This is a genomic window from Rhizobium sp. 'Codium 1', assembly GCF_020889605.1.
Taxonomy (GTDB): domain Bacteria; phylum Pseudomonadota; class Alphaproteobacteria; order Rhizobiales; family Rhizobiaceae; genus Allorhizobium; species Allorhizobium algae.
In genome coordinates this window covers 112,126-168,927 of record NZ_JAJGPW010000002.1, presented here as the reverse complement: position 1 = coordinate 168,927, position 56,802 = coordinate 112,126, and the positions used below count along the sequence as shown (strand labels likewise).

Genomic DNA, 56,802 nt, shown 5'->3' with positions numbered 1-56,802 from the left:
TCGATCTGGAAGGGGCCGACGAGGCGCGGCTTGCACAATTGCTCGGTGGGCAGGTCATCCCTGTCGGCGCCGAGCCATTGGCGCAGGCCTATGCCGGGCATCAGTTCGGACATTTCAATCCGCAGCTCGGCGACGGGCGCGCGCTTTTGCTCGGGGAAGTCATCGATCGCCGGGGCCAGCGCCGCGACATCCAGCTGAAGGGCTCCGGCCCCACCGCCTTTTCGCGCAATGGTGACGGCATGGCGGCGCTTGGGCCAGTCTTGCGCGAATACATCGTCTCGGAAGCCTTTGCCGCGCTCGGGGTTCCCGCGACGCGCGCGCTTGCGGCTGTTGCGACCGGCGAACAGGTCATGCGCGAGACGATCATGCCGGGCGCCGTGCTGACCCGGGTCGCTGCCAGCCATGTCCGCGTCGGCACCTTCCAGTTCTTTGCCGCCCAAGGCGACGAGCAGGCCGTGCAAACGCTGGCCGAACATGTCATCGACCGGCACTATCCGGAGGCCCGCAAAGCCGAAAATCCCTATCTCGCCATGCTCACCATGGTCGCGGAACAGCAGGCCAGACTCATTGCGCGATGGCTGTCGATCGGCTTCATCCACGGCGTGATGAACACCGACAACATGGCGATCTCGGGCGAAACCATCGATTTCGGCCCTTGCGCCTTTCTCGACGAATATGATCCGCGCAAAGTCTTTTCCTCGATCGACCAGCGCGGCCGTTATGCCTATGCCAACCAGCCCGGTATCGGCCAGTGGAACATCGCCCGGTTTGCCGAATGCCTGCTGCCGCTGCTCGATGCGGACGAAGACGTGGCGATCGAAGCGGCGAACGGTGTGCTGAAGGCCTTCGGCGATGTCTTCCAGGAGGCGTGGCTCGATCTCTTCAAGGCCAAGCTCGGCGTGACGGGCGAGGGCGCTGACGACAGAGGCCTGGTGACCGATTTCCTCGAACTCCTGCATCAGGGCGAGGCGGATTTCACGCTGGCCTTCCGCACCCTCTCCAAGGTCGCTGGCGGCGCCGGGGACGAGACGCTGGCTGATCTCTTCACGGCGTCACCGCCGGGTCTGTCCGGCTGGCTCACGCGCTGGCGCGCCCGTCTCGATGATGGCCGTTCGGACGCCGAGCGGCAGGCGGCGATGGAGGCTATCAATCCGGCACTCATTGCCCGCAACCACCGGATCGAGGAGGCGATTGCCGCGGCCATTTACGGCGACTACTCCTTCTTTCACCAACTGGTCGATGCGCTGGCGACACCCTACGCCGAAGATCCCGATACGGCCGATCTCCGGCTGCCGCCGACGCCGGATGAGCGGGTGACACGGACCTTCTGCGGGACGTGACCTTGCCGGAGTATTGCCCCGGCAAGGTCTGATCGGCTGCAAGAGGTCTTCGGCTCAGAACTCCTGCCAGTCTTTCGAAGTGTCGATTGCAGCATTGCCCCTGCCGGAAAATGCCGTGGCAATTCTGTTGCCAAGGCGCTGCACGGGGGAGGGGCTGTATGCCCTGGACGTCTTGTGGTTGCCGCTCGCCGGTGCAGGGACGAGGGGACGCGGCGCGCTTGCCTGTCTGTACTGGTTGGCATCAGAGCCATGTCCGAGTTTGAACCGTACAACGACGCCGTCCAGCGATTGGGCTTCGTCGCTCAGGGCGCGACAGGCGGCCGTCGTCTGCTCTGCCATTGCCGCATTTTCCTGGGTCACGCGGTCCATCTGGTTGACCGAACTGTTGATCTCGGAAATGGCGATCGACTGTTCTTTCGACGCAGTGACGATTTCGCCGATCAGATCCGTGACCTTGAGAACCTGTCCCTCGATCTCGATCAAGGCCGTGCCGGTCTGGTTGACGAGGGACACACCATTCGCGACATGCGATGACGAGGTCGTCACGAGCGTCTTGATCTCCTTCGCGGCAGATGCCGATCGCTGTGCCAGTTCGCGCACTTCCTGGGCAACCACGGCGAAGCCCTTGCCGGCGTCACCGGCGCGGGCGGCCTCGACGCCTGCGTTCAGCGCCAGCAGATTGGTCTGGAAGGCGATCTCGTCGATGACATTGATGATCTGGCCGATCTGGTTCGACGAATTGGCAATTTCGTCCATTGCGGCAATCGCGTCCTTGACGACGATAGCAGATCTTTCGGCTCCACTGCGTGTGGCTGCCATCATGGAATTGGCTTCGTTCGCGCGTTCTGTCGCGTTCTTGACCGTCGCCGTGACCTCGTCCAGCGCAGCGGCGGTCTGCTCGATCGTTGCGGCCTGCTGTTCGGTTCGCTTCGACAGGTTTTCTGTCGCATTCGTCATCTCCGCCGCGCCATTGCGGACCACGGAGGTCGAGGACGCGATTTCGCCCAGGGAGCCGGCCAGGGTCTCGAGGCTGGTGTTGAAACCGACGCGGAGATTTTCATAGGCGTCGGTGAAGGGTTCGGCGATTCTGAAAGCCAGGTTGCCCGCAGCAAGTTCGGTCAGGCCCTCGTTGAGGCGGCCGATGACCATCTGCCGGTTCTGGTCTTCAGCCATCTTTTCTGCGGCAATCGCCTGCTCGCGTGCGATCTCCTGCTCGCGCGCGGCTTCCCGCTGCTCGCGGTTCTGCTTGCGCTCGATGGCATTGGCCCTGAAGACCGAGACCGAGTTCGCTATGGCTCCGATTTCGTCGGTTCGTGTCACGTAGGGGACGTCCTGGGAATAGTCGCCCCCGGCCAGATGGCCCATATATCCCTCGATCGCGCGCAGCGGGGCCAGCGCCTTGCGATTGAGATAATAGGACAGAACGGCACCGCTGAGCAGGCCCAGGGCCATCAGGGCTTTCATGACCATGCTCAGGGTATAGGCTTGCGATTCCATCGTCTGGAAATTGACTTCGGCATTTTTCGCTGCGGTCTCAACGATGCCGTCCACCAGCACATCCGTCGCATCGACCTCGGACTGAAGAACGTCGGCGATGCCGTCAAATTCGCCCATCATCTGGTTGCCGGCTTCGGGGCCACCGGCGACATATTTTTCCGCCATGCGCCGACCCGCGTCGTAAAACGCCAGATATCCGGTTTCTACCTTGCCGATCTGGTTTGCCATTGCCGGTTCGCCGAGTTCGGTCGCCAGCAATTTCAACTGCTGGACCTTTTCGCGCAGCGCCGTCGCCGAAGCTTCGGCCAGCTGGAACCCGTCATCGAGGCCGTCCTTGCCCTGCGTTGCCGAGACGTCGGTCAGCGATTCCTGGGTGCTGACAATGTCGAGTTCGATGCCCTTCTGCAGCCTCACCAATTGCAGGACCCGGCCGCTCAGGCTTCTCTCGGAGCTGAAAATTTCCATGCCTGCCTGCAACTGCCTCTCCGTCAGATAGTCGGAAAGTCCGAGTGCGCCGGCAGCGATCGTGGAAAGGGACATGATGCCGATGGGAATGAGCATGCGCAGTTTCATGGAAGTCGCTTTCCGTTTCGCAGGGGGACAGACCCGGCAAAGAGCGGGTCTTTGCCGTTTCGGGTGGTGATGGATGTTTGGTACGTGTGGTACGTTGATCGGGTCGGAGGTCGCTGTCCCGTCCTGCGGGCTCAAAGGTCGACGCACTGAAGCGCTTAGCTGCTCTCCCCAACATTTCTCCCCCTGATTTCTAATGGTGAATCCCAAAGGAAATCTTAACCGGCGGCTGGTCGTGACCCATTTGCCCGGACAACGGGCAATTGCCTCCTCGCTTGCCGGCATGGGTGTGGCGGCAAGCAAATGACGGCCAAGTGTAGCGCCGTCCTGCTGTTCCGCGACTGAGCCCGAATTGGCAGCCCGCCGTCTGTTCTTCCTCCGTCGGCGCATGCAAAAAAGGCGCCCCTTGCGAGGCGCCTTTTTCATATCCGAATGCTGATGCCGATCAGATTGCGGGCTGCAGCGTCATCGAGGTGCCGGTGGCGGCGATGTTCAGGCCGATCTGGCCGGACACGCTGACCGGCTGCAGGTGGATCGAGCCTGCCGTGCCGCCGAAGAGGACATTGGCGCCGATTCCGGCACCGATGGTCGCTTCCGCAGTCGCACCGCCATAGAGGCCGCCGAGCGAGCCCTTGTGGTAACCGGCGGTCGGGGCAAAGACGGCCCAGACGACGCGGCTACGGGTGGTGAAGCCAAGGTCGACGCCGAGCTTCTTGATCGAACCTGTGTAGGTGTCGAGCGGTTCGCCGTCGATGACCGAGGTGAAGGCGCAGTCTGCCGTCTTGGCAGAGCCCAGCACGTAGCCAAGGCCACCGCCGATCTGGCAATCCAGATAGCCGATGCGCACACCGCCGACGCGGTCACTTTCGATGGCGATGGGCGCCGGGGCGGCACCGGTCATGTCGGCCGCTGCGGTGATGCCGGCCGTCGTCAGGACGGGCAGGGCGGCGAGGCTCAGGGTGAGCAGTGTCTTCATGGCAATTCTCCTTCCATGTTCGGCTGCCCGCGGGGAGGGTGGCCGTTTTCGGCTTCTCGGGCAGCGTGGAACAACGCCTAGCGGCAAAGATTGATCCAACTGAGGCTGAAGATAGGCGGCAAGAAGGCGATCCACCGGCTTATCGGCCTATCGGGGCCGCTTGCTGCATCGGCGCCTCAACCCGGCTTTCCGGAACAAATGTGACAGCCGGCGCTTGTCTGGGACACCCCAGCCGGAGACTGAGCCATGACATTGTCCCTTCCCGAACTCGCCAAGAAGATGCAGAAGATCGATTTCTGCATGATGCTCACCAAAACCGAATTCGGCGCCATCGCCAGCCGGCCGATGAGCAACAATGGCGATGTCGACTATGACGGCGACAGCTTCTTCTTCTCCTATACCGACACCCGCAAGATCCGTGAACTGACGGCAGACCCGACCGTGTCGCTGACCCTGACCGCGCCGCCGAGCCTGCTCGGCAAGCCCGGCATCTTCGTCGCCGTCGAGGGCCGCGCCAGCCTCATTGCGGACAAGGCCGTCTTCGAGGCCCACTGGACCTCGGATCTCGATCGCTGGTTCCCTGAAGGTATCGAGACACCCGGCCTTGTGCTGATCAAGGTGCATGCCGACACGATCCAGTATTGGGATGGTGAGGACAATGGCGTGATCCGCATCAGACCCTGACCGGTCGGTCACCGCATGAAGGGCACCGCATGAAGGGCGTCGGCCATCGCCGCCGCCCTTTCTCGTTCTCGATGCGACACTGCTACCCGGTCTCTCGCCGCGATCCGGCGGATGAGGGCGTGGACAAGTGGTCGTGGGTCTCTTGCAGAATGTCGCAGACAGGCTGCAAATGCCCCGGCGGGGCTTTTAAGATCGACGCCACATCATCCACTCCCAGACATCAGGGTTCACAAGGCTATGGCAGAGTTTCCGACCAAGGCGAAAGTCGTCATCATCGGTCTAGGCGGCATCGTCGGCGCGTCGATCGCCCATCATCTCATCGAGCGCGGCTGGGACGATATCGTCGGCATCGACAAGTCGGGCATTCCGACCGACATCGGCTCCACCGCCCATGCCTCGGACTTCTGCTACACCACGTCCCACGATTATCTCTCGGTCTGGACCACGCAGTATTCCATCGATTTCTTCGAGAAGATGGGCCACTACGCCCGCATCGGCGGTCTCGAAGTCGCCCGATCGGGCGACGACACCTGGATGGAAGAGATCAAGCGCAAGCTCTCGTCTGCGCGGGCCTTCGGCACCCGCGCGCATTATGTGTCGCCCGCCGAAATCAAGGCGCTCTTCCCGCTGATCGAGGAAGATCAGGTCATGGGCGGCATGTTTGATCCCGATGCCGGCCTTGTCATTCCGCGCTCCCAGACCGTGGCCGGCAAGCTCGTCGATGCCGCTGAAAAGTCCGGCAAGCTCACCATGTTCGGCAATACGCCGGCCCAGTCGCTGATCGTCGAGGGTGGCCGCATCAAGGGCGTCGTCACCCATCGCGGCACCATCATGGCCGATCACGTCGTGGTCTGCGCCGGCCTCTGGGGCCGCCTGATCGCCGAAATGGTGGGCGAAGACCTGCCTGTCATGCCGGTCGACCACCCGCTCACCTTCTTCGGCCCGTACAATGAATTCGAAGGCACCGGCAAGGATATCGGCTATCCGCTGCTGCGCGACCAGGGCAATTCGGCCTATATGCGCGACACCGGCGACCCGAAAACGTCAGAAGGCGGCCAGATCGAGTGGGGCTACTATGAGACCACCCATCCCCGCATGTGCCATCCGCGCGAACTGCTCGAAAAGCACGAGGCGCGGCTGTCGCCCTCGCAGCGCGATCTCGACATGGAGCAGATCATCGAGCCGCTCGAAAAGGCCATGGAACTCACCCCGATCCTCGGCGAGCTCGGCTATAACGAAAGCCATAGCTTCAACGGCCTTCTCCAAGTGTCCGCTGCCGGCGGCCCGTCCTGTGGCGAAAGCCAGAAGGTGCGCGGCCTCTGGTATTGCGTCGCCATCTGGGTCAAGGACGGTCCCGGCTATGGCAAGCTGATCGCCGACTGGATGACCGACGGTCGCACCGAAATCGACCACAACTCGATTGACTACGCGCGCTTCTACCCGCACCAGCTGACGGAAGACTTCATCGCCGGCCGTTGCTACGAGGCCGCCCAGAAGATCTATTTCCCGGCCGTGCACACCCGCGAACCCTATGCTTCCGGTCGCGGCGCCAAGCGCTCGCCGATGTATGAGCGCGAAGTCGAGCTCGGCGGTCACTTCATGGAACTCGGCGGCTGGGAGCGTGCGCATGGCTACGCCGCCAACGAGCACCTGCTGGAGAAATACGGCGATCGCGTTCCGGTTCGTGAAAACGAATGGGATAACAGACATTTCTGGCGTGTTTCGAATGCCGAACATCTGGCGATGAGCGAGGATTGCGGCATCGTCAACCTTTCCCATTTCCACATGGTCGACATCGAAGGTCCTGACCATGTCGAGCTGCTTGAATGGCTCTGCGCTGCCAAGATTGGCGGCGACGCAAACATCGGCAAGGGCATCTACACCCACTTCCTCGACGACGAGGGCATGGTGCGCGCCGACTTCACCGTCTTCCGGCTGGCCGACCGCTGCCGCCTGGTCAACGGCGCCGATGCCGGCCCGCGTGACTTCCACTACATGAAGCGCGTGGCGCAAGATCGCGGCCTCGACGTCACGATCACCGACGTCTCGGAAAAGTTCATCACCATCGGCATCTGGGGCCCGAACGCCCGCGAAAACCTGAAGAAGGTCGTCGCCGACCCCGCCGGCCTCGACATCGAGAACTTCCCCTTCGCCGCGATCAAGCCGATCGAAATCGCGGGCAAGCCGGTCACCGCCTTCCGCATTTCCTATGTCGGTGAGCAGGGCTGGGAACTGCACATGAAATACGAAGACGGGCTTGCCGTCTGGGATGCGCTGCGTGCCACCGGCGTCATGGCCTTCGGTGTCGAGACCTATGCGAACTCGCGCCGCATGGAAAAGAGCCTGCGCCTGCAGAACGGTGATCTCCTGACCCAGTACAACCTGATCGAGGCGGATCTCGCCCGCCCGAAGGTCAAGGAAGCCGACTTCCGCGGCAAGGCCAAGCATCTCGAATACAAGGCCCGCGCGCAGCAGCCGGCCATGCTCTGCACGCTCGTGATGACCGACAATGTCGACAGCAAAGGCGTTGCCCGTTACCCCGTTGGCTCCATGCCGGTCGTCGACCCCGCAACAGGCGAGGTCCTGATCGACAGCCTCGGCCGCCGCTCCTACACGACGTCAGTCGCCTATGGCCCGACCATCGGCCGGAACATCGCGCTCGCCTATCTGCCGGCGGAATACTGCGAAGTGGGTCGGAAGCTCAATGTCGAGTATTTCGCCGAGAGCTTCCCGGTCGAGGTCGCGGCGGTGGGCTACAAGCCGCTTTATGATCCGGAGAATCTGAAGCCGCGCAGCTGAGGCTGCGCATCTGGTTCAGTGGATTATGGACCCGTCGGTCGAAAGGCCGGCGGGTTTTTTGATCCGTGCTGTCCGGAACGTGACCAGATGCTGTTTGAGCAGGAATCTGGACTTTCTAGTTTTGGTTGTGTTTACTGCCTTTCTGAGCAGGGAGCGCGCCATGGGACTGCTTTCGTTTCTTTTCGGTTCACCGAAGAAGCTCGACCTCAAGAATCGCGTCATCTGGAAGGATGGTTCCTTCCCGATGGAGGTGGTGGGAGAGAGCAATTACCAGGACGCCTTGCAGAAGACCTGCGGAGGCTTCAGCCGCCACGGCCACGATAAGATAGTCGAAGCCAGTCTAGAGTTGGAACCTACAAATCCGCACGACGCCAACGCCGTTAGGATCACCATCGCTGGCTCTACAGTGGGCTATTTGCCACGCGCTCAAGCCCAAAGAGTTTCCTCGTTCATGCGTTCAAATGGATTTAATCCATTGGTCTGTGATGCATTGATCAATGGCGGGTGGAAAACAAATCAACACGATAGTGGATTTTTCGGCGTTCGACTGGGGGTTCCAAACAGGGGGCCAATTGAAGTTCGCCGGCGTTGATGGCTGACATTCGTCGGTGAACAAAATCTGAGTACCGCGTTCTTGCTTGGATCTGCCGATTGAAATTTCGTATTCCATGGGATACAAATTATGGATATCCGTAGACATCCGATGTTCAATCGTTGGATGCGTTCACTTAAAGACAGAAGGGCCGTCTCTAAAATTCTACTTAGGATCGAACGGATTGCGGATGGCAATTTCGGCGACCATAAGGGTGTCGGAGCCGGAGTTCAGGAGTTGCTAATCGACTATGGCCCTGGCTACCGCATATACTATGTGCAGCGCGGGTCAGTAGTGGTGATCCTTCTGTGTGGCGGAGACAAGAGCAGCCAGGCGCGCGACATCGAAATTGCGAAGAGGATGGCGCAGGAGTTGAAGGATTGGCCGAATGACCTCCATTAGGGAGATGCCCCGCTTCGACGCTGCCGACTATCTCGGCACACCGGAAGCGCGCGCAGATTACATGGCCGCAGCGCTGGAGGAGGGCGATGCCGCCGAAATCCGGAGAGCACTCAACACCGTCGCGCGTTCGCTCGGCATGACCGCCATCGCCGAAGAGGCGGGGCTTGGACGTGAGAGCCTGTACAAAGCGCTCGGCGAAAACGGCAATCCGGAATTCGCCACCGTCCTCAAACTAATGAAGGCCATGGGGCTGAAGTTTTCGGCCTTACCGATCGAGGAGACGGAATAGAGGCGGTCCTGCCTCCCCCATGCGAGGGAGGTTGGAAAATCGAAGGCTTAGGCGAGCGCAAGCCGCCTAAACTTCCAATTTTCCAGGAGAGGGGCAAGGTTCCGTGGGAACCAGCCTCACCGAGCCGCTCACCGCCAAATCTGAGGTTTGGCCCTTAACAGTTGCTCCTGAACGGCTTGTGGCTGGATCCTCGGGTCAAGCCCGAGGATGACGACTGTGGCGAGGGGTTGGTATTCTCCTCTCTTGCTCCGGCATGTTGCGACGTCTGTGGAGGATACAATGTTCCTCCCCGAACTCCGTCATCCTCGGGCTTGACCCGAGGATCCAAACACAAGCCCGCCAACAGGTGACGTCGCGTTAGCCGCCATTGCCCCTCATCCACCCCTTCGGGGCACCTTCTGCCCGCAGGCGGGGAGAGGGTTGAGTGAGGGCAAGAGCCGAGAACTCGGGACCAGCTGCGGCCTCCCGCTTCTCCCAAGCGCCTAAAAGAGGGCCGTCTGGCATGGAACATTTGTTGACAGAATCCATTGTTCCATCATTCGAATAATGATGGAGAAAAGACTATGGATCTGAACGGCGTAGGTATACTCGGCGCGATCTTGATCGGTGGCCTCGCAGGCTGGCTCGCAGAGCGGTTCATGCGCAGCGATATGGGGCTCGTGATGAACATCCTGCTGGGCATCGTCGGCGCCATCGCCCTGAATTTCATCCTGGCCGCTGTGTTCAACCTGGCCTTTGGCGGGGCAATCGCCTATCTGGTCATCGGCTTTATCGGCGCCTGCATGCTGATCGCCGTCGGCAGAATGATCCGACGCTAACCGCTGCAAACCCCTCAATTTCACCAGAGCGAGGGGGATGAATTCAAGACATTTTCCAACGGAATCAATGTCGCACATGTTTTTTCATCCCCCACCTTTTCCAGCCCTCTATCCTGGTTCCCGTCCCGCCTTCGGATACACCTGACGATGCGATGTCAGGCGAGGCGGGGCCGGCGCCGGAATGGAGGGTTGTCGCAAACCTGAAGCCCCGGCCCGCTGTAACGGTCTCCCTCCGGACGAAGGGCTGAAAGAGGGCGACGGGGTCGGATGCGCCCCAAAACCTGGATACCCTGATCGGAAGGACGTGCCTCAGAGGCGCACAGACAAGGCGCCAGCGCTGTCGCGAACACGCAGACAGCGGGCGGGGATGAGCGCCGGGCCGCGAATGGCCAGACGATCATCCCCCGGGCGAGGGTCCCGGTCGGATTGGTGCACCATCCGGCGGGAACCTCCCGGGCCACCGGCCAGGCTGACGCGTCACCTCATGGTGATGCCGCAGCCGGACCCGCGCCCGGTCATCCCTGGAACGCACGTTCCAAGGACCGTCGCCGCCTTGCCAGAGAGACGCATGCAGTGGGAATAGACGCCGAACGGGGCGCCGGAAGGAGCCACATTACTTACTTAGACAGGTTGCTTCTGGCGCCTCGTCCGAGATTTGAATGCCCACCCCCGGAGGGAGAAATCCCGACCGGCGGATGCGCTTGGGCGCAGGTTGTCCCCGATGCCGAGGCAGGAGCGGCACAAACTCGCACGCATGGCCCTGATCTGCCGGGGTGCCGGATGCTCACGGACGGCCGGGGCATTTCAGCAGAATGCCGGGAACAGGGCTAATCGTCGCCCAACACATCAAAATCATTTGTTCGCCCTTGAACAATTGAGCCTACATTGCCCACATTGGATCAGAAGAAAAACGAGAGGAAACGGTCATGGACGGACAGGTTGCAGCAAGGACGGACGAGACGGCGGTCGGCATTGCGGATCCCGCCGCGCGCATTTCCGTCCTGCTCGCCGCTCAGAAGGCCGCCTGGTCGACCGACGTCACACCCAGCCATGCCGTCAGGGACGGCCGGCTCGACCGGCTCGACCGGATGGTGGTGGCCTGGGAGGCGCGTTTTGCCGCGGCGATCTCGGAGGATTTCGGCAATCGGCCGGCGGTGGTCACGACATTGACCGATATCGTGCCGGTGCGCGCCGCGATCCGACATGCGCGGCGCGAGCTGAAGCGCTGGATGCGGCCGCGACGCGTCTCGCTGGCCTGGACGGGCAAGCCGGCCTCGGCGCAAATCCTGCGCCAGCCACTCGGCGTGGTCGGGATCGTCGCGCCCTGGAATTATCCGCTCAACCTAATGCTTTCGCCGCTGGTCGGGGCGCTCGCGGCCGGCAACCGGGCGCTGCTGAAGCCGTCGGAACTGACCCCCGCCTTTTCCGAGGTGCTGGCCAAGGCCGTCGCCGAAACCTTTGCCGAGGACGAGGTCGCCGTGGTGACCGGCGGGCCTGAGGTCGCGACAGCCTTTACCGCTGCACCCTTCGACCACCTGATTTTCACCGGCTCGACCGCTGTTGGCCGCAAGGTTGCGGAAGCGGCAGCGAGGAACCTGACGCCTGTCACCCTCGAGCTCGGCGGCAAGTCGCCCGTCATCCTCGATCCGTCCGTCGATCTCGACAAAGCCGTGCCGCGGCTCGTCTGGGGCAAACTGCTCAATTCCGGCCAGACCTGCGTGGCGCCCGATTATGCGCTGGTACCGCGCGGCCGGGTTCCGGATTTCCTCGCCGCGGTCAAGGCGGAGGTGGCAGAGCAATATCCGGGACTGCCTGGCAATGCCGACTACACCACGATCATCAGTCCGCGCCATTTCGATCGCCTCGTGCGGCTGGTCGAAGAGGCGCGCGAGAGGGACGCCGAAGTCGTGGAGCTTGCCGGGCCGCATGATCCCGAACGGCGCGTGTTTTCGCCGGTTGCGGTGGTGGGCGCACCTGACGATACCGGCGTCATGGCCGAGGAGATCTTCGGGCCGATCCTCCCGGTTGTTCCCTATGACACGCTGGACGAGGCGATCGCCTATATCAACCTGCGTGATCGGCCGCTGGCCCTCTACTGGTTCGGGAGCGACAAGGCGGCCGAGGCAAGGGTGCTTTCGGGCACGATCGCCGGCGGCGTGACGATCAACGACACGATCCTGCATCTTGCCCAGGACGATCTGCCCTTCGGCGGCGTCGGGGCCTCCGGCTACGGCGCCTATCACGGCGAGGCGGGGTTCCTGGCGCTCAGCAAGGAAAAGCCTGTCTTGAGACAGTCGGTGCTTTCGGGCGTGAGCTTGCTCTATCCGCCCTATGGGCGGCTTGCGACCTGGATGCTGAAACTGCTTGGCCGGCTCGGCTGAAGGCGTGGGCTGCTGGTCAGCCCTTGGCGGTCCGGGCAGGCCTAAGAGGCACGGTGGCCGGCAGCCTGGGAGGTGCGGACAGGGCGGTCTCGAACTCGTCGAGTGGCATGGCCCGCCCGAAGAGCCAGCCCTGGAAGACATCGCAGCCGATTTACGCCGTCCCCGGCCTTCGCCATCGGCGTTGATCGGACAGCCGCTCCCATCACGGTTGCGTTGGCTTCGGCAAAAAAGGAAACGGCCAGCCGTTGCTGGCCGGCCGTTTCATCGAGGACCGTTCGGTCCTGCCTCCCCCCGGAGAACTCTCTGTCGGGCATTCAACCCGCTCTGGTCAGCCCGCCCGGGCGACCTTGACGACCTCGGGGTCATAAACCCGGCCGAAGCGGTTGGCAAGGAAGGCGGGAAGGTCGATCTCCTCCTGGCGGACGAAACCGGCCTGCGGCAGCGTTCCGTCGGCGAGCAGGTCGAGAACCGTGCAGATCCCGGCTGCAGTGGTGATCTGGATGGCGCTCATCTTCTTGCCCGCGACGACGCCGGCATAGACCTTGTTGGCGTAGGTTTCCTGCAGATATCGGCCATCCTTCCAGCCGCAGACGGTCACGAAGATCACCACGACATCCTGCATGGTGGCGGGCAGGGCGTTCTCGAACAGGTCTTTGAGCACATCGCGGCGGTTCTTCAGGTTGAAGTCGTTGAGCAATGCCTTGATGATCGCCTGGTGGCCCGGATAGCGGATGGTGCGGTAGTTCATCGTGCGCACCCGCCCGTCCAGTGTCTTGGCCAGCGTGCCGAGGCCGCCCGAGGTGTTGAAGGCCTCATAGGTGACGCCGTCGAGCGAGAATTCCTCGCGCTCTTCCATGGCGGGGACGACGGTGAGCTTGCCTTCGACAATCGCCTCGCAGGGCTCGATGTATTCGTTGATCAAGCCGTCGGTCGACCAGGTCAGATTGTAGTTCAGCGCGTTCGAGGGATATTGCGGAAGTGCGCCAACGCGCATGCGGACCGTATCCAGCGTGTCGAAATGCTTCGTCAGATCCTGGGCGACGATCGAGATGAAGCCGGGCGCGAGGCCGCATTGCGGAATGAAGGCTGACCGGGCGCCACGGGCCAGTTCCTCGACCTTTCGCGTCGTCGCGACATCTTCGGTCAGATCGAGATAGTGCGTCGCGGTGCGGGCGGCGCTTTCGGCGATCGCGCCCGTGAGGTGGAAGGGGGCGGCGGAGAGCACGGCAAACTGGCCGGCAAGCGCATTATCCAGGGCGGCTGCGTCGGAAATGTCGAGTTCAAGCGTCTTCACCGCCGCATGGGCGTCGAGCTTGGACAGCTGTTCTGCGCTGCGGTCGGCGACCGTAACCTGGTAGTCGCCGGTCTCGGCCAGCATGCGGGCAATTGCGCCGCCGATCTTGCCGGCCCCGATGATGGTAACGTTTTTCATGGCTTTGCCCCTCGCATGCAGCATGACCCGTTCAGGACGGGCTTTTGTTTTGGTCGAACCAGCTTGCCCCCATGGCGTGTCGATTCCAAGTGACGATATGAGCGAAATGGGGTATGTGTCTGATCAGATCGACGAATGGAATGTGCAAAATGCAGTTGAGCGACAAGGACCGGGAGCTGCTCTCTCTGCTTTCGGAAAATGCGCGCACGCCGGTGGCCGAGCTCGCGCGGCGGCTCGATCTCTCGCGCACCACGGTGCAGGCGAGACTGGAGCGGCTGGAGGGGCAGGGGGTGATCGCCGGATATCAGGTGCGGTTGTCGGACGCCTATCAGAGCGGACTGATCCGGGCCCATGTGATGATCACGATTGCGCCCAAGGCACTGGCGGCGGTCACGGGCGAACTCAACGCGATCCGCGAGGTTTCGGCGCTCTATTCGGTAAACGGACCCTACGATCTGATCGCGGTCGTGGCTGCGCCGTCGATCTCCGAACTGGACCGGATCATTGACCGGATCGGGGACTTGTCGGGGGTAGAGCGGACGCTGTCGTCGATCATCCTGTCGACGCGGATTGCACGGTAGGACGTCCTACGCCGCCTTCAGATCCGCCCGCGCGAGTGCCCTCTCCAGCGCTGCGATGCAGCTTTCGTCGTGGTGGCGGCCGGCCCCTTCCCAGAGAATGGCGAGCGCTTTTTCGACCGGCATGGCAGCCCGGTAGGGACGATCGGCGGTCAGCGCATCGAAGACGTCGGCGGTTGCGACGATACGGGTTTCGAAGGATATCTCGTCGCCCTTCAGGCCGCGCGGGTAGCCGGTGCCATCGAGTTTTTCGTGATGGGCGCCGCCGATCAGGGCGATATCGGCAAAGGCTGCGATCCGCGAGAGGATGGTTTCGGAGAATTCGGCATGGCGTTTCATCTGCTCCCATTCCTCGCCTTCGAGGCGACCGGGCTTGTCGAGCACGCTGTTGGAGACGCCGAGCTTGCCGATGTCATGCAGCAGAGCGGCGCGCTTGAGACGGCGGCGCCCGGCAAGCGGTATGCCGAGTTCCTCGGCGATCAGGTCGGAGAAGAGGGCGACGCGGTCGCTATGGCCTGACGTATAGGGGCTTTTGGCATCGGTGACGCGGGCGAAGCCGGCGGCGATATCGTCGAGATAATCTTCGTCCGCCAGAACGGCCTGACGGCCGGGCTCCATGGCGAGCACATAGGCTTCGAGGTTGGCCGAGCCGAGTTCGGCGAAAAAGACGGGTGTGGCAAGCGTCTCGAAAATGGCGACGAGATCGGGATCGAACCAGCCGCCGGCGCGCTTGCGCACTTCCTTCAAGGTGGCTTCCGCGCCTTCATGGGCAAAGAAGACGTCGATCACCTGGGCCATCAGGGCGATGCGGGCGAAGAGGTGGATTTCCGCGCCCTTGCGGCCAAGCGGCTGGCCGCCGCCATCGACATGTTCGTCGAGATCGAGAATGCCGCGGCAGACCTCTTCGGAAAAACGCATCTGGCGGGCGATTTCGGCGCCGCGCTGGCAGCGGGTCTGGATGAGGCTGGTGGAGAGTTCCCCGCCATTCTTGACGATGTTGAGGATGCCGCGGAAGCGTTCGGCCAGACCAGTTTCCATGCCGGTGTGGGACAGCACGAATTTCAGGATCTGCGGGAAGGAGCCGTCGACCAGCTTGAAGTCGTGTTTGAACTTCAGGTCATCGGCCAGATAGAGTTCGCAGATACGAGCGGCATTGGACGAACAGCCGAGATCCTTGAGCAGGAGCGTGTAATAGAGGTCGCTCAGTGCCTCTTCGCTGAGACCAAGCGCACGGCCGATGCGCGTGCCGATGAAGCAGCAGCGGACGCAATGGCCGGGGGGCTGTCCCTCGGTCATGTCGAGCGCATGGCTCAGCGCCTCGATTAGTTCGGCAAGCCGGATGGTGTCGGTCACGGGTGGCTCCTCCATGAGCGAAGCCTAGCCTGCTTGCGTTAAGAACGGGTGTCGAACGCGGCCAGTCGGAGCACCGGCGTAACCTCCTGTTCATCGCTTCCGTGCTTGTCTTTTTCCCGCATTGTCTTAAGCCTGCAGACGCACTATGTGCGGATGAGCCAAACGCAAGAAGGACTATCCCCTGTGATGAACGAAGACGAAGACGACAAGAGCAAGGAACTGCCGATCGGCAAGGAAACGGAGGCGAACCTCTTCAAGTCGCGTTCGATCTTTATCTATGGCGGGATCACCATGGAGCTGGCGCAGAAGGTCTGCACGCAGCTCGTCGCGCTTGCTGCCGCTTCGGATGAAGACATTCGCGTGTTCGTCTGCTCGCCGGGCGGCCATGTGGAAGCCGGCGATGCGATCCATGACATGATCAAGTTCATCAAGCCGAAGGTCTGGATTATCGCCACCGGCTGGGCCGCCTCTGCCGGTTCGCTGATCTTCGTCGCGGTTCCCAAGGAGCGCCGTCTGGCCCTGCCGAACACCCGCTTCCTGATGCACCAGCCGTCTGGCGGCACGCGCGGCATGGCGTCCGATATCGAGATCCAGGCCCGCGAAATCATCAAGATGAACGAGCGCCTGATCAAGATCTACGCCAAGGCTACCGGGCAGACCCAGGAGAAGATCGCGAAAGACATCGACCGCGACTACTGGCTGACGGCAGAAGACGCCGTCACCTATGGCCTGGTCGGCCGGATTATCGAAAGCCATGCCGATATCGGCTGAGGTCGATTTTCGGGAAACATCAAGAAAGCCGCCGGAGCGATCCGGCAGCTTTTTCGTATCTGGGCGTTGCTGCGGTCAGACCAGCGGATCGTAGCCGCGTTTGGGCATGCGGTCGCGGAGGGCCGGGGCCGATGCCATCCGGGGCTTTGCGCCGCTTGGCCGACGCCGTAACCGGATAGACCTTGTGCCATGACCCTCGATACATTCCGGATTTTCACGCTTCCCATGTTTTTCCCTTATCCGATTGCTGCTCTTTCCGTTCATGCAGGGACGACCACCGATAGCCCTTCTTTTCCTGGTGACGGCTGATGCGTTCAAGTTCCTCCGATTTCCTCTTCTCACCTTCCTACCAGCGCGCGGCGTCCGACCTGTCCCGCTGGACAGCTGACGGGCGGCACAACAGGCGCGTCAAGAATCTCGTTCTGATCGGCGGCATGGTCGTCGTGATCGTGAGCGCACTCTGGCTCGGGGCCTCGATGACACTTCTGTCAGCGGGGTCCGCCTTGACCGCATCCTTGTCCTTTGCGCTGGGGCTGGCCATGGTGGCACTGGCCTTTGGCAACCGGATCCGGACCGGCGCCCTGGTGATGTCGCATGGGCTCTTGCTGAGCATTTTGCTTGCAGCGCTCTGCGAAGATCCGGCGCCGGGGATCCAGGCCTCCGTACACTTCAATTTCCTGCCGGTGGTGGCCGCCAGCTATCTCGTCTTTCAGCGCGAGGGCTTCTATCTCCGGGTCTTGCTGCCCTCTCTGGGGCTTGCCGGCTTTCTCGGCTTTTCACTCGATATCATGCCGCATGTGGCGATCCCCGGCGTGATGCAGGGGGCGGGGACCATCGAGGTCTTCGCCAATCAGATCACCGGCACGGTCGCGACCTGTGTGGTCGTGCTCATCATGCAGGCCGATGTCGATGCACGCCGGGCGCTGGAGGGCGAGGTCCGCCGGGCGATCGCGCGCGGCGAGTTCGAACTGCATTACCAGCCGCAGGTGGACCTCAAGGGGGCAATGACCGGGGTCGAGGCGCTCTTGCGCTGGCGCCATCCGACAAAGGGTATGGTGCCGCCGAATGCCTTCATTCCGCTGGCTGAGGAGACGGGGCTGATCATTCCGATCGGCGAATGGGTCTTGAGAACCGCCGCTGCCCAGCTGCAGGCCTGGTCCCGCTTGCCCGAGACCCAGCACCTGACCATCGCCGTCAATGTCAGCGCCACGCAATTTCGCCAGCCGGATTTCGTCGAGCAGGTGCGGGCGATCGTGACACTGTCCGGCGCCCGGCCGCAGGCGCTGAAGCTGGAGCTGACGGAAAGCGTGCTGGCCGACGACATGGACGTGGTGCAGACCAAGATGAAGGCGCTGAAGGATTTCGGCATCTGCTGGTCGCTCGACGACTTCGGAACCGGATATTCATCGCTCAGTTCGCTGAAGAACCTGCCCTTCGAGCAGGTCAAGATCGACCAGTCCTTCGTGCGCGAACTGCTGACCGACCCGCGCAACGGGGCGATCGTCGAGACAATCATGAGGCTGAGCGCCAGCCTGGGGCTCGCCGTGATCGCCGAGGGGGTGGAGACGGAAGCACAGCGCGCAGCACTGGAGGCCGCCGGCTGCCAGTGTTTCCAGGGCTACCTCTACGGTCGCCCGGTGCCGGTTTGCGAGCTGTTGGAACAGCGGTCGGCGGCAGCCTAGGCGCCTGTCAGCGCCATTCGTGGAGTTTCTCGCCCGAAAACGGCCTGGCTGTCACCAGCGGCAGGTTGCCCTCCGCGCGCTCGGCATAAGCAAGGGCGTCCGCCTCGTCGTTGAAGCCGATGAAGATCATCGACAGCGATTGCGCCTTCGGGGCGCCCTTCTTGCGATAGGCGAATTTGACCGCGCAATGGGGATAGGCCTCGTTGAGCACGGCACCTTCCGGAAGCGCATCCGACAGCGCCAGATGGGCGCCAAGGCCGAGGAAGCGGTCAACAGCGGCAAAGGCTACCGCCTCCGGCAACTGCTTGTTTTCGGTCGAGCCGGGCGCGCGGCCCCAGAACAGGCTGTCGACCAGCCCCTTCGCCCGCTTCGATTTCACCACGACGAGACCACCGGCCGCGACAAGCTCCAGATGGACGTCCCAGGTCTGGAAGAGGTCGGGGGTGTGGTGGAGTTCCGCCAGCAGGGGGCGGAGGGCGGCGGTGAGGTCGGTGTGGAGGGCAGGGGGCATGGGCGGGTGTCTCGGCGCGTGTGGTATGATGTGTGGCGGCCTCGTAGCATGGCGGGGGCGGGGTGGATATGCTCAGTTCGGCTCTGGCGTCAGATCGACACGGCTTTCCTTGCCATCAGGCGTCTTGAGCACGAGTTCGACGCCGCCGCCGATGGAGCGCATGTAGCGGACCACGGAGGAGAGGAGCACGTCGTCGGCGCGTTCGATTTTCGACACGGTGTTCTGCGTCATGCCGGCCCGGGCGGCGACCTCCTGTTGGGTGGCCTGCATGGCCTTCCGGACCTCGGCCAGCGCCTTGCCCAGCCGACGCTCGTTCCGCTTGGCGTCGAGGCGTGCGCGGACCTCGTCCGGCAGTTCGGCGCGCAGTGTTTTCCAGTCAGTGTCCATGGTGTTTCTCCTTTAGCCATCCTCAACTATCATCTTTTCGGGGAATTATTCCGGGGGACAACCATCTTTCGATGTTTGACGAATGCGCGCTGATGCGTACAAAATAGGAACATGTGTTTGTGTAGCTCTAATTGCCTGGACCTCACTGAGAGGACATAGGAGGCGCAGTGGGTATCGCAGAAGACTTCAAGGCTCTTTTGGACAATATCAAGGTCGACAACGATGAAACGATATCGCTTCGGTATGGTGAAATCACATCGGTTTTGAATAAGCGCTTCCGAGATACAGAGTCAAAAACTGCAAACAGCCTACAAGTTGGATCCTATGGTAGGTGGACGGCCATAAGAGGCATCTCCGACTTGGATATGATCTACATGGTTCCTGCTGGAGAATGGGATAACTATAAAGACGGCAAGCAGTATGAACTTCTTCGCGATACAAAGGACGCCATAAAAGCCCGTTATCCGGCGACCACTGTTAAGGTCGACCGCTTGGTGGTGCGTGTTCTGTACAAGGACTTTCATATTGAAGTCATGCCCGCATTTAGGCAGTCAGATGGAAGCTACAAGTACCCGGACACGGCCGGTGATGGATCATGGAAGACTACCAAGCCGCAGGCCGAGCTCGATGAGATGCAAGCTGCAAATGCCCGAAAAAATAGAAATTTGCGCCGCCTATGCAAAATGACGCGTGCGTGGAAGAACAAACATGGCGTAGCCATGGGTGGATTGCTTATCGATACGCTTGCGTACAATTTTCTCGAGTCGACTGAGGAGTACGACGATAAGAGCTACCTATACTATGACTATATGTGTCGCGATTTCTTCAAATATCTGTCTGAACAACCCAAGCAATCCGAGTATGCTGCTTTAGGTAGCCGACAGAGAGTGCGTGTAAAAAAGCGCTTCGAGAGCAAAGCAAAGAAGGCGTATGAGCTTTGTCTGCAAGCTATCGAAGCCGCTGGGCAGAAAAATGAACGTCAGAAATGGCGGAAAGTTTTTGGCAATGGTTATCCTGCCCCAGTCAAACAATCGGCGGCAGAAGTTGCTGTGGCAAGATATGTCTTCCGCGATACGGAAGAATTTGTGGAGGATCGCTTCCCCGTTGATGTTCGCTATGACATGCGCGTCGACTGCGAAGTTGTCCAGAACGGATTCCGGCCTGCTTTTCTGCGTGATCTTCTCCGAGCGCATGGCATCCTGCACCGAAAAAAGTCCCTTCGCTTTTTCTTGGCTGATGTTTCAGATCTCCCCCCTGACGTTGACATTTTTTGGAAGGTTTTAAATCGGGGCGAGGAGGCGGAGCGCCGTGATATCATACGTGGCCAAATTCTGCCGGATAAGGGCGGTTGGGAGAGGCACGAAAGTAGCGATTTTCGCGGAGAACACCGTGTTGAATGTTATGCTGTACAGAATGGAGTTGTTATCGCAAGAGACGGCGTCCGCGTTCCAATTAGTGCGGAAAGCGCTGAGGTAGACGATTATGCAGCTTGAGCATGATGTCGCCCTTGAGGATCAGATCCGCGAGTGTTTCGGTCGGGTTGTCTACTCGCACAAGACGCACGAGCGGATGGCAGATATCTGTGCTACAAAACTTAACCGCTATAAGGTTTTTCAGATTGTGCTATCCGCTGCCACGAGCACAAGTGCAGTTGGCGCTGTGGTAGCAGACAAGTGGTGGTTGGAAGTCGCGACCGCATTGATTTCTTTTCTCACATTGTTCGTCACTACCTATTTGAAGAACTTTGACCTTGGTGGCACCGTACAGAAACATCGTGAGGCAGCTGCGAAGCTGTGGAATGTTCGAGAGTGCTATCTCTCGCTACTGACGGACTTGCCCACACTCGACAGGTTTGCTGCTGTTGAACGTCGCGATGAGTTGCAGACGATGCTCGCAGCGCTCTACCAAGCCGCTCCACAAACCAACGGAAAAGCGTACAGTGAAGCTCAGAAGCGCCTGCAGAAAATGGAAGATTTGACATTCAGTGCAGACGAGATTGATTGTTTTCTCCCATTGTCTTTGAAGCGCTCAGGTGGTCGTCCGACTACGGCGTAGCAAGCATATGCCGCATTGACGCACCTTCAACCGTGCCGTCTTTCGCTGACGGCAGCAGATCCTCGGGACTGCGCCCGAGGATGACGGCGGTGGGGCTTGTGGGCAAAAGAAAAACCCCGCCGAATTTCTCCGGCGGGGTCCGCATTCCCTCAATCCTCAACCGTGCTCTTAGAACTCCACAGCCCGATCGCCATCCTCGTCCTGGATGCGCGTCGGCAAGCCAATCTTGTTCAGCAGATTGATAAACGGCTTGGGCGGCAGTTCTTCGACGTTGGCCATCTTCTTGACGTCCCATTCGCCGGTCGCGACGAGCATGGCGGCTGCGACCGGGGGAACGCCGGCGGTGTAGGAGATGCCCTGGCTGCCCACTTCGTTATAGGCTTCCTTGTGGTCGGCGACGTTGTAGAGGAAGACGGTCTTTTCCTTGCCGTCCTTGATGCCCTTGACGTAATCGCCGATGCAGGTCTTGCCTTCATATTCGGGAGCAAGCGAGGAGGGGTCGGGCAGGCAAGCCTTGACGACCTTGAGCGGCACCACTTCGGAACCGTCGGCGAGCTTGACCGGCTGTTCGGAGAGCAGACCGATCGACTTCAGCACGGTGAAGACGTTGATGTAGTGATCGCCAAAGCCCATCCAGAAGCGCACGTCGGCGCCGTCCATGTTCTTCGCCAGCGAGTGAACTTCGTCATGGCCGCAGAGATAGGCGCGACGCGTGCCGACGACCGGCAGGTCGTAGTCCTTGCCGATCTCGAACATCTTGTTCACCTGCCATTCGCCGCCCTGCCAGGAATAGACGACGCCGGTAAATTCGCGGAAGTTGATTTCCGGGTCGAAGTTGGTGGCGAAGTATTTGCCATGGCTGCCGGCATTGATGTCGACGATGTCGACGTCGGTCACCTTGTCGAGATATTCGTCCTTGGCAAGGCGGGCATAGGCGTTGACGACACCCGGATCGAAGCCTGCGCCGAGGATGGCGGTGATGCCCTTTTCCGCGCATTCTTCCGCACGCTTCCACTCGTAGTTTCCGTACCACGGGGGCGTTTCGCAGATCTTGTTCGGCTCTTCATGGATCGCGGTGTCGATATAGGCGACGCCGGTGTCCATGCAGGCGCGCAGCACCGACATGTTGAGGAAGGCGGTGCCGACATTGATGACGATCTCGGTGCCGAGCTTCTTGATCAGCGACTTGGTGGCTTCGATGTCGAGGGCGTCGAGCTGGTGGGCTTCGAGCACGCCTTGCTGTTTCATCGCCTTCTTCTCGTGCACGGAAGCGATGATGGCGTCGCATTTCGCCTTGGTGCGCGAAGCGATATGGATGTCGCCGAGCACGTCATTGTTCTGCGCGCACTTGTGGGCGACAACCTGGGCGACGCCGCCGGCGCCGATGATGAGCACGTTCTTCTTCATAATGGGACCACTCCTTGCGTCCAATCGTCAGAACCTGTTCCTGAGGGAGTTCAGGACAGGCTTTGTTCGTAGTCCGTGTAGTCGAACTCACGGACCGTCCTGAGGCTGCCATCCAGTTCGCGGATGGCGATTGCCGGCATTTGCACGCCGTTAAACCAGTTTTTCTTGACCATCGTGTAGCCGGCGGTGTCCTGCAGCGAGATGCGGTCGCCGATGTTCAATTCTGCTTCAAAATTGAACTCGCCGAAGATGTCGCCCGCGAGGCAGGACTTGCCGCAGACCTGGTACCGGTGCGGTCCCTGGTTGGGATGGACCTTCGCGCTTTCCCGGTAGATCAGGAGATCGAGGAGATGCGCTTCGATGGAACTGTCCACCACGACAAGATCCTTGCCGTTGTAAAGTCTGTCGAGCACGGTGACTTCGAGCGTGGTCGACTTGGTGATCGAGGCTTCGCCGGGCTCGAGAAAGACCTGCACGCCATATTCGCCGGAAAAGCGCTTCAGGCGCTCGGCGAATTTTTCCAGCGGATAGTCCTCGCCGGTGAAGTGGATGCCGCCGCCGAGGGAGATCCAGTCCGCCTTTTTCAGCAGGGGGCCGAATTTCTGTTCGATGTCGCCGAGCATCTTGTCGAAGAGATCGAAATCGCCGTTTTCGCAATTGTTGTGGATCATGAAGCCGGAGATCAGGTCCATGACCGGCTCGACCTTCTTCAGATCCCATTCGCCAAGCCGCGAGAAGGGGCGGGCGGGGTCTGCGAGATCGAAGCTCGAGGAGGAGACGCCGGGATTGAGGCGCAGGCCGCGGATAATGCCGGAGGACTGGTTCTCAAAGCGGGTCAACTGGCCGATCGAATTGAAGATGATCTTGTCGGCATGGGACACGACCTCGTCGATCTCGTAATCGGCATAGGCCACCGAATAGGCATGCGTCTCCTTGCCGAAACGCTCATGGCCGAGACGGACCTCGTTCAGCGAGGAGGACGTGGTGCCGTCCATGTAATCTCGCATGAAATCGAAGACCGACCATGTGGCGAAGCACTTCAAAGCCAGCAAGGCCTTGGCGCCGGAGAGTTCGCGCAGGGTCGCGATCTTCTCCATGTTCTGCAGGAGCTTGGATTTGTCGATCAGGTAATAGGGAGTCTGGATCAAGGCCATATCCTTCGTGAACCCAGCCATATGAGGCGGAAGTGAACGGGACGTCCCCGAATGCATCGGAGGGGGGTCCATAGGCAAAAGGGGGCGAAAAGGCAAGCGGAAGCTTGGGTTTTCACCCTGGAGATTGCCTGCCCGATTTCCATGAAGGGCAGATGACGCTGCTGATCACGCAAGTATCGACCTGCCGCCTCGGGTGTCTGCGCGTGCAGCCCTGCTTTCAAGCGTATGGGGCGTGTTCAGACATCGGCATGCGGACACTGACCGGGCGGAGCAGGACCCTGGAGATGGTGCGATCAGGACCGCCAGCGACGCCTGAGCGGTTGCAGGTCTTTCTGCGGTCGCGTCTGGCTTGCCAGACGGACGAAAATTTGTTTCCGCTTTCGTCTATCAAGATCGACTTTGTGAGCCCTGTCATGTTGAAAGACTTTTCCCCCCAGGCCGCCTTCATGGGCGTGCTCGTCGCCTTTGTCGGCTTTGCCAGTTCGTTTGCCGTCGTGCTTCAGGGACTGAAGGGTGTGGGCGCCACGGATTACGAGGCGGCTTCGGGGCTTATGGCGCTGTCGTTGGCCATGGGTATTTGCGGCATCGTCTTGAGCGTGTGGACGAAGCTGCCGGTGTCGGTCGCCTGGTCGACGCCGGGGGCGGCGCTGATGGTGACGGCGGGCATTCCCGTTGGCGGCTTTCCGGCGGCGGTCGGGGCGTTTCTGGTGTGTGCGGCGCTGATCGTGCTGGCCGGCCTGGTCCGCCCGTTCGGGCGGGCGGTGGCAGCCATTCCGGCGCCGATCGCCAATGCAATGCTGGCCGGTGTCATTCTCAATCTCTGCTTTGCACCGTTTCAGGCCGTGGCCTTCGATGCGACGCTTGGCCTGCCGATCCTGGTCGTCTGGGCGGTGGTGGCAGCCTTCAAGCGGCTTTATGCGGTGCCGGCAGCACTGGTCGCCTTTGTCGTGGTCATCATCTTCGGGGTGGATTTGCCCGCGGGCGCCATGGCGAGCTGGGCAGCATCTCTTGCGCCGCCGGTGGCATTCGTGCTTCCGGCCTTTACGCTTCCGGCACTCGTCTCGATCGCGCTGCCGTTGTTCATCGTCACCATGGCCTCGCAGAACATTCCGGGTATCGCGATCCTCAAGGTCAACAAATATGAGCCTCAGCCGGGCCCGATGTTTGCCGTGACCGGGCTGTTTTCCGCGCTGTCGGCGCCGTTTGGCGGGCATGCTGTGAACCTTGCGGCGATCACGGCCGCGATGTGCGCGGGCGAGGATGCGCATCCTGATCCGAAGCGGCGCTACTGGGCGGCGATCATTGCCGGCATCGGCTATGTGCTTCTGGGTCTTGCGGCCGGCGCGGTGACCGGTTTCGTGTCGCTTGCGCCGCCGATCCTCATTCAGTCGGTCGCTGGGCTGGCGCTGATCGGCGCATTTTCGGGTTCCTCGGTTGCAGCTTTCCAGGTGCCGGAGACGCGGGAGGCGGCAGCGGTGACATTCCTGGTCACCGCGTCCGGGATTTCCATTCTCGGGATTTCCGGGGCGTTCTGGGGCCTGATTGCCGGCGTGGCCATGCTGGGGCTGGTGAGGGTTGCACGACGTAGCTGAGAATTTCCGGTGCTTGTGCCTATCCGGCCTTCACCCTTCGCGAATGTCGCGGCCTTTGCCAAACGTCCGGCGGTGCCGCTCGATGGGCTCGTTTCAAGGTGGGTTGAAGAACGTCTCCGACGGAGTCTTGATCCGCTGGCGAATAACGCCCTTGCGCGATTCATTTCATCGCGTTATCTCTTTTGCCATGAAGACCAACGGCACACCCATTGCTGCGACTGAGATGACGGCCCGCGCTGCGGCCTCTTTCGTCGCGTCGGTGCCAAACTCGCTTCTTCTTCTCGGCCTTATCCGCGGTTGCCGGGTCCATTGAGGAGCGCCCGGCGGCCGGGTCAGCCGTTTGGCGATTGCTCCTCGAATTTCCCCAATTGATGTAATCCATCCCTTGATAAGGGTCTGTGCGCGCGTGCCAAAGCTTTGCTGATTTGTTATCAGCCATGGCAGCCGCCCGAGGACGAGAAGAGACGAAGACGATGATTTTGAGAACCCATACCGTCAAGCAGGGCATGCCGGACGCTTCGGCCAAGTACCGCCCCTATCCGCAGATCGCCATTTCCGACCGCACCTGGCCGTCGAAAGTGATCGAGAAGGCGCCGATCTGGTGCTCGGTCGATTTGCGCGATGGCAATCAGTCGCTGGTCAACCCGATGGGCCATGACCGCAAGGCTCGCATGTTCCAGCTCTTGCTGGACATGGGCTTCAAGGAAATCGAGATCGGCTTTCCGTCGGCTTCGCAGACCGATTTCGACTTTGCCCGCTGGTGCGTGGAAGAGGGCGGCGTGCCTGAGGATGTTTCGTTGCAGGTGCTGGTGCAGTGCCGGCCGGAGCTGATCACGCGAACCTTCGAGGCCCTGGAAGGGGCACACAAGCCGATCATCCATTTCTACAACTCGACTTCCGAACTGCAGCGCCGCGTCGTGTTTGGCAAGGATGTCGCCGGCATCAAGCAGATTGCCGTCGATGCGGCGAAGATGATCATGGATATGGCGCAGAAGGCCGGTGGTGGTTATCGCTTCGAATATTCGCCGGAAAGCTTTACCGGCACCGAGCTGGAGGTCGCTCTCGAGATCTGCAACGCCGTCATCGCCGAAGTGAAGCCGACGGCTGACAACAAGCTGATCCTGAACCTGCCGTCGACCGTCGAGATGGCGACGCCGAACATCTATGCCGACCAGATCGAATGGATGTGCCGCAATATCGACCAACGCGAAAACGTCATCATCTCGCTGCATCCGCACAATGACCGGGGTACCGGCATTGCAGCGACGGAACTGGCCCTGATGGCCGGTGCAGACCGTGTCGAGGGCACACTGTTCGGCAATGGCGAGCGCACCGGCAATGTCGACATCGTCACCCTGGCGCTCAACATGTTCACGCAAGGGGTCGATCCGGAGCTGGACTGCTCCGACATCGAGCGGATCAAGGCGGTCTACGAATATTCCAACGAGATGGTCATTCCCGAGCGTCACCCTTATGTCGGTGAACTGGTCTACACGGCCTTTTCCGGCTCGCACCAGGATGCGATCAACAAGGGCATGAAGGCGATCAAGACCGCCAATCATCCGGTCTGGGAAGTGCCTTATCTGCCGATCGATCCTCAGGATGTCGGGCGCACCTATGAGGCGATCATCCGGATCAATTCGCAGTCGGGCAAGGGCGGTATCGCCTATATCCTGCAGGAAGATTACGGCATCAACCTGCCGCGCGCCCTGCAGGTGGAGTTCCGCGAGGACATCCAGCGGATCACCGACGAGGATGGCAAGGAACTGCCGTCGAAGAAGATCTATGAGCGCTTCATCGAGCGCTATGTCGAGCAGCCTGAGGCGCGGATCAAGTTTGTCGATCACCATACCTATCCGGCCGGATCGGACCAGAAGGGCATTCGCGTCGTTGCGGCCGAGATTACCGACAAGGGCGAGACGAAGCGGATCGAGGGCCAGGGCACCGGCCCGATCGACGGCTTCGTCAATGCGCTGTCGACCTATCTCGGCATCGATCTCTCGGTGCAGGATTATTCCGAGCATTCGTTGCAGCACGGTTCGAACGCCGCGGCGATCGCCTATGTCGAAATGGCGCATGCCGGCGGCAAGCTGTTCGGGGCTGGCATCAACACCAATATCGTGACGGCCTCGCTCGAGGCGATCGTGTCTGCGGCCAATCGCGTGCTCGACGAGCAGAAGAAGGCCTAATGCCATGACGCTTTTCGCCGAGGTCCGACATCCGTCCTCGGCGAAGGCTCCGCTCGTGCTGTTGCACGGGTTCGGCGGGATCGGAGCGCTGTGGGCACCGGTCATTGCCAAGCTGGATCCAGGCCAGCCGCTTCTCATCTATGACCTGCCGGGGCATGGGCGGTCGCTCAACGCTGAGGGTGTCGGCCATGCCGGCGTGATGGCCATGGCCATCCTTGACGATCTCGAGCGGCGAGGATTGTCCGCCTTCCATCTCTGCGGCCACTCGATGGGCGGGGCTGTTGCAAGTCTGATCGCGCAGCGGGTGCATGATCGGGTGGCGTCCCTGACGCTTGTGGCACCTGGTGGCTTTGGGTCGGAGATCAACCAAGAGGCTTTGCTGCGTTATGGTTTGGCGGTCGAACCCGACGAGTTGGCCCACGGTTTGGCCGCGATGGTCGCCCAGACTGTTGCGCCCGAGGCGGCGGGTCTCGAACGGCTTGCGGATGCTCGAAGGCTTCCCGGCGCGATCGATCGGCTGATGCAGATCCTCGCGTCTTTCCTGGTCGAGCGTGATGGCTCGATGAGGCAGGGGACGTTACCGCTCTCCACCTTTGCAGGTCTTCAGACCCCCACGCGATTGCTCTGGGGAACAGCCGACCCGATCCTGCCCGTCTCGCAGGCGAAAGATATCTGGCAGGGGGCCGAGGTCACGCTGATCGAGGGGGCAGGCCATATGCTGATCGACGAGGCGCCTGACATGGTGGCGGTCGCGATCCGGGCGGCGTTAGCGGAAGGCTGAAGGCTCACCCGAGCAGGCGTTCGCTATGGTCGAGCTTGAGCGGCGCGTCCTCCCTCTCGATCTTGAAGCGCTGCCAGTCGAGCTGCCATTTTCCTGCTTCGCCATCGATCGAGAAGAGATTGTAGCCGGCGGCCGGCTTCTTGGCGCCCGGGCCCTGACTTGCCGAGGCAATGCCGACCACAGGGACGGGTTTTTCGCGGTCCGCCAGCCAGTGGAGCGTGTTGAGATGCGTGTGACCATGCAGCACGAGCTCTGCGCCCCCCTTGCGGATGGCGGCGGCAAAGCGGCGGATGCCGAGCATGCGTTTGTGCTGCGGGGCGGCCCCCCGGATCGGCGGGTGGTGGATCATGACCACGCGGAAGAGGCCTTCTTCGCCGGCGGCCTTCAGCAGTGCTGCCGTTTCGCGGGCCTGACGACCGCTGAAATATCCCTGGGCGGAAAAGGGTGGGGTGGCAAGCGAGGTGGAGCAGCCGATCAGGGCGACCGGTCCACGGCGGCGGATATAGGGGAAGAGCTTGTGGTCGTCCTGGAAGATCAGTGGGTCGTCGTCGCCGCGCATGTAGTCGTACCAGGCCTGGACGGCGCGCTCATGGGCGCCGGGCACATAGGCGTCGTGATTGCCGGGCACGACCGACGTGTCGAGCGGCGCGCCGGCTTCCTTCAGCCATTCCGCAACCAGCTTGATCTCGAGCTTCGAGGCGAGATTGACCAGGTCTCCCGTGATCGCCAGGTGATCCGGGCTTTCTGCGCGCAGCGCCTCCAGGACCATTTCCAGAGCATTGGGGAAAAGATGCTTGCGGCGGTTGCGATGCCAGTTCACATAGCCCGTAATCCGCTTGGACGCCAGTTCCCGGATCGTCAGGTTCGGCAGTGGCCCCAGATGCACGTCGGAGATGTGGGCAAGCTTGAACATGGCGCTTCTCATAGCGGCGCTGAAACCAAGGGGCAAGAAAAATGAGGCCAGCGGGTGGTGCCGGGACCGGCGTCGATAGCGAAAGGCTCGGATGGCCGAAGAGGTTCCTTGTTCGTGTCCTGCATATCTATTTCGCGGTCAGTCGCGGCATGACGCTCGGAGTGCGGGCCGCCTGCTTCGATGATGCGGGCCGCATCTTTCTCGTGCGCCACACCTATGTTCCGGGCTGGCATATGCCCGGCGGCGGCGTGGAGCGCGGAGAGACGGCGCTCGAGGCGCTTTTGAAGGAGATGCGCGAGGAGGGCAATCTCGAGGCAGTGAGCGCGCCTGAACTCTTTCACGTCTATTTCAACGCCAGGGTCAGCGGTCGCGACCATGTGCTGCTTTACCGAGTCGGTGTTCGCCAGACGGCAGATCGTCCGGGGGACCGGGAGATCGCGGAATGCGGGTTCTTCCAAACTGACGCACTGCCAGACGGCACGACCGAAGCGACGCGACGGCGGATTGCGGAACTGCGCGGGGAGATTTCCCCCACGCATCACTGGTGACGGGTCAGGCGCCCAATGTCTCGCGACCGTGCGGCGCCGTCAGGTCCTCATCGGGTCCGGCGGGTACGACACCCGTCGGATTGATCATGGTGTGGCTGCGATAATAGTGGTGCTTGATATGATGCATCTCGACCGTCCGGGCGATGCCCGGCGTCTGGTAGAGGTCGCGCAGATAGGCTGACAATGACGGATAGTCGGCGATGCGGCGAATGTTGCACTTGAAGTGGCCGACATAGACGGGGTCGAAACGCACCAGCGTGGTGAAGAGGCGCCAGTCGGCCTCCGTCATGCGGTTGCCGAAAAGGTAGCGCTGGTTGCTCAGGCGTTGCTCCAGCCAGTCGAGCGTCTCGAAAAGCGGGTAAACCGCGCTTTCATAGGCCTCCTGCGTGGTGGCGAAACCGGCCTTGTAGACGCCGTTGTTGACGGTGTCGTAGATCCGGCTGTTCACCTCGTCGATCTCGGCGTGCAGATCTTCCGGGCGCATGTCGAGTGTCGAGCCAGTCAGGTGATCAAAGGCCGAGTTGAACATGCGTATGATCTCGGCGCTCTCGTTCGAGACGATCGTGCCCTGCTGTTTGTCCCAGAGGACCGGGACCGTGACGCGGCCCGAGAAGGTCGGGTCGGCTTTCACATACACCTGCCAGAGGAAATCCGAGCCGAAGAGATGGTCGGGCGTGGCGCCGTCGCGGTCGTGGAATTCCCAGCCGTTTTCCAGCATCAGCGGATCGACCACCGAAACCGAGATCATGTCTTCGAGGCCCTTCAGGGCGCGGAAGATCAATGTGCGATGTGCCCAGGGGCAGGCATAGGAGACGTAGAGGTGGTAGCGCCCGGCCTCTGCCTTGAAACCGGCCTTGCCCGAGGGACCGGCGGCACCATCTGCCGTCACCCAGTTGCGAAAGCTCGAATCAGCGCGTTTGAAATGTCCGGATGTCGATTTCGTGTCGTACCAGACGTCCTGCCAGACGCCATCCACCAGTCGGCCCATGGTCGTTTCCTCTCGTTTCAACTTGCCCCGGAAGATACGGGTGTTGGGCGCGATTGCGAGGGGCAATGGATTGAACAGTGCGTTTTCCGTTGGACGAAGCGAAATTTTGCTGCTATCGGAACACACCTCAAGATTTGAAGGCCCCAATGACCATCGCACGGAACCCACGACGACGCTGAAGCTCCCGAACGCACCGCTGACGTGCGCGTGAACCCTATTGCTGTCTGTCTTTCTGGTTTCGGTCATCCATGTTTCACTCTGGCCTTGTCTACCTCACCGAGGATGCGTCGCACGACGCTGTCATCGAACTCATCAACGAAGAAGCCTTCGGTCCTGGCCGGCACACCCGTGCGGCGGCGCGCATTCGCGAGCAGGGACCGCATGACCTTTCGCTTTCCTTCATCTGCACCGACAATGGCGAGGCGATCGCCTCGGTGCGCATGACGCCGGTGCTTGCCGGGGCCGTGAAAGGGCATCTGCTCGGACCGCTTGCGGTGCGACCTTCCCACAAGAACCGGGGTATTGGCCGCGAACTCGTGCGCATCGCCATCGAGGCGGCGCGGCGCAAGGGTTCCGAGGGCGTCATCCTGATCGGTGACCCGCCCTACTACATGCCGCTTGGTTTCGAGAAGGTCGCCTATCAGGCGCTCGCCTTTCCCGGGCCGGTTGATCCGAACCGGGTGCTGGTGGTGCCGCTGGCGGGCGATGTGCATGACAGGCTGAAGGGTGTGATCGCCTGGCGCGACTGCGGGGCGGCAAAGGCCGCAGCATCGGGTTTTGACGATTCCGCAGCGAAGAAGGCCTATGCCTCGGCCTGACTGCGTTTGCATCTTTTGATCACAAACTCCGGGGCTGCCAGGCGCTCCTTTGCCTGCGGCGCTTGCCTGCCTGCGGAACCAAGTCGGCTTCGATCTGTTTTCCCTGTCCAACCCGCATTGAAACAGACAGGAGACAGGCATGCTGAAATTCATCGGTGGTACGATCGGAGCCATTTTCCTCATCGGCCTGATCGTTGTGGTCCTGTTGTTGAAGCTGATTTTCTGACGCGGACGGGGTCGGTCGGCTGACGCCGGGTCCTTTCAAATCTGGTCGTTTTGCCCAGTGCCGACACCGGGCAGGAAGCGCTTGATCAGCCAGCAGATATCCTCGCCCCGGCTAAAATTCTCAATACGCCCGAAAACCGTGTATCCGGCGCGCTCATAGGCGCGGCGGGCGACCGGGTTGATCGTATCGATATAGGCCCCGACGCAGCCTCGATCTTTTGCCTCTTCTTCAGCAAGTGCCAGTAGCCTCCCGGCCAAACCCTTGCCGCGCAGCCGTTCCGGCACAGACAGCATTTCCACGTAAAGCCAGCCGCGCCCGGTATAACCGACAAGGCCGCCGTCGATCGTTCCCTCATCCGTTGAGATCGGGATGAAGAGGTCACGCCGGTCGGTCGGACCCAGCAAGATGTCATTATGGGCCCTGATGCCGGCGAGGATGGCATCCCGGGCCGCCTCGGGGACGGTATCGGTGAGGGCGAGGGGCGTGGTCATGGGCGTGAGACTAGGACACGGTTGATGGTGTGTCGAGGAGGGGCGGGGTTAAGAACCTGCCATAATACGGCCAACTCCCTTCGCAAGCCAGAAGGGACGAGAGAGGGCATTCCCGCTGATCTTTTCACCTGCATGGCCATCCTGTCATGGTCTGTGTTTAGACATGCTCCATCCCAATCTGCATAAATCGGTTGCCGATCTTCGCCGAAAGTCATGTTGATGCCGCCCATTCCGACGCTTGTGACCCCGCGCCTAAACCTACGCGCCATGCGTTTCGAGGACTGGCCCGCGTATCGCCAACTGATGGCGTCGGAGCGAGCTCGGTTCATGGGCGGCCCATTTTCCGACACGCTCGCCTGGGGCATGTTCTGCAGCGATCATGCACAATGGGACCTGCTGGGTTGCGGTGCGCTGATGATCGATGACCAGACGACAGGCGCATGCATCGGGCAGGTGGGCATCAATGCCGGGCCGCTGTTTCCCGAGTGGGAGCTGGGCTGGTTCATCTATCCGGAATTCGAAGGGCGGGGATATGCCCTTGAAGCTGCCGAGGCGCTACTTCATTGGGCCAAAGAGGTTCGACGGCTCCCGAGCCTCGTCAGCTATGTTGATCCGGAAAACCAGAGATCTGCGACCCTTGCCATGCGACTCGGCGCAGTGCTGGACCGGACAGCGGCACGGCCGGCGCCAGGAGATCTGGTTTATCGCCACTATCCCGCGATGCCGGTTTAGGGTGCCGGAAACACAGGCGGTAACCCGGCAGATGGTGGCACCGATCTATCGCCCCTCGCGCCACCACATGGCCGAGACTGCGAGCAGCAAGATCCCCAATCCCGCAAAGCCCGCAAACAGTGGCAGCGTATTCACGCCCTTGAGCACGGTCTCATCGGTCAGACGGATCAGCATGCGGCGGTCGTCAGCGACGCGGACCTCGCCGCGCACGGGCAGGATGTCGGGGATGCGGACCGTATCGCTGCCGCCGTCGAGGCGGGTGGTGAGGCCTCTGGCTTTCTCGCTGATCGGTGCGAGCATATCGGTGGTCGAGATCATGCCACGGAATTCGGGGGCGTCGACGGCACCGACATGGACGAGGCTCGAGAAGTCACCATTGGTGATGGTGAACAGGCCCGTTTCGGTCATGCGGCGTTCGCCGCGATAGAGACCGGGCTGGATCTCGTTGAGATCAAGCGCGATGGCTTCACCCGAAGGGGTGGTGATCGTTGCAGGGCCGGGGGCATCGCCAATGGTCTGGCGGGTGACTTCCAGCGTGCGGCCGGTGGCGCGGGCTTTCAGCGCCTCTTCCTCGAGTTCCGGTTCCTTCATCAGCCAGTGGGCGATGCGGCGATAGAGGGAGACATGGGGGCCACCGCCTTCGAAGCCGCGGGCCCAGAGCCAGCCCTGGTCGGAGAGCAGCATGGCGACGCGGCCTTCATTGGCACGGTTCAAGACGAGAAGGGGACGGTCGCCGTCGCCGGTCATGACCGTTTCGCCGTCGGTCCGCCCGACATCGACGCTGCGGAACCAACGGCCCCATTGCGGCGGCTCGACGGCGGAGCCATCAAGGCCACGGGTCACCGGGTGGCGTTTGCCCTGGGCGGAGAGACGCGGATAGAAACCGGCCTGATGCACGTCGCCAGTCGGCGTGGCGGGCAGGACCGATGACAGCGGTGTGAGCGCGATGGAATCCTGGCCGGCATGTTCGGGGCCGGCCGCAATCAGAAGGGCACCCCCATTGCGTACATATTCGGCGATGTAGTCGTAGTAGAGGATCGGCAACACGCCGCGATGCTGGTAGCGGTCGAAGATGATCAGGTCGAAGTCATTGATCTTCTCGACGAAGAGTTCGCGGGTCGGGAAGGCGATCAGCGAGAGCTCGTTGATCGGCGTGCCGTCCTGCTTTTCCGGCGGTCGCAGGATGGTGAAGTGGACAAGGTCGACCGATGCGTCCGATTTCAGCAGGTTGCGCCAGGCGCGCTCGCCGGCATGCGGCTCTCCGGACACGAGCAGGACGCGCAGGTTCTGGCGAATGCCTTCAATCAGATGAATGGCGCGGTTGTTGACGTCGGTGACTTCGCCGGGCGTGGCGGCCACGGAAAATTCGAGAACGTTGTTGCCGCCGCGGGGAACCCGGAAGGCGAAGGAGGTTTCGGCGCCGGGGACCGCCGGGACGATGCCAAGGTCTTCGCCGTTCATCCTGACCGAGACGTCGGCCGGCTGGTTCGAGGCCTCGCCGTCGTCGAAGACGCGGAAGGTCAGTTCCTGCTCCTCGTCGACGATACCGAAGCGGGGAGCGCGAAGGATCTCGATGCGGCGGTCGAACTCGTCGGCCTTGCCGGTGATGAGGGAGTGCACGGGGGCGTCGAAGGGAAGAGGCTGGTTGTCAGCCGGGATATCATGCACCTGACCGTCGGTGACGAAGATCGCGCCGCCGACACGGGCCGGGGGCACGTCCGTGGTGGCTGCAGCGAGCGCTTCGAAGAGCTTGGTGGACGGGGCATCGCTGTCGCCGGGATCGGTGACCTCGATGATGCGCGGTTCGATATTGGCGAAGCGGCCGAGGCGTTCGCGGATCCCCTCAAGCGCCTGATCGGTCTGATCGATCCGGCCGGCGATCTGCTGGCTCTGGCTGCGATCGACGATCACGGGGACGACTGTCGTCAGCGGATCGCGTTCTTCCTGAAGGAGGAGCGGATTGGCGAGCGCGGCGAGAACGGCAATGGAAGCGGCCAGGCGGCTGCCGGTGCCGCGGACGCCGCGCAGGAAGCCGAGGACGGACAGGACGACGGCCAGCACGGCCAGCAGTGCAATTGCAATCCAGGGGATGAAGGGGGCGAATTCGAGCGTCATGATCTCACTGCCCCAGTCGTTCGAGCAGGGCAGGCACGTGGACCTGGTCTGCCTTGTAGTTGCCGGTCAGCATATACATCATGATGTTGACGCCGGAGCGGAAGGACATTTCGCGCTGCATCTCGTCGGCGGGCACGACCGGCAGGACGCTGGCGCCGTTGGCATCGATCGCCCAGGCGCCGAGCAGGTCGTTGCCGGTGATCATGATCGGGGTGACGCCATCGCCGGAGGACGCAACCGCACTGTTGCTCGACTGGGCTTCCTGGCGGGATTCGACCCAGAGGGGGCTGCCGCTGTAGCGACCGGGGAACCCCTGCAGCAGATAGAAGGCGCGGGTCAGCACGTGATCCGACGGGACCGGCTCCAGCGGCGGGATGTCGATATTGGCGAGAATTGCCTGCAGGCGTTCACCATTGGGAGAGGCACCGGTGTCTACGCCCAGCATCGAGCCCTGATCGCGGGTGTCGAATAGTACGGTGCCGCCGGCACGCATATAGGCGTCGATGCGGCTGATGGCAGCCGACGAGGGCATGGGGGCGGAGGCCGAGATCGGCCAGAAGATGATCGGGTAGAAGGAGAGCTCGTCCTTCGCGATGTCCACGCCGACCGGCGGCTCGGGTTCGAGCGTCGTGCGGTAGGTGAGGAAATCGGTGAGGCCGGCAAGCCCCTGTTCCGATATGCGGTCGACTTCGGTTTCGCCGGTGATGACATAGGCAAGATGGGTGTTGTCGAGCCGTTCGAGGATCAGTTCGTCGCCGGGTTTGGCATCCGCCGACTGGGCAAGCGCCTGACCCGACGGGCCGCCGGCGGCGAGCGCCAGGCAAAGAGCAAGCATGGAGGCGGCAGCAACAGGCGCGCGCTTGGGCAGGCGTGAGAAGGCGCCGCCCATGAAGAGCACGATCAGGCTGTCGAGAATGAGCAGGACGAAGGCGAGTGTGAGAAGGCCCGGTTTCAGCAGCGTTGCTGCGGTTCCGGCCATCGGGTCGCGGCTGACGGCGAGGCCAGCCGGCGATGGGAGCGGGCGGAGCGTCGCATCTGATGGCAGAAGGTTCAGGGCGGTGAAGCCGTCCTCGGTGCCGTAGAGGCCGGGCGGATTGTCGAAGGTCGCGGCGTCCGGACGGTCGGGCCCGAGCGCGAGCGGCTTTGCCGTGCCGGCGTCAGCCGTCAGCGCGCCGCGTTCGTTGAGCAGGCGGAAAGGCGGCAGGGATGGGGCTGTCGACTGGCTGCCATCCGCTTCGGCGGCCCCGACGCGGGTCAATTGTACAATGCGGCGCAGCATTTCGACGAAGGTGCCCGAGATTGGCAGATCCGACCATGTGGCCTCGGCGCTGACATGGAAGAGCACGATGCGGCCGGCACCGGTATCCTCGACCGTGACGAGCGGTGTGCCGTCGGCAAGGCTTGCCCAGGTGCGGGCAGCAAGGTCGGGCGTCGGTTCGGCAAGCACCTGACGCTTGACGAGAATGCCTTCGGGGCGCGGCATGCCGGCAAAGGGGCCGAAAGCAGGGAAGTCGGCGAGGGGCTGCGGCTCTGCCCAGGAGAGCGCACCGCCAAGCGCGCGTTCGCCCTGACGCAGGATGACCGGCACCAGCGGGTCGTCGGCAGGGGCTGCGGCAAGGCGGGGACCGGCGAAACGGATCAGTGTGCCGCCACGGCGGAGCCAGGCCTGGAGGGGATCATATACATCGGCTGGCAGACGCCCGACATCGGCGAGCACGAGTGCAGACGGGTTCTGGCCGAGGATTTCGGGAATTGCGACGGCAAGGTCGGTCTGGCCGGGCTTGACGACATCGGCATAGGGGCCAAGCGCGCGCTCGATGTAGTAGAGCGGGGAGAGCAGAGGCTGGAAGCCGTCGCCGCTGTCGCCGGAGACAAGGGCAACCTTGCGGCGGCGGAAGCCGTCGTCGAGCAGGTGGGTGGCACCGGCCGAGGCGATGCCTGATATCGAAAGGCGGGCGAAATCGTTGCGCAGCTCGAAGGGGGCGGCGATCTCGCCCGAAGCTTCCGTGGTGCCGGGGGCAAAATCGACCTGGCCGGAGGCGATGACGCGGCCCTGGCGGTCCTGGGCGTCGATGATCACGCTGCGGGCTTCCGAGGCGTTCAGGCGCGATAGGGTGACAGTGAGCGCATCGGACCCGTTGTTGGCGTTGGTAATTGCGACGCTTGCTGCACCATCGCCCTCAACGATGCGGAACTCGGCGGGCGAGAGACCGGCAAGATCCGAGAGGAAAGGGTCTTCCGCATCGCGTGCAATGCCGTCGGAGACATAGGCAAGCGTGCCCGGCGTTTCAGCGGAGAAGGTGGTGCGCAGGGCTTCAATCGTTCTGACCCGATTGGGGCGCAGCGGATGCGGGGTGGCGGCGGCAAGCTTTTCGAGGGCGACGGCTGCGGTGCCGGGGATCGCGTCATGGTTTGCGTCGGCCGTAAAGACGATCGACACGGGCAGGCTGCGGTCTGCGGCGTCGCCGATCAGAGCGGTTGCGGTTTCGACGCGGCGGTCCCAGTCGCTGACGGTCGCCCAGCCGTTGTCAATCACGAGGAGCAGCGGGCCGTTGGCGGAGAGGGTGGCGTTGCGCGGATTGAGGACAGGGTCGGCGAGCGCGAAAATAACGATCGCGGCCATCAGCATGCGCAGGAGCGTCAGCCACCATGGGCTTTTCGACGGCGTTTCCTCGCGCTTCAAGACGCCGGCCAGGATCTTCAGCGGCGGGAAGACCTCCGCCTTCGGGCGCGGCGGGGTGAGCTTCAGCAGCCACCAGATGAGCGGCAGAGCGAGCAGGGCACCGAGAATGGCGGGGGCGCCGAAAGCCAGGGGGATGCCGAACATCAGCCCGCGCTCCTGTTGATGGCGGGCGGCATGCCCGACAGGTGCATGTGCACGGCGACGAGGGCCTCGGATGCGAGGCGATCGGTGCGGTTGTGGGTAAAGCTCCAGCCCATGCGGCGCAGCTGGTCCGACATGCTTTCGCGCCGTGCGAGATAGGCCTGCTGATAGTCATCGCGCAGCGTTTCGGCGCGACCGGAGGTCAGCTTCTCGCCGGTTTCGGGGTCGGTGAATTCGGTGCGACCGGTATAGGGGAAAGTCTCTTCAGCGGGATCAGCGACCTCGACCACATGGCCACGCAGGCCGCGGCGGGCAAGCGGCGTGATGCGTTCCATCACGCGATCGGCATCGTCGAGAAAATCGCCGATCAGCACGATGTCGCTCGACCCCCGGATCATGCGGGTGTCGGGCAGGCCCTCGGTGATCGGAGCGTGCATGATGGCGGTGGCAAGGCGTTCGGCGGCGTTGCGGGCCGAGACCGGCTCCATGATGCCGGGACAGCCGATGCGTTCGCCGGAGCGGGCGAGGATCTCGGCGAGCGCCAGCAGAACGACAAGGGCGCGGCTTTCCTTGGAGACGGAGGCAAGCGTTGATTTGTACATCATTGACGGCGACATGTCGGCCCAGAGCCAGACAGTGTGGGCTGCTTCCCATTCGCGGTCACGGATATACATGTGGTCGTCGCGGGCGGAGCGGCGCCAGTCGATGCGGGCAAAACTTTCGCCTTCGGCATAGGGGCGGAACTGCCAGAAGTTTTCGCCCATGCCACGCTTGCGACGGCCATGCCATCCGGCAATCACGGTGTTGGCGATCCGCTTTGCCTCGACCATGCAGTCAGGCACCAGCACGGCGCGCTGGCGGGCGCGGTTCAGCAGGTCGCTTCCGGCTGTCTTCTCGACGATCTGGCCGATCGATGCCACGCGGTCAAGGCCTCCCTTACTTGCGCAGGTCGGATACGAGGCCCGCGATGACATCGCGGACGGTCATGCCCTCGGCGCGCGCCGGGAAGGTCAGCGCCATGCGGTGTTCCAGCACCGGCTCAGCGAGTGCATAGACATCGTCGATCGACGGGGCGAGGCGGCCCTCATAGAGCGCACGGGCCCGGGCGCAGAGCATCAGGGCCTGGCCGGCGCGGGGGCCGGGACCCCATGCGACGTTCTTGTCGGTGGCGGCGTTGCCATGGCCGGGACGGGCGGAACGGACCAGCGTCAGGATCGCGTCCACGACCGTGTCTGAGACAGGCATCTGACGGATCAACGTCTGAATTTCCAGAAGTCGCTCGCTCGAGATCACCGCACTGGCGCGTTTGTCGCCGACGCCTGTCGTTTCGAGCAGGATCTGTCGTTCGGCTGCAAGTTCGGGATAGAGGACATCGACCTGGAGCAGGAAGCGGTCGAGCTGGGCCTCGGGCAGCGGGTATGTGCCCTCCTGCTCGAGCGGGTTCTGGGTGGCGAGCACATGGAAGGGGGCGGGCAGCTGATAGGGCTGGCCGGCGATGGTGACGTGATACTCCTGCATCGACTGCAGCAGCGCCGACTGGGTGCGCGGGCTGGCGCGGTTGATCTCGTCGGCCATCAGGAGCTGGGCGAAGACAGGTCCCTTGACGAAGCGGAAGGAGCGGCGACCGGTGTCGTCCTGGTCCATGACTTCGGTGCCGAGGATGTCGGATGGCATGAGGTCGGGAGTGAACTGGATGCGATTGGCGTCGAGGCCGAGAACCGTGCCAAGCGTCGTCACCAGCTTGGTCTTGGCAAGGCCCGGCACGCCGACGAGCAGCGCATGTCCCCCGGAGAGGATCGCGAGCAGAGTGTTCTCGACGACCTTTTCCTGACCAAAGATGACCTTCGCCACTTCCTGGCGGATCGCCGCGATGTCGGCGAGGGCTTTTTCGGCCGCAGCGATGATCGCATTCTCATCCATGGCAATATCAGGATTTGGCATCATGCCCATGGTCTGCTCCAATTGGTTTGGCCTGGTCCGGCGAATCGTACGGACGCGCGAAGGTGCATGTTACTGAAACTAACTTATTGGCGAGAGGGCGGCTGACAAGGACGTTTCGAATGACTATCTCGTGACTGTTATAGGCTAAAGACAAAACCGGGACGCAAAGATGGCAAGCGACACGCTGAAGGCGACAACAGATGCGGCGGGGCTTGCTGCGCTGATTTCGCGCGCATCAGCGCAAACATCAGGCGGAAAGCAGTCACTGCCGCCGGTGGAACGCTGGGAACCGCAGTTCTGCGGGGATCTCGACATGGAGATCAGGGCCGACGGGACCTGGTTCTACATGGGGACGCCGATCGGTCGAGAGCCTCTGGTCCGCCTGTTCTCGACAGTTCTGCGCAAGGACGAGGACGGCAAGACCTATCTTGTCACACCTGTGGAAAAAGTTGGCATCCGCGTCGAGGACGCGCATTTCATCGCCGTCGAGATGAGTGTGACGGAAGATGCGGGTGAGTCGGTGCTGACATTTCGCACCAATGTCGGCGATGTGGTCGAGGCCGGACCCGAGCATAGGCTGCGTTTCGAGGTGATCGGCGAGAACCATGAACTCAAACCCTATCTTGGCGTGCGCGGACGGCTGGAAGCGCTGGTGTCGCGCGCCGTCATGTATGATCTCGTCGAGCGTGGGGAGGTTCTCGATGTCGAGGGGCGGGCAATGTTCGTCATCCGCTCACGCGGCATGGTCTTCCCCGTCATGCCGGCCGACGAACTCGATCGACTGTCGCGATGAGCCTGGTGAATTTTACTGCAGACGAATTCCGTCGCCGGGCGCTGGAACAGGTAGGGGCGCCGCTCGAACACGCGTGGCGCGACCATGGCGATCACGTGCTGAACCGCGATACGATCCTGGAATATGAACAGCTGAAGCTGAAAGATGCGGCGGTCCTGATCGGCGTGATCGACGATGTCGATGACGCGCGGATCATTCTCACACAACGCACCAGCAAGCTGCGCAAGCATGCCGGCCAGATCGCCTTTCCCGGTGGCGGCATCGATTCGACGGACGCCTCTCCGGAAGAGGCGGCGCTGCGCGAGGCGGAGGAGGAGATCGGGCTCGACCGGCGCTTTGTCGAGACAGTCGGACGTTTGCCGCAATATCTCTCGGGAACAGGTTTCCGCATCCAGCCGGTGCTCGGTGTCATCCAGCCGGGGTTTTCGCTGACGCTCAATCCTGACGAGGTGGACAGCGTCTTCGAGGTGCCGCTGTCGTTTCTGATGAACCCGGCCAATCATCGGCAGGACAGTCGCATGTGGCAGGGGTCCGTCCGGCATTTCTATGTGATGCCCTATCGGGAACGGCATATCTGGGGCATTACGGCCGGGATCATCCGCACGCTCTACGAAAGGCTCTATACATGACCAATCTTGCCGATCGCGACTGGTTCCAGGAGCCGGGATTGCAGCGTGTGATGACGCTGCTCAATTCGGGCGGAGCGGAGACGCGGGTGGTCGGTGGCGCCGTCCGCAACAGTCTGATGGGACTTGCCGTCGGCGACATCGATCTGGCGACGACGCTTGTGCCGGAAGAGGTGAGCGGGCGAGCCGCGGCGGAAGGCATCAAGGTGGTGCCGACGGGGATCGAGCACGGCACCGTGACGCTCGTCTACGACGGCAAGGGCTACGAGGTGACGACACTCAGGCGCGACGTCGAGACCAACGGACGGCATGCCGAGGTCGCCTTCGGGGCCAGCTGGCAGGAGGACGCGGATCGACGGGATCTCACGATCAACGCGCTTTATGTCGGGCTCGATGGCGAGGTCATCGATCTCGTCGGGGGCTTGAAGGATATCGAAACGAAGACAATTCGCTTCATCGGCGATGCCGAGCAGCGGATTGCCGAGGATTATCTGCGCGTCCTGCGCTTCTTCCGATTCTTCGCGCATTATGGCAGCGGGCGGCCTGATACGGAGGGGTTGAAGGCCAGCGCCCGGGCCCGGACGCAGCTCAAGAGCCTGTCGGCCGAGCGGGTCTGGAGCGAAATCAAGAAGCTGCTGTCAGCGCGTGATCCCGGGCGGGCCTTGCTCTGGATGCGTCAGTCGGGTGTCCTGACCGAAATCCTGCCGGAGACGGAGAAATGGGGGATCGATGCGATCCCCGGGCTGATCGCGGCCGAACAGGCGCTCGGCTGGGAGCCGGATGCGCTGCTCAGGCTCTGCGCCATCGTGCCGAAGGATGCGGCGCGGCTCGTCACGCTCTCGGAACGGTTGAGGCTCTCCAATGCCGAGGCACTGGCGCTCGATCGTTTCGCCCGGGCGCCGAAGCCGCAGGAGACGGTCACGGATGTCGCCTTCGACCGCGATCTCTATCGCTTCGGCAAGGATGGGATGATCTCGATGCTGAAGCTGGAGCTGGCTTCAGCGCGTTCGCGGGCCGAAGGGGATGTTAAGGCCATGGCCCGCAGCGCCCGATTGTTCGCGCTGCTGAAGCGGGCAGAAGCCTTCGTTAGGCCTGTCCTGCCGGTCAAGGGCAGCGACGTGCTTGCGGCCGGTATTGCCGCAGGCCCCAGGGTTGGAGAAATCCTCGGCAAGCTGGAGGAGGGCTGGATCGCATCGCAGTTCAACCTCAGCCGTGAGGACCTGCTGGCGCGGCTGGAGACGTTTGCCCGGACCTGACATTCATCAAGTCTGACCGGATCGATACGCCTATCGCTTCGATTGGATTTGCGAAGCCTGCTCAACAATGAGTGTCCTTCGCCCGGCAATCCGATGAGCCTGTCGGTCGCGTATCTCTCTTCGTTGCCGATGATCGACATGAGGTCGGTCCGGCCTTCAGAGGAGGAAATTCCATGAACCGTTTCATAGTTGCATGTGTCGCAGCCGGCATGACCTTCACCGTATCGTCCGCAAGTGCTGCCAATATTGTCGAGACTGCCCAGCAGGCCGGCAGTTTCAAGACATTGCTTGCCGCCGCCCAGGCCGCAGGCCTGGTGGACGCGCTTTCGTCGGGCGGACCGCTCACGGTCTTCGCCCCGACCGACGAGGCCTTTGCTGCCCTGCCGGCGGGAACGGTTGAAAACCTGCTGAAGCCGGAGAACAAGGATCAGCTCGCCGCAATCCTGAGCTACCACGTCGTCGGTCGCGAACTGACTTCCACCATGCTGCCCGGTCGCACCATCCATGTCCGCACCATCAAGAGCGGCGGTGATCGCACACTGGCCGTGACCAAGTCGGGTTCGGGTGTCACAGTCGATGGCGCAAATGTGGTGTCGGCCGATATCCGCGCGGACAACGGCGTCATTCATGTCATCGACAAGGTCATGCTGCCCGCCAGTTGAGCGGGCGTGTTCACACCCGGGGCCGGCCGAGGGGGCTCCGGGTCATGCGCACCAGTGACCGGAAGCTTCTGTCAGGCCGGATTCGGTTGCTCGTCCCGGATGCGTTCCTTGATGTGGTCGACCATCGAGGGGCGAATGATGTCCTCGCCATGGGCGGTCCGCATGTGCTCGACAGCGCGTCTGACGACTTCGGCCTCCTCGTCGGCGCGTGTATGCCAATCGCAACCGGGGACCAGCGTTCCGCATTCGAAGCGTTTCATGATCGTTCCTCCATCGTCTCCTCAAAGAGGAGAAACGCAGAAATCGGGCTTATGTTCCCCGGCGCCGAACAAAAAAAATGCCCGCACAGGGTGCGGGCAAGTCACTCGACGCGGTGGATTCGGTGTGATCAATCTGGCATGGCCCAGGCATGGAAGACCGCCCCTGCATTCGCCTTTCGGCCGAGATGGGCGCCACTTGCGACATCATTGGCGACGACGCGATCCGCCCTATCGCGGCCGGCCAGGCCCAGGCGTACCTGCTCGACGAAATAGGAATGGGGCAGATCGACATCACTTGATGCACGCAACTCTTCCGCCAATCGATCAATCAACTGGGGCGCTCCCATAGCGCGGTCGGCGGATTCACTGACGCGGGGTACGGACACTGAGCTGGATGGGGTCATCGCAATCTCCTCCTCGATACTGCGTGAGGCCGCAGAATGGCCTCGTGCCCGGTGGAGCGCAATGAAAACTGTCAAGTTCGTCCAACACAATCGCGTAAGCGGCGGAAAAGTCCTGCCATTCTTTTCTGTAAACTCGCCTGTGGATAACTGTGTCAGCGGTAACGCGGCCGATCAGGGATACCGCACGAGTGGGGGAAGCGAGGACAGGATTGATTCGACATTGCCGCCCGTCTTCAGGCCGAAGATCGTGCCACGGTCGTAGAGCAGGTTGAACTCCACGTAGCGGCCGCGGCGGACAAGTTGCTCCTCGCGGTCCTCGTCGGTCCAGGGATTGTTGAAATTGGCGCGCACGATCTTCGGATAGACGAGATTGAAGGCGCGGCCGACATCCTGGACGAAGGCGAAATTGGCGTCCCAGCCCCCTTTCTGCTCGTCTGCCGTCAGCCAGTCGAAGAAGATCCCGCCAATGCCGCGTGCTTCATTGCGGTGCGGCAGGAAGAAATAATCCTCGCACCACTTCTTGTAGGCGGGGTAATCGGCGACCGCCGGATGGCGTTCGCAGGTGACTTCCATCGCGCGGTGGAAGAGGCGGGTGTCCGGATCGTCCTGGGTGCGCCTGCGATCGAGCACAGGGGTCAAGTCGGCGCCGCCGCCGAACCAGTGGCTAGAGGTCACCACCATGCGGGTGTTCATGTGCACTGTCGGCACATGCGGATTGACAGGATGGGCGATCAGGGAAATGCCGGAGGCCCAGAAGCGGGGGTCTTCTTCCGCGCCCGGCATCTGCTTGCGGAATTCGGGCGAGAATTCGCCGTGCACGGTCGAGGTGTGCACGCCGACCTTTTCGAAGACGCGGCCGTACATCATCGACATGCGGCCGCCGCCGCCCTTGCCTTCCTCGCGCTGCCAGTCCTTTGCCTGGAAACGGCCAGGCTCGCGTTCCGACATCGGCCCGGTCAATTCCTGCTCCAGGGTCTCGAAGGAGGCGCAGATGGCGTCGCGCAGGCTTTCGAACCATGCACGCGCGGTCGACTTCTTGTCCTCGATATCCGCAGGCAGGCCTTTCGGCAGAACCGGTCGCTCCATGTCTTCCCTCACTATGCCTTTGGCAATTCTCGCGAGCGACAGGAATATCAGGTGAAATCCCGGGCGACCATATCGGGGTCGGGGTGTCCCCGGAAAATCGACTCGCGTTCCCGTTTGGACTGCATTAATCTGACTGTCCGCGAGGTGTTTCATGAAGAAGATGCCCGGCCCGCCGTCTTTCAACGGCTTGAAAAAGCGCATTGTCGACCGCCGTGCCGGTTCAGCCGGGCGCCTGGGAGGTCATTTCGTGCGGGAGACCTATTGCATGACCCGTGAAGAGGCTCGCGCCAAGGCTCGCGAATGGTTCGACACCTTTCCAAAGGCCGCCTACTGGACCGAAGTGGAGAGCTGGCGCCAGATCGATGGTGACCAGATCGAGTTCACCATGCGCCGGCTGCCTTCGGCCGATTGATGGTCGGGCCGGTCGATGGGGAGTGAAATCGACAATCCGCTAAAACTCTAACCTTCCACGAAAGCCTATCACAAAACCTCGTCGCTAACCTGATCCCTACATAGCCGGAATGATATCGGCGCCGGATCGACATGACATGCGACACAGGGTTTCCTCATGAGTTCAGATTTGCTCACTCCGTCACTGGCCCGTGCGGCGCCGATGGCAAGCGCATCTGCGTCTGCGCTCGAATGGACCATGAGGCAATCCGCAGCGCCAGACCCCGAGACGGTGGCGGATGCGTCCGCCTACTGGTCGATTGCCACCACCATGCGCCCCGGCAGTCTATCGATGGCCAGCGTGCAGGAAGCCAATGACATTGCGGTTGCAGTCACCGATACGGCAGCGCTCGGCCTCGAGCAGGCGACTGACATCGTCGCGCAAATCCAGCAGAAGCTAATTTTCGCCAAGGCCGTCGGCGTCGATCGGGAAGGCATCAATGCCGACATCTCCCAGATGAAAGCCGATCTCGGCACAGCGATCGATGAGAGCAGCTTTAATGGCGACAACTGGCTGAAGATGGAGGCCGGCGGGCGGCCAAAGGTCGCGTCGCTGATTGCCTCGGTCACCGTTGGCGAGGATCGCAGCCTGTCGATCAACATGGTCGATTTCGATACGGCCAGATCGACGCTCGTGTCCCGACAGGAGGCTCGGGACGGCACGTTGACCCGTGCCTATGGCGGCTCGACACTCGCCGGTGCGCCCTACAATTATTTCCTTCTGGATGCGGGCTCGCAAGAGCCGGCCGAAGCTGGCGCCCGTGAAATCCGCCTCGACCGTGGCACGACCAGCGACGAGATCGACGGCATGATCTCATCCCTCAACCGGGTGCTGATCGACATGGTCGGCGCAAGTGCGGCGGTTAACTCGACCCGCAATCAGGTGAGCGGTGGCGGCCTCGGCGTTGCGGCGATCCAGGGGGCTTCGGAACTTGGCGTGAGCCGCCTGGTCGACAGTGAACTCAGTGAGCAAGGCGTGCGCCTGATGGCCGAGAAGGTTCAGGAGCAATTGCAGTCCTCTTCCCTCAACATCGCCAATGTTTCGATGACGGCCTGGTTGAAACTCTGATCGCAAGGCCCTGATCCGGAATCGAAAAGGCCCGCTTCGCGCGGGCCTCGATGTTTCGGCTGCCGCGCTCTGTCAGGTCTTCGGACGCGTGCGCTTGCCACGGCCTCGCGGCAGCGGGGCCATGATCGGTGTCACAGGTTTTCGGCCGGCCGGCGGGGGCGTTTTGCCTTCCGGCGGGGCCGAGGCCTTCGCTGATTGCGCGACGTCGGCTGCTGCCGGAGGTTCGTCCACCTGCGACGACGGGGCCGGTGCCATGGCTTCGACGGCGACAGGTGTCTCCGGTTCGGGGCTGGCCATCGGCGGGACGGGTTGCTCTTCGATCACAGGCGGGGCTGCGTCTTCGACGGCCTCGACAATTTCCGCCGCTTCTGCTGCGACTTTGGTCGCGGCTGGCGCGAGCGGTGCTTCTACGACCTGTGCTGACGCGTTTTCGGCCGCGGGGGCCTTGTCGTTCAGGATCTCGCCGAGGATCTTCGTCACCTGGAGGGCACCTGGCAGATCGGTGTTCGTCGAGTGGCCGCAAAAGGGGACCTTGATGTCGGCTTCAATCTTGGGGCGTGAATTCATCTCGCCGAACCAGTCGAGTTCGCCAACAATGTCGATCACCTCCGTGAAGGCATCCGGCATCTTGATGCGGCCACCGAAGGTCACGATGCGGGCGGTCCTGGCGAGAGTTTCGACCCGGCCCGGATCACGGACCTCAAGGGCTTCAAGAGCGTCGGCGATGACGCAGTTGCCGCGTGAATGGCCTGCGATGAGTGTAAAGTTGAGCGTCGCATCGTCGAGCAGGGTGGCCACAGTATCGCTGTCGAGGCCGGTGCGGCGGTTGGTGTCGGCGTCCTCGTCACGCTTGCCGTAGGCGCCGAGCTTCGGACGGCCGACGACGTCGTCGATGACTTCGAGATTGCTGCGGATATGGCCGAGCCAGCCGAAGAGGAAGGCACCACCGATGGCCTCATTGACGATGTCGCCGAGACCGTAGCCGGAAACGACGGCCGCAACCGGCGCGCCGATCGCATCGGCCACATTGCGGGCAAAGGCGGCGGCACCTATGGCCGAGCCACCAATGCCGGCCACCGCCATGGCGCGCACGTTTCGGCCGCCACACAGGCGGAATTCGTCGACACTGTCGCAGAGGGTCAACATGCCGCCACCGGTTGGCGGGACGATCATGATCAGGCCTTCCGAGGCGATGCTGTCGCTGATGTAGAAGGCTTCGTCAGCCGTGAGCGCCTTGACGTCGTAATAGAGGGCGTCGATGCCGGTGTTGCGGAGGCGCCAGGGTTCGAGTGCCGCGTTGCGCATCGTGCGGTGCCGGACGCGCTCGGGGAAGCTCAAGGATCGGGCGAACTGGGTGAGGCCCAGGGCGAATGCTGTCTCGAACATGACTTCATCTCCCATTTTGCTGCAATGCAGCATATCTCGTTTCGGGTGAATTCGCAATTGCCGATGGACGTGCCTGTGCCGTCACGATGGAGCCATCCTAATCCATGGCCGGATGGCGCGCCTTGACTTCTGTCTGGTTGGAATGGGCCGGGGTCAGATCCCGGTCTGGCGGAGCGCTTCGCCGGTGATCATCGCAGCCGACATGGCGACGTTGATCGACCTCTGCCCCTCGACCATCGGAATGATGATCCGGTGATCGGCACCATCGTGCACGTGATCGGGCACGCCGGCGCTCTCGCGTCCGAAAAGAAGGATGTCGTTGGCTGCGTAGTCGAAGGTGGTGTAGGGCAGGGCGGCCCGGGTGGAGGCGAGGACGAGGCGGCGGCCCTGCGCCTTTCGCCAGGTGTCGAAACGCTCCCAGTTGACGTGACGGGTCATGGCGACGCTTGCGAGGTAATCCATGCCCGATCGCTTGAGGTTCTTGTCGGAGAGCACGAAGCCGGCCGGTTCGATGATGTCGACCTGCAGCCCGAGGCAGGCGGCAAGCCTCAGGATGGTCCCGGTATTGCCGGGAATGTCGGGCTGATAGAGAGCGATACGAAGGTCGGACATGGAAGGCTCTTAGGCGATCCGCATCTGGTGCTCAAGCATCGCCGGATGCCTTGGCTTTGCTCTGTGATCGGAGTGCAACAGTTGCCGCTGAAAGTCGCGCGCGCCGGAAATGCCGGCTGGCAAAAAACGCGCGCGCCCGCTAGAACGAGGCTCTTGTCCACACGCAAGCGGGAGGGCCATCGATGGATCTATTCGGTATTTCGCGCCAGCCCCGATTTATGGCTCTTGGCGCCTGAGCGCGTCACTGCTGCTTCCTTTCCCAAACTGATTCATCCTGCGGCCGCAACTGGCCTCAATCATTGATTTATTCGCGTTTCTGCGGCGCCCATTGCCCGGTGTCGCCTGCGCGCCATTTCTGGAGACTTTCCATGTTCTCGTGGTTCGAAAACCGCCTGAATCCGTATCCGGCCGGTGAGCCGACGCTGCCTCCCACGGGGCTCGTCGCCTTCTGCTGGCACTACACAAAGCCGGCCGGCTGGTGGCTGGTGCTGCTTGGCCTGTGCTCGGGGCTGATCGCGGTTGCCGAAGTTTTTCTCTACCAGTTCCTCGGCAATATCGTGGACTGGCTGTCGACGGCGGATCGCGCCACCTTTCTGCAGACGGAGGGCGGCACGCTTGCCTGGATGGCGGCGCTGCTCCTCATCGGCCTGCCGCTGATTGGCGTCGTGCACACGATCACCATGCACCAGGTGCTGGCCGGCAATTTTCCGATGATCGCGCGCTGGCAGATGCACCGCTTCCTGCTGCGCCATTCGATGACCTTCTTTGCCAACGAATTCGCCGGTCGCGTCTCGACCAAGGTGATGCAGACGGCGCTGTCGATCCGCGAAAGCGTGATGAAGATCATCGATGTCTTCATCTATGCCGTGACCTTCTTCGTTTCGATGCTGGCGCTGGTCGCGTCCGTCGACTGGCGTCTCGGCGTGCCGCTGGTGCTGTGGCTGGCGGTCTACGCGCTGATCCTGCGCTACTTCATTCCGAAACTGCGCAAATCCTCCAGCGAGCAGGCGGATGCCCGCTCGATGATGACGGGGCGGATCGTCGACAGCTACACGAACATCGGCACGGTAAAGCTGTTTTCGCATGCCGGCCGCGAGGAGACCTATGCGCGCGAGGGCATGGACGGGTTCCTCGGCACCGTGCACCGGCAGATGCGGCAGATTTCACTGCTCAATATCTGCGTCGATATCAACAATGCCATCGTGCAGTTCTTCGTTGCAGCGCTCGGCATCTGGTTCTGGCTGAACGGGACGGTCTCCGTTGGCGCGATCGCGGTCGCCATCGGCCTGTCCATGCGTATCAACGGCATGTCGCAATGGATCATGTGGGAAGTTGCAGCCCTGTTCGAAAACATCGGCACTGTCTATGACGGCATGGGCATGATGACGAAGGGGCATGACATCGTCGACAAGCCCGACGCCAGGTCCCTCGCCGTACCGGAAGGCGAGATCGTCTATGACGGCGTGCGCTTCCACTACGGCAAGCAGAAGGGCGTGATCGAGGATTTCTCCCTGACCATCAGGGCGGGCGAGAAGGTCGGCCTCGTCGGACGCTCCGGTGCGGGCAAGACGACGCTGATGAACCTGCTCCTGCGGTTCTACGACATCGAGAAGGGCAAGATCCTCGTCGATGGCCAGGACATCTCGGCGGTGAGCCAGGACAGTCTTCGGGCGCTGGTCGGTGTCGTGACGCAGGACACGTCGCTCCTGCATCGCTCGATCCGCGACAATATCGCCTATGGACGGCCGGATGCCACGGATGCGGATGTGATCGAAGCGGCGAAGCGGGCGAATGCCTGGGAGTTCATCCAGGGGCTCTCCGACATGCAGGGTCGCAGCGGTCTCGACGCTCATGTGGGAGAACGCGGCGTGAAGCTCTCCGGCGGACAGCGGCAGCGTATCGCGATCGCCCGGGTCTTCCTCAAGGATGCGCCGATCCTCGTTCTCGACGAGGCGACGTCTGCGCTCGATTCGGAAGTCGAGGCGGCGATCCAGGAGAGCCTGTTCAAGCTGATCGAGGACAAGACGGTCATCGCCATTGCGCACCGGTTGTCGACGCTGACGCAGATGGACAGGCTGATCGTGCTCGACAAGGGACGGATCGTCGAAGAGGGGACGCATCAGCAACTGGTGCAGACCGGCGGGATCTATGCGGATCTGTGGAACCGTCAGTCGGGCGGGTTTCTGCCGGACCAGACGGATCCGGAGGACGAGCTGGAGAAGACCCGCAAGGCCGAAGAAGAGGCCAAGGCGCTCGATCAGTCGGCAGACGCGGCGGCGGAGTAATCCGTCGCCAGATGCCAAACCGATCCGGAGAGGGGGCAGCGATGCCCCCTTTTCCATTCGGTGCGCAGCCACTGGACCTGTGGACGAGGCAAGAATTGCCATTCGGGCCGTAAGGCTTTGTTAGAATTCAATTTGGCATGGAGGAATGTCGGCTTTCTCCGACAGTTCCGTCCCGTTTCAATCCTGGATTTCAGTCGTGAAAAATCTCAAGATCAGAATACTTCTGCCGCTGCTCTTCGGCCTCATGGTCATCGTCTCGCTCGGCCAGGGCGCCATTGCCTTGCGTTCTGTCACCGACATGACAGGGCAATTGGAGGCCTTCGACAATCGGCTTGATCGATCGATGATGATCGCGGATGTCGAATCTCAACTCGGCGAAGTCCGTCGGATGAACCTGATGATCCTCAGCGCCGGCACTTCGGCGGAGAAGAAGGCGCTGGCAGAGAAGGTCGCCGCCATGCGCGATCGGCTGGATGCGTCGATTGCCACTTTCGACGGTGGAATTGCCCTTGCGGATGTGCGGGAGCGTTTCAACGCGTTCAAGGCGGCAAACAGCGAGTATCAGGCGCTTGGCCAGACATTGGTCGAGCAGGCGCTTGCGTCCAAGATCTACCAGGCCAAGGACACGATCGCTCAGATGGCGCCCATTGGCGATGCGATGGATCTGAGCCTGAACGACATCAGCGAGATCAACCATCGTGCCGGAGACAAGGTCGCAGCAGAGGCGCTCTCTTCATCGTCGCTGGCCTTGCAGCTGTCGATTGCCGCTGTTCTTGTCGCAGCCTTCGTTGCCCTTGCCGCGGCCTATGTTTCAGTCACCCGCGTGGCACGTCCGATTTCGGCCATCACCGGTGCCATGCGGGGGCTTGCTGCGGGCGATACGGACACGGCCATCCCCTATGCCGGCCGCACGGACGAGATCGGCGACATGGCTGCTGCCGTATCGGTTTTCCGCGACAATGCGATCGAACGCATCGCGCTGGAACGTCAGGCCGAGGAAAACCGGTCGCTGAGCGAGAGCGAACGTCTGCTGCGCGAGGAACAGCGGGCCCGGGAAGCAGCCGAGGTGCAGTTTGCCGTGGACCGTCTGGCCGGCGGATTGCAGAAACTTTCGGATGGGGACCTTGTGGTCGAGATCGAGGACCGCTTTGCCGATCACCTCGATCCGCTGCGTCTGAACTTCAACCATTCCGTCGAGCGACTGCGCGACGCCATGCGCGCCGTGGGCGACAATGCCCGGGCGATCGATGCCGGTGCCGGAGAAATGCTGGCAGCCGCCGAGGATCTGTCGAAGCGGACCGAGCAGCAGGCGGCCTCCGTTGAGGAGACCGCAGCCGCGCTCGAACAGGTGACCACGGCGGTCAAGGACAGCGCGGTTCGCGCCGAAGAGGCCGGCGCGCTGGTGTCGCGGACGCGAATCGGTGCCGAACGGTCGGGCGACGTCGTGCGACGGGCGGTCGCTGCCATGCAGGCGATCGAGAAGTCTTCGGTCGAAATCTCGAACATCATCGGCGTGATCGACGAGATTGCGTTCCAGACCAATCTTCTGGCTCTGAATGCGGGCGTCGAGGCCGCGCGTGCCGGGGAAGCCGGCAAGGGATTTGCAGTCGTCGCCCAGGAAGTGCGTGAACTGGCACAGCGCTCGGCCAATGCGGCAAAGGAGATCAAGGGGCTCATCACCGCATCCGGCGAGCAGGTGCGCAACGGCGTCGCTCTCGTGGGCGAGACGGGACAGGCCCTGCAGGTGATCGTTGGCGAAGTTCAGGAGATCAACCAGAACGTTGCGGCGATCGTCACCTCGGCACGCGAGCAGTCCACCGGTCTTGCCGAGATCAGTTCTGCAGTCAACCAGATGGACCAGGGGACGCAGAAGAATGCGGCCATGGTGGAGCAGTCGACGGCCGCCTGCCATGGTCTGGCGCAGCAGGCGAGCGCGCTGACGCTGTTGCTCGGCCAGTTCCGGCTGGGCGAGGAGGCCTATCGCCCCGCGGCTCCCCGCCTGGCACCGCTGCAGCCGGCAAGCCAGCCGCAGGCATCGCCGGCAAGGGCGCTCGGTCGCAAGCTCGTCAATGCCTTCAAGGGCAATACGGCGGCTGCTGCCGAATGGTCGGAGTTCTGACGGCCGCGACGGAAACGACCAGGTGTTTGAAACGGGGCAGCGATGCCCCGTTTCGCATTTTTCAGCCTGCCGGCATTCATGGCGCTGATCGGTTCATTCTTCGAATTGGCTTGTCTGCGGAACCCGGTGAGGGCTATGCGATCGCTTAGCCCTGGCGTGCGACTTCCGGCAACTTTCCGGGCGACAGGCCCTCAGGAGTGACATGCACAGACATATCGACTGGATCTGGGCGGTTCTCGCCGGCGTGCTGCTCGCGGTCATGGTGACCATCAACAGCGGCCTTGCTGCGCTGACCACGCCGTTTACCGCCTCGTGGGTGGTGCATGGGGTGGGTGGAATCGTCGCATTTTTCCTGTTGCTCGCGAATGGCGCCGTGGCGCGCCGGGCGGGGCGCATGCCTGCGCGCGGCAGGGCGCCGCTGTGGTCGTATCTCGGCGGCGCGCCGGGGGCATTTGCGGTGGCGCTAAGCTCGATCGCGGTCAATTCCGAACTGGCGCTGGCCGGTGGCCTGTCGCTGCTTCTCGTCGGGCAGATCCTGTTTGGTCTCCTCTCCGATCAGTTCGGCCTCTTCGGTACGCCGAAACGCAGCCTCAACCGTTTCGATTTCCTGGCGACGGCCTGTGTCATCGGCGGTAGCGCGCTGCTCATCTTCTCGAAGGGGGCGTGACATGCTGGGTGCCGTTTTCATTGCCCTGATCGGCGGGGCCGCGGTCGGCATGAGCCGTTCGATCAACGGGCGGCTGACCATGGATCGCGGGGCTTTCACCGCATCCGCATGGAACTACTGGATCGGTTTCCTGCTGCTCAGCCTCTATGTCCTCACCCTGCACCGCGTCGGCCTGCCGCTTCTGGCGGATGTGCCGGCCTTCTATTTCGCCGGCGGGATCATCGGCGCCTGCTTCGTCGTCATCAGCTCCTATGTCTTTCCGCGAATCGGGGCTGCCCGCTCGGGCCTCCTGATCATTGGCGGACAGATGATCACGGGGCTCGTCATCGACCTCGCGCGCGGAACGGCCGAATTTCATCCGGGCCAGCCGGCAGGCGTGGCGCTGATTCTGGCGGGCATCTATCTCACCCGCTACACGCGCTAGGGCAGGGCTCTGCGCCGAGGTCCGACACGGCCCGGCGCGTCGCTCCACCGACCTGATGAAATTGTCATGTGGCTGGGTGCGCAAAGGCTTTGCCGTTTTCGGCAAACGGCCTATATCGCTCGTCATGTTTCAAGCTGTCGCCCGCTTCTTCGAAAACTGGCTCGATCCTTTCGCCCGATCGGACAATCTGCGTCCGCCCGAGAAAACCTGGGCCTTCGTGTGGTTCTATGTCAGCCAGGCGAGATTCGCGTTTTTCCTCATGGCGGTCTTCGGCGGGGCCGTCGCCATGCTCGAGGCGGGGCTGTTCTGGTTCGTCGGACGGCTGGTCGATCTTCTCGATACCGTGCCCAAGGATGCCGGCTGGGACGGGCTGCTTGCAGCCCATGGCGGAGAGTTGCTCACCATGGCGGCGATCGTCCTGATCGGCCGTTTCGTGGTGGTGACGGTCGGGGCGCTCGTCGAGGAACAGGTGATCGTCCTGAACTTCTTCAATCTCGTGCGCTGGCAGGCGCATGCGCATGTGGCGCGCCAGTCGCTCTCCTTCTTCCAGAATGATTTTGCCGGCCGCATCGTGACCAAGGTCTGGTCGGCGGGACAGTCGACCGGGGATCTGCTGACCTCGCTGCTGCAGGTTGTCTGGTTCATGGTGATCTATACGGTTTCAACCATGGCGCTGGTCGCGCAGCTCGACTGGCGGCTCGCGGCGATCATCGGCGCATGGGTTGCGATCTTCCTGGTGCTGGCCCGCTATTTCGTGCCCAAGATCCGCTTTCATGCCAGGGAAACGGCCGAAGCGGCCTCCATGCTCAACGGCCGCCTGGTGGACAGCTATTCCAATATCCAGACGCTGAAGCTCTTTGCCCGCGAGCGGCAGAACGACCACTATATCCGGTCCGGGTTCGACCGCTTCCAGGACACGCTGAGACCCTTTGCACGGCTTTTGACCGGCGTGCGCGCCTCGCTTGCCATCCTCTCGGGGTTCATGATCCTGATGGTGGCGCTGCTCTCCGTCGACCTGTGGTTCGCCGGTGCCGTCACGGCAGGGGGCGTTGCCTTTACGCTCGGCCTGGTGTTGCGGCTCAACATGCTGCTCGGCCGCATGATGACCCAGCTCAATGGCATCATGCGCAATATCGGCACGATCCAGAACTCGGCCGAACTCGTGGCGAAGCCGATCGGTCTGACCGACAGGCCGGATGCTGCAAAGCTCGAGGTGAAATCGCCGGAGATCCGTTTCGAGGATGTGAGTTTCCACTATGGCCGCAAGAAGGGCGCGATCGACCATCTGACGCTGACTATCGAGGCGGGCGAGAAGGTCGGCATTGTCGGGCGCTCAGGGGCCGGCAAGTCGACGCTCGTCAACCTTCTGTTGCGCTTCTACGACATCGAGGGCGGTCGCATCGTGATCGACGGGCAGGACATTTCGACAGTGACGCAGGAGAGCCTGCGCTCGCAGATCGGCATGGTCACCCAGGATACGGCGCTCCTGCATCGCTCGATCCGAGACAATGTTCTCTTTGGCCGTGAGGATGCAAGCGACGAACAGCTGATCAAGGCGGCGGAGCGGGCGGAAGCGCTCGAGTTCATCCAGCGACTGGAAGACCAGCGTGGGCGCAAGGGCTTCGACGCGCATGTCGGAGAACGGGGCGTCAAGCTTTCCGGCGGCCAGCGCCAGCGGATCGCGATTGCCCGCGTCATGCTGAAGGATGCACCGATCCTGGTGCTGGATGAGGCGACGTCTGCACTCGACAGCGAGGTCGAGGCAGCGATCCAGTCCAATCTCGACCGATTGATGCAGGGCAAGACCGTGCTGGCCATCGCGCACCGGCTTTCGACCATCGCAGCCCTGGATCGTCTCGTGGTGATGGACAAGGGCCGGATCATCGAGCAGGGGACCCATCAGGAACTGGTGGCGCTTGGCGGGCTCTATTCCGAGCTCTGGGCCCGCCAATCCGGCGGTTTCCTCGATGCGGGCGCCGACATGCAGCCGGCCTGAGTTCGAAGGCCTGCCGAACTCGCGGCTGCAACTCTCTGCATTGCTTGATAAACTGCCGCTCACACTTGCGTTAAATCAAGCAATTGGGGATGGTGTCCCTGAAATCCGCGACATCGTGGCTCGTTGTCTGCGGAAGACTGGACAGATTAGATTATCGGGCTTAGAACGCGCCAATCTGGCGGGGAATCTGTGGCTGCTCCGTGGCCAAATTGTGATTCCGCTGCGGGGGCAAATGCGGTGTGTCGCAGGATTGCGAGAGGAAAAAGTGACCGTGAGCGAACACGAGACAACGACAGAACATGCGGGCGAGCCTACGCGCCGCGACTTTCTCTACATGGTAACCGGCATGGCCGGCGCGGTCGGTGCGGCTTCGTTCGCCTGGCCGTTCATCGACCAGATGCGCCCGGATGCATCGACGCTCGCGCTCGCTTCGATCGAAGTGGACGTATCGGCGCTCGAGCCGGGCATGTCCCTGACGGTCAAATGGCGCGGCAAGCCGGTGTTCATCCGCAACCGCACCGAAAAGGAAGTCGAAGAAGCGAACGCCGTTCAACTGGCCGAGCTCAAGGATCCGGTGGCGCGCAACGCCAACGTGGATAGTGCTGCCGATGCGACGGACCTTGCGCGTTCGGCCGGTGAGGGCAAGGAAAACTGGATCGTCATGATCGGCTCCTGCACCCATCTGGGCTGCGTGCCGCTCGGTCAGGCCGGCGATTTCGGTGGCTGGTTCTGTCCCTGCCACGGCTCGCACTATGATACGGCGGGCCGTATCCGCAAGGGTCCTGCACCGACCAACCTGCCGGTGCCGACCTTTGCATTCACATCCGACACTGTCATCACGATCGGCTGAGGGGATAAGACACAATGAGTG

52 protein-coding genes (2 of these 52 cut by a window edge) are annotated in these 56,802 nt (G+C 62.2%); 32 read left to right on the top strand and 20 right to left on the bottom strand.

What is annotated here, in order from left to right:
- Positions 1-1,340: the 3' portion of a protein adenylyltransferase SelO gene (locus tag LJE98_RS06045; protein ID WP_229574195.1), read on the top strand. Its footprint begins 124 nt before the window's first position; the window shows 1,340 of its 1,464 coding nt (coding positions 125-1,464); the start codon falls outside the window, past its left edge; it ends in the stop codon at positions 1,338-1,340.
- Between the two features lie 54 nt (positions 1,341-1,394).
- Here the strand turns inward: LJE98_RS06045 and LJE98_RS06040 are convergent, their stop codons facing one another.
- Positions 1,395-3,410 (bottom strand): HAMP domain-containing methyl-accepting chemotaxis protein, encoded by a 2,016-nt coding sequence (locus tag LJE98_RS06040; protein WP_229574194.1) that lies wholly within the window; start codon positions 3,408-3,410, stop codon positions 1,395-1,397.
- Positions 3,411-3,852: 442 nt separating this feature from the next.
- The gene (locus LJE98_RS06035; RefSeq protein ID WP_229574192.1) at positions 3,853-4,383 is read right to left on the bottom strand and encodes a DUF992 domain-containing protein; all 531 of its coding nucleotides are present in this window, start codon (positions 4,381-4,383) and stop codon (positions 3,853-3,855) included.
- 246 nt (positions 4,384-4,629) lie between these two features.
- On the opposite strand from LJE98_RS06035, the gene LJE98_RS06030 reads away from it, so the two are divergent.
- From LJE98_RS06030 to LJE98_RS06000, 7 genes are all read left to right on the top strand, one after another.
- Positions 4,630-5,067, top strand: coding sequence for a pyridoxamine 5'-phosphate oxidase family protein (locus LJE98_RS06030; RefSeq protein WP_229574190.1), 438 nt, complete (start codon positions 4,630-4,632; stop codon positions 5,065-5,067).
- 237 nt (positions 5,068-5,304) lie between these two features.
- Positions 5,305-7,866 (top strand): GcvT family protein, encoded by a 2,562-nt coding sequence (locus LJE98_RS06025; RefSeq protein WP_229574189.1) that lies wholly within the window; start codon positions 5,305-5,307, stop codon positions 7,864-7,866.
- Positions 7,867-8,026: 160 nt separating this feature from the next.
- Entirely contained in the window at positions 8,027-8,458 is a 432-nt protein-coding gene (locus LJE98_RS06020; RefSeq protein ID WP_229574187.1) for an HIRAN domain-containing protein, read from the top strand.
- 90 nt (positions 8,459-8,548) lie between these two features.
- Complete coding sequence (locus LJE98_RS06015; RefSeq protein WP_229574185.1) at positions 8,549-8,860, top strand: type II toxin-antitoxin system RelE/ParE family toxin; 312 nt, start codon at positions 8,549-8,551, stop codon at positions 8,858-8,860.
- Positions 8,847-9,149 carry an addiction module antidote protein gene (locus LJE98_RS06010; protein ID WP_229574183.1) on the top strand — a complete coding sequence of 101 codons (303 nt, stop codon included), beginning with the start codon at positions 8,847-8,849 and terminating at the stop codon, positions 9,147-9,149. The genes LJE98_RS06015 and LJE98_RS06010 overlap by 14 nt, the downstream gene beginning before the upstream one ends.
- A gap of 563 nt (positions 9,150-9,712) precedes the next feature.
- Positions 9,713-9,967, top strand: a complete 255-nt coding sequence (locus LJE98_RS06005) for a GlsB/YeaQ/YmgE family stress response membrane protein (RefSeq protein WP_229574181.1) — start codon at positions 9,713-9,715, stop codon at positions 9,965-9,967.
- A gap of 926 nt (positions 9,968-10,893) precedes the next feature.
- Entirely contained in the window at positions 10,894-12,348 is a 1,455-nt protein-coding gene (locus tag LJE98_RS06000) for a coniferyl aldehyde dehydrogenase (RefSeq protein WP_229574180.1), read from the top strand.
- 328 nt (positions 12,349-12,676) lie between these two features.
- Here the strand turns inward: LJE98_RS06000 and LJE98_RS05995 are convergent, their stop codons facing one another.
- Positions 12,677-13,780, bottom strand: coding sequence for a saccharopine dehydrogenase family protein (locus LJE98_RS05995; protein WP_229574178.1), 1,104 nt, complete (start codon positions 13,778-13,780; stop codon positions 12,677-12,679).
- A gap of 149 nt (positions 13,781-13,929) precedes the next feature.
- On the opposite strand from LJE98_RS05995, the gene LJE98_RS05990 reads away from it, so the two are divergent.
- Entirely contained in the window at positions 13,930-14,361 is a 432-nt protein-coding gene (locus LJE98_RS05990) for an Lrp/AsnC family transcriptional regulator (RefSeq protein ID WP_229574176.1), read from the top strand.
- A 6-nt stretch (positions 14,362-14,367) separates the two neighbouring features.
- On the opposite strand, the gene LJE98_RS05985 is transcribed toward LJE98_RS05990, so the two are convergent.
- Positions 14,368-15,711: an HD-GYP domain-containing protein gene (locus tag LJE98_RS05985; protein WP_324255815.1), complete on the bottom strand. Its 1,344-nt coding sequence runs from the start codon at positions 15,709-15,711 to the stop codon at positions 14,368-14,370.
- A gap of 186 nt (positions 15,712-15,897) precedes the next feature.
- On the opposite strand from LJE98_RS05985, the gene LJE98_RS05980 reads away from it, so the two are divergent.
- Together LJE98_RS05980 and LJE98_RS05975 are read left to right on the top strand one after the other, a co-directional pair.
- Positions 15,898-16,482 carry an ATP-dependent Clp protease proteolytic subunit gene (locus LJE98_RS05980; protein ID WP_229574172.1) on the top strand — a complete coding sequence of 195 codons (585 nt, stop codon included), beginning with the start codon at positions 15,898-15,900 and terminating at the stop codon, positions 16,480-16,482.
- Between the two features lie 308 nt (positions 16,483-16,790).
- Positions 16,791-18,164 carry a putative bifunctional diguanylate cyclase/phosphodiesterase gene (locus tag LJE98_RS05975; RefSeq protein ID WP_229574170.1) on the top strand — a complete coding sequence of 458 codons (1,374 nt, stop codon included), beginning with the start codon at positions 16,791-16,793 and terminating at the stop codon, positions 18,162-18,164.
- Between the two features lie 7 nt (positions 18,165-18,171).
- Here LJE98_RS05975 and LJE98_RS05970 read toward each other — a convergent pair whose 3' ends face one another.
- Together LJE98_RS05970 and LJE98_RS05965 are read right to left on the bottom strand one after the other, a co-directional pair.
- Positions 18,172-18,675: a hypothetical protein gene (locus tag LJE98_RS05970; protein WP_229574169.1), complete on the bottom strand. Its 504-nt coding sequence runs from the start codon at positions 18,673-18,675 to the stop codon at positions 18,172-18,174.
- A 72-nt stretch (positions 18,676-18,747) separates the two neighbouring features.
- Complete coding sequence (locus tag LJE98_RS05965; RefSeq protein WP_229574167.1) at positions 18,748-19,062, bottom strand: helix-turn-helix domain-containing protein; 315 nt, start codon at positions 19,060-19,062, stop codon at positions 18,748-18,750.
- 167 nt (positions 19,063-19,229) lie between these two features.
- On the opposite strand from LJE98_RS05965, the gene LJE98_RS20225 reads away from it, so the two are divergent.
- Together LJE98_RS20225 and LJE98_RS05955 are read left to right on the top strand one after the other, a co-directional pair.
- On the top strand, positions 19,230-20,555 hold the full coding sequence (locus tag LJE98_RS20225; RefSeq protein ID WP_229574165.1) for an SMODS domain-containing nucleotidyltransferase: 1,326 nt from the start codon (positions 19,230-19,232) through the stop codon (positions 20,553-20,555).
- Positions 20,545-21,117 (top strand): SLATT domain-containing protein, encoded by a 573-nt coding sequence (locus LJE98_RS05955; RefSeq protein ID WP_229574164.1) that lies wholly within the window; start codon positions 20,545-20,547, stop codon positions 21,115-21,117. The genes LJE98_RS20225 and LJE98_RS05955 overlap by 11 nt, the downstream gene beginning before the upstream one ends.
- 168 nt (positions 21,118-21,285) lie before the next feature.
- Here the strand turns inward: LJE98_RS05955 and LJE98_RS05950 are convergent, their stop codons facing one another.
- Positions 21,286-22,524 (bottom strand): saccharopine dehydrogenase family protein, encoded by a 1,239-nt coding sequence (locus LJE98_RS05950; protein WP_229574162.1) that lies wholly within the window; start codon positions 22,522-22,524, stop codon positions 21,286-21,288.
- Positions 22,525-22,574: 50 nt separating this feature from the next.
- Positions 22,575-23,672 carry a carboxynorspermidine decarboxylase gene (locus LJE98_RS05945; RefSeq protein WP_229574160.1) on the bottom strand — a complete coding sequence of 366 codons (1,098 nt, stop codon included), beginning with the start codon at positions 23,670-23,672 and terminating at the stop codon, positions 22,575-22,577.
- 419 nt (positions 23,673-24,091) lie between these two features.
- Here LJE98_RS05945 and LJE98_RS05940 point away from each other — a divergent pair, with 419 nt between their 5' ends.
- The 3 genes from LJE98_RS05940 (at position 24,092) to LJE98_RS05930 (ending at position 28,240) form a co-directional block, all read left to right on the top strand.
- Entirely contained in the window at positions 24,092-25,270 is a 1,179-nt protein-coding gene (locus LJE98_RS05940) for a benzoate/H(+) symporter BenE family transporter (protein ID WP_229574152.1), read from the top strand.
- A gap of 473 nt (positions 25,271-25,743) precedes the next feature.
- Complete coding sequence (leuA, locus tag LJE98_RS05935; RefSeq protein ID WP_229574150.1) at positions 25,744-27,459, top strand: 2-isopropylmalate synthase; 1,716 nt, start codon at positions 25,744-25,746, stop codon at positions 27,457-27,459.
- A 4-nt stretch (positions 27,460-27,463) separates the two neighbouring features.
- Complete coding sequence (locus LJE98_RS05930; RefSeq protein ID WP_229574148.1) at positions 27,464-28,240, top strand: alpha/beta fold hydrolase; 777 nt, start codon at positions 27,464-27,466, stop codon at positions 28,238-28,240.
- 4 nt (positions 28,241-28,244) lie between these two features.
- On the opposite strand, the gene LJE98_RS05925 is transcribed toward LJE98_RS05930, so the two are convergent.
- The gene (locus LJE98_RS05925; protein WP_229574147.1) at positions 28,245-29,153 is read right to left on the bottom strand and encodes a metallophosphoesterase family protein; all 909 of its coding nucleotides are present in this window, start codon (positions 29,151-29,153) and stop codon (positions 28,245-28,247) included.
- 41 nt (positions 29,154-29,194) lie between these two features.
- On the opposite strand from LJE98_RS05925, the gene LJE98_RS05920 reads away from it, so the two are divergent.
- Entirely contained in the window at positions 29,195-29,701 is a 507-nt protein-coding gene (locus tag LJE98_RS05920) for an NUDIX domain-containing protein (RefSeq protein ID WP_420710104.1), read from the top strand.
- 4 nt (positions 29,702-29,705) lie between these two features.
- Here the strand turns inward: LJE98_RS05920 and LJE98_RS05915 are convergent, their stop codons facing one another.
- Positions 29,706-30,689, bottom strand: coding sequence for a glutathione S-transferase family protein (locus LJE98_RS05915; RefSeq protein ID WP_229574146.1), 984 nt, complete (start codon positions 30,687-30,689; stop codon positions 29,706-29,708).
- A gap of 248 nt (positions 30,690-30,937) precedes the next feature.
- Between LJE98_RS05915 and LJE98_RS05910 the strand changes: the two genes are divergently transcribed.
- Entirely contained in the window at positions 30,938-31,507 is a 570-nt protein-coding gene (locus LJE98_RS05910; protein WP_229574145.1) for a GNAT family N-acetyltransferase, read from the top strand.
- 261 nt (positions 31,508-31,768) lie between these two features.
- On the opposite strand, the gene LJE98_RS05905 is transcribed toward LJE98_RS05910, so the two are convergent.
- A complete protein-coding gene (locus LJE98_RS05905; protein ID WP_229574144.1) occupies positions 31,769-32,224 on the bottom strand; it encodes a GNAT family N-acetyltransferase in 456 nt (151 codons plus the stop codon).
- A 219-nt stretch (positions 32,225-32,443) separates the two neighbouring features.
- Between LJE98_RS05905 and LJE98_RS05900 the strand changes: the two genes are divergently transcribed.
- Positions 32,444-32,956 carry a GNAT family N-acetyltransferase gene (locus LJE98_RS05900; protein WP_229574143.1) on the top strand — a complete coding sequence of 171 codons (513 nt, stop codon included), beginning with the start codon at positions 32,444-32,446 and terminating at the stop codon, positions 32,954-32,956.
- A 45-nt stretch (positions 32,957-33,001) separates the two neighbouring features.
- Here LJE98_RS05900 and LJE98_RS05895 read toward each other — a convergent pair whose 3' ends face one another.
- The 4 genes from LJE98_RS05895 to LJE98_RS05880 are packed head-to-tail and all read right to left on the bottom strand — an operon-like array spanning position 33,002 to position 39,839.
- Positions 33,002-35,071: a hypothetical protein gene (locus tag LJE98_RS05895; RefSeq protein ID WP_229574142.1), complete on the bottom strand. Its 2,070-nt coding sequence runs from the start codon at positions 35,069-35,071 to the stop codon at positions 33,002-33,004.
- A 4-nt stretch (positions 35,072-35,075) separates the two neighbouring features.
- Positions 35,076-37,898, bottom strand: coding sequence for a DUF4159 domain-containing protein (locus LJE98_RS05890; RefSeq protein WP_229574141.1), 2,823 nt, complete (start codon positions 37,896-37,898; stop codon positions 35,076-35,078).
- Positions 37,898-38,815 carry a DUF58 domain-containing protein gene (locus tag LJE98_RS05885; protein ID WP_229574140.1) on the bottom strand — a complete coding sequence of 306 codons (918 nt, stop codon included), beginning with the start codon at positions 38,813-38,815 and terminating at the stop codon, positions 37,898-37,900. Before LJE98_RS05885 ends, LJE98_RS05890 begins: the two co-directional genes overlap by 1 nt.
- 16 nt (positions 38,816-38,831) lie before the next feature.
- Positions 38,832-39,839: an AAA family ATPase gene (locus LJE98_RS05880; protein ID WP_420710118.1), complete on the bottom strand. Its 1,008-nt coding sequence runs from the start codon at positions 39,837-39,839 to the stop codon at positions 38,832-38,834.
- Between the two features lie 166 nt (positions 39,840-40,005).
- Here LJE98_RS05880 and LJE98_RS05875 point away from each other — a divergent pair, with 166 nt between their 5' ends.
- The 4 genes from LJE98_RS05875 to LJE98_RS05860 all read left to right on the top strand — a co-directional run bounded on the left by LJE98_RS05875 (position 40,006) and on the right by LJE98_RS05860 (position 43,173).
- The gene (locus tag LJE98_RS05875; protein WP_229574136.1) at positions 40,006-40,629 is read left to right on the top strand and encodes a DUF1285 domain-containing protein; all 624 of its coding nucleotides are present in this window, start codon (positions 40,006-40,008) and stop codon (positions 40,627-40,629) included.
- On the top strand, positions 40,626-41,258 hold the full coding sequence (locus tag LJE98_RS05870; protein ID WP_229574135.1) for a CoA pyrophosphatase: 633 nt from the start codon (positions 40,626-40,628) through the stop codon (positions 41,256-41,258). Before LJE98_RS05875 ends, LJE98_RS05870 begins: the two co-directional genes overlap by 4 nt.
- Entirely contained in the window at positions 41,255-42,511 is a 1,257-nt protein-coding gene (locus tag LJE98_RS05865; protein WP_229574133.1) for a CCA tRNA nucleotidyltransferase, read from the top strand. Before LJE98_RS05870 ends, LJE98_RS05865 begins: the two co-directional genes overlap by 4 nt.
- Before the next feature lie 173 nt (positions 42,512-42,684).
- Positions 42,685-43,173 (top strand): fasciclin domain-containing protein, encoded by a 489-nt coding sequence (locus LJE98_RS05860; RefSeq protein WP_229574131.1) that lies wholly within the window; start codon positions 42,685-42,687, stop codon positions 43,171-43,173.
- 71 nt (positions 43,174-43,244) lie between these two features.
- On the opposite strand, the gene LJE98_RS05855 is transcribed toward LJE98_RS05860, so the two are convergent.
- The 3 genes from LJE98_RS05855 to hemF all read right to left on the bottom strand — a co-directional run bounded on the left by LJE98_RS05855 (position 43,245) and on the right by hemF (position 44,923).
- Positions 43,245-43,433: a DUF1059 domain-containing protein gene (locus tag LJE98_RS05855; RefSeq protein ID WP_229574130.1), complete on the bottom strand. Its 189-nt coding sequence runs from the start codon at positions 43,431-43,433 to the stop codon at positions 43,245-43,247.
- A 128-nt stretch (positions 43,434-43,561) separates the two neighbouring features.
- Positions 43,562-43,837 (bottom strand): hypothetical protein, encoded by a 276-nt coding sequence (locus tag LJE98_RS05850; RefSeq protein ID WP_229574128.1) that lies wholly within the window; start codon positions 43,835-43,837, stop codon positions 43,562-43,564.
- 171 nt (positions 43,838-44,008) lie between these two features.
- Complete coding sequence (gene hemF, locus LJE98_RS05845) at positions 44,009-44,923, bottom strand: oxygen-dependent coproporphyrinogen oxidase (RefSeq protein ID WP_229574126.1); 915 nt, start codon at positions 44,921-44,923, stop codon at positions 44,009-44,011.
- Positions 44,924-45,074: 151 nt separating this feature from the next.
- On the opposite strand from hemF, the gene LJE98_RS05840 reads away from it, so the two are divergent.
- The gene (locus LJE98_RS05840; RefSeq protein WP_229574124.1) at positions 45,075-45,335 is read left to right on the top strand and encodes a hypothetical protein; all 261 of its coding nucleotides are present in this window, start codon (positions 45,075-45,077) and stop codon (positions 45,333-45,335) included.
- Positions 45,336-45,491: 156 nt separating this feature from the next.
- On the top strand, positions 45,492-46,442 hold the full coding sequence (locus LJE98_RS05835) for a flagellar hook associated protein (protein WP_229574123.1): 951 nt from the start codon (positions 45,492-45,494) through the stop codon (positions 46,440-46,442).
- Positions 46,443-46,514: 72 nt separating this feature from the next.
- Here LJE98_RS05835 and LJE98_RS05830 read toward each other — a convergent pair whose 3' ends face one another.
- Both LJE98_RS05830 and LJE98_RS05825 read right to left on the bottom strand, forming a co-directional pair.
- On the bottom strand, positions 46,515-47,828 hold the full coding sequence (locus LJE98_RS05830; protein ID WP_229574121.1) for a cell envelope biogenesis protein OmpA: 1,314 nt from the start codon (positions 47,826-47,828) through the stop codon (positions 46,515-46,517).
- 153 nt (positions 47,829-47,981) lie between these two features.
- Positions 47,982-48,440, bottom strand: a complete 459-nt coding sequence (locus LJE98_RS05825) for a tRNA (cytidine(34)-2'-O)-methyltransferase (RefSeq protein WP_229574119.1) — start codon at positions 48,438-48,440, stop codon at positions 47,982-47,984.
- 368 nt (positions 48,441-48,808) lie between these two features.
- Here LJE98_RS05825 and LJE98_RS05820 point away from each other — a divergent pair, with 368 nt between their 5' ends.
- From LJE98_RS05820 to LJE98_RS05790, 7 genes are all read left to right on the top strand, one after another.
- A complete protein-coding gene (locus LJE98_RS05820) occupies positions 48,809-50,725 on the top strand; it encodes an ABC transporter ATP-binding protein (protein WP_229574117.1) in 1,917 nt (638 codons plus the stop codon).
- Positions 50,726-50,921: 196 nt separating this feature from the next.
- Positions 50,922-52,844 (top strand): HAMP domain-containing methyl-accepting chemotaxis protein, encoded by a 1,923-nt coding sequence (locus LJE98_RS05815; RefSeq protein WP_229574116.1) that lies wholly within the window; start codon positions 50,922-50,924, stop codon positions 52,842-52,844.
- Positions 52,845-53,046: 202 nt separating this feature from the next.
- A complete protein-coding gene (locus LJE98_RS05810; protein ID WP_229574114.1) occupies positions 53,047-53,511 on the top strand; it encodes a DMT family transporter in 465 nt (154 codons plus the stop codon).
- A 1-nt stretch (position 53,512) separates the two neighbouring features.
- A complete protein-coding gene (locus LJE98_RS05805) occupies positions 53,513-53,935 on the top strand; it encodes a DMT family transporter (protein WP_229574113.1) in 423 nt (140 codons plus the stop codon).
- Between the two features lie 124 nt (positions 53,936-54,059).
- On the top strand, positions 54,060-55,931 hold the full coding sequence (locus LJE98_RS05800) for an ABC transporter ATP-binding protein (RefSeq protein WP_229574112.1): 1,872 nt from the start codon (positions 54,060-54,062) through the stop codon (positions 55,929-55,931).
- Between the two features lie 271 nt (positions 55,932-56,202).
- Positions 56,203-56,781, top strand: coding sequence for a ubiquinol-cytochrome c reductase iron-sulfur subunit (gene petA, locus LJE98_RS05795; RefSeq protein ID WP_229574110.1), 579 nt, complete (start codon positions 56,203-56,205; stop codon positions 56,779-56,781).
- A gap of 14 nt (positions 56,782-56,795) precedes the next feature.
- Positions 56,796-56,802, top strand: partial view of a cytochrome b gene (locus tag LJE98_RS05790; RefSeq protein ID WP_229574109.1) — the 5' end (the start) only. It continues 1,262 nt past the right edge of the window; the window shows 7 of its 1,269 coding nt (coding positions 1-7); the start codon lies at positions 56,796-56,798; its stop codon lies off the right edge, out of view.

Bases quoted from the DNA above. Each gene is read 5' to 3' on its own strand.
- LJE98_RS06040 (WP_229574194.1), bottom strand. From the start codon at position 3,410: ATGAAACTGCGCATGCTCATTCCCATCGGCATCATGTCCCTTTCCACG.
- LJE98_RS06035 (WP_229574192.1), bottom strand. From the start codon at position 4,383: ATGAAGACACTGCTCACCCTGAGCCTCGCCGCCCTGCCCGTCCTGACG.
- LJE98_RS06030 (WP_229574190.1), top strand. From the start codon at position 4,630: ATGACATTGTCCCTTCCCGAACTCGCCAAGAAGATGCAGAAGATCGAT.
- LJE98_RS06025 (WP_229574189.1), top strand. From the start codon at position 5,305: ATGGCAGAGTTTCCGACCAAGGCGAAAGTCGTCATCATCGGTCTAGGC.
- LJE98_RS06020 (WP_229574187.1), top strand. From the start codon at position 8,027: ATGGGACTGCTTTCGTTTCTTTTCGGTTCACCGAAGAAGCTCGACCTC.
- LJE98_RS06015 (WP_229574185.1), top strand. From the start codon at position 8,549: ATGGATATCCGTAGACATCCGATGTTCAATCGTTGGATGCGTTCACTT.
- LJE98_RS06010 (WP_229574183.1), top strand. From the start codon at position 8,847: ATGACCTCCATTAGGGAGATGCCCCGCTTCGACGCTGCCGACTATCTC.
- LJE98_RS06005 (WP_229574181.1), top strand. From the start codon at position 9,713: ATGGATCTGAACGGCGTAGGTATACTCGGCGCGATCTTGATCGGTGGC.
- LJE98_RS06000 (WP_229574180.1), top strand. From the start codon at position 10,894: ATGGACGGACAGGTTGCAGCAAGGACGGACGAGACGGCGGTCGGCATT.
- LJE98_RS05995 (WP_229574178.1), bottom strand. From the start codon at position 13,780: ATGAAAAACGTTACCATCATCGGGGCCGGCAAGATCGGCGGCGCAATT.
- LJE98_RS05990 (WP_229574176.1), top strand. From the start codon at position 13,930: ATGCAGTTGAGCGACAAGGACCGGGAGCTGCTCTCTCTGCTTTCGGAA.
- LJE98_RS05980 (WP_229574172.1), top strand. From the start codon at position 15,898: ATGAACGAAGACGAAGACGACAAGAGCAAGGAACTGCCGATCGGCAAG.
- LJE98_RS05975 (WP_229574170.1), top strand. From the start codon at position 16,791: ATGCGTTCAAGTTCCTCCGATTTCCTCTTCTCACCTTCCTACCAGCGC.
- LJE98_RS05970 (WP_229574169.1), bottom strand. From the start codon at position 18,675: ATGCCCCCTGCCCTCCACACCGACCTCACCGCCGCCCTCCGCCCCCTG.
- LJE98_RS05965 (WP_229574167.1), bottom strand. From the start codon at position 19,062: ATGGACACTGACTGGAAAACACTGCGCGCCGAACTGCCGGACGAGGTC.
- LJE98_RS05955 (WP_229574164.1), top strand. From the start codon at position 20,545: ATGCAGCTTGAGCATGATGTCGCCCTTGAGGATCAGATCCGCGAGTGT.
- LJE98_RS05950 (WP_229574162.1), bottom strand. From the start codon at position 22,524: ATGAAGAAGAACGTGCTCATCATCGGCGCCGGCGGCGTCGCCCAGGTT.
- LJE98_RS05940 (WP_229574152.1), top strand. From the start codon at position 24,092: ATGTTGAAAGACTTTTCCCCCCAGGCCGCCTTCATGGGCGTGCTCGTC.
- leuA (WP_229574150.1), top strand. From the start codon at position 25,744: ATGATTTTGAGAACCCATACCGTCAAGCAGGGCATGCCGGACGCTTCG.
- LJE98_RS05930 (WP_229574148.1), top strand. From the start codon at position 27,464: ATGACGCTTTTCGCCGAGGTCCGACATCCGTCCTCGGCGAAGGCTCCG.
- LJE98_RS05925 (WP_229574147.1), bottom strand. From the start codon at position 29,153: ATGTTCAAGCTTGCCCACATCTCCGACGTGCATCTGGGGCCACTGCCG.
- LJE98_RS05920 (WP_420710104.1), top strand. From the start codon at position 29,195: ATGAGGCCAGCGGGTGGTGCCGGGACCGGCGTCGATAGCGAAAGGCTC.
- LJE98_RS05915 (WP_229574146.1), bottom strand. From the start codon at position 30,689: ATGGGCCGACTGGTGGATGGCGTCTGGCAGGACGTCTGGTACGACACG.
- LJE98_RS05910 (WP_229574145.1), top strand. From the start codon at position 30,938: ATGTTTCACTCTGGCCTTGTCTACCTCACCGAGGATGCGTCGCACGAC.
- LJE98_RS05905 (WP_229574144.1), bottom strand. From the start codon at position 32,224: ATGACCACGCCCCTCGCCCTCACCGATACCGTCCCCGAGGCGGCCCGG.
- LJE98_RS05900 (WP_229574143.1), top strand. From the start codon at position 32,444: ATGCCGCCCATTCCGACGCTTGTGACCCCGCGCCTAAACCTACGCGCC.
- LJE98_RS05895 (WP_229574142.1), bottom strand. From the start codon at position 35,071: ATGACGCTCGAATTCGCCCCCTTCATCCCCTGGATTGCAATTGCACTG.
- LJE98_RS05890 (WP_229574141.1), bottom strand. From the start codon at position 37,898: ATGTTCGGCATCCCCCTGGCTTTCGGCGCCCCCGCCATTCTCGGTGCC.
- LJE98_RS05880 (WP_420710118.1), bottom strand. From the start codon at position 39,839: ATGATGCCAAATCCTGATATTGCCATGGATGAGAATGCGATCATCGCT.
- LJE98_RS05875 (WP_229574136.1), top strand. From the start codon at position 40,006: ATGGCAAGCGACACGCTGAAGGCGACAACAGATGCGGCGGGGCTTGCT.
- LJE98_RS05870 (WP_229574135.1), top strand. From the start codon at position 40,626: ATGAGCCTGGTGAATTTTACTGCAGACGAATTCCGTCGCCGGGCGCTG.
- LJE98_RS05865 (WP_229574133.1), top strand. From the start codon at position 41,255: ATGACCAATCTTGCCGATCGCGACTGGTTCCAGGAGCCGGGATTGCAG.
- LJE98_RS05860 (WP_229574131.1), top strand. From the start codon at position 42,685: ATGAACCGTTTCATAGTTGCATGTGTCGCAGCCGGCATGACCTTCACC.
- LJE98_RS05855 (WP_229574130.1), bottom strand. From the start codon at position 43,433: ATGAAACGCTTCGAATGCGGAACGCTGGTCCCCGGTTGCGATTGGCAT.
- LJE98_RS05850 (WP_229574128.1), bottom strand. From the start codon at position 43,837: ATGACCCCATCCAGCTCAGTGTCCGTACCCCGCGTCAGTGAATCCGCC.
- hemF (WP_229574126.1), bottom strand. From the start codon at position 44,923: ATGGAGCGACCGGTTCTGCCGAAAGGCCTGCCTGCGGATATCGAGGAC.
- LJE98_RS05840 (WP_229574124.1), top strand. From the start codon at position 45,075: ATGAAGAAGATGCCCGGCCCGCCGTCTTTCAACGGCTTGAAAAAGCGC.
- LJE98_RS05835 (WP_229574123.1), top strand. From the start codon at position 45,492: ATGAGTTCAGATTTGCTCACTCCGTCACTGGCCCGTGCGGCGCCGATG.
- LJE98_RS05830 (WP_229574121.1), bottom strand. From the start codon at position 47,828: ATGTTCGAGACAGCATTCGCCCTGGGCCTCACCCAGTTCGCCCGATCC.
- LJE98_RS05825 (WP_229574119.1), bottom strand. From the start codon at position 48,440: ATGTCCGACCTTCGTATCGCTCTCTATCAGCCCGACATTCCCGGCAAT.
- LJE98_RS05820 (WP_229574117.1), top strand. From the start codon at position 48,809: ATGTTCTCGTGGTTCGAAAACCGCCTGAATCCGTATCCGGCCGGTGAG.
- LJE98_RS05810 (WP_229574114.1), top strand. From the start codon at position 53,047: ATGCACAGACATATCGACTGGATCTGGGCGGTTCTCGCCGGCGTGCTG.
- LJE98_RS05805 (WP_229574113.1), top strand. From the start codon at position 53,513: ATGCTGGGTGCCGTTTTCATTGCCCTGATCGGCGGGGCCGCGGTCGGC.
- LJE98_RS05800 (WP_229574112.1), top strand. From the start codon at position 54,060: ATGTTTCAAGCTGTCGCCCGCTTCTTCGAAAACTGGCTCGATCCTTTC.